The sequence below is a fragment of the Sphingopyxis sp. BE235 genome (assembly GCF_031457175.1).
Taxonomy (GTDB): domain Bacteria; phylum Pseudomonadota; class Alphaproteobacteria; order Sphingomonadales; family Sphingomonadaceae; genus Sphingopyxis.
The window spans coordinates 585,016-641,699 of sequence record NZ_JAVDWC010000001.1; the positions used below are offsets into that span (position 1 = coordinate 585,016).

50 protein-coding genes and 1 tRNA gene (2 of these 51 only partly in view) are annotated in these 56,684 nt (G+C 65.7%); 26 read left to right on the top strand and 25 right to left on the bottom strand.

From position 1 onward, the window contains the following. The 6 genes from J2X38_RS02795 to J2X38_RS02820 form a co-directional block, all read left to right on the top strand. Positions 1-954, top strand: partial view of a TonB-dependent siderophore receptor gene (locus J2X38_RS02795; RefSeq protein WP_310251085.1) — the end only. The gene continues 1,068 nt to the left of window position 1, outside the view; only the last 954 of its 2,022 coding nucleotides appear in the window; its start codon lies off the left edge, out of view; it ends in the stop codon at positions 952-954. 3 nt (positions 955-957) lie between these two features. Continuing rightward, the gene (locus J2X38_RS02800) at positions 958-1,266 is read left to right on the top strand and encodes a hypothetical protein (RefSeq protein ID WP_310251088.1); all 309 of its coding nucleotides are present in this window, start codon (positions 958-960) and stop codon (positions 1,264-1,266) included. Beyond that, a complete protein-coding gene (locus J2X38_RS02805) occupies positions 1,263-2,828 on the top strand; it encodes a PepSY-associated TM helix domain-containing protein (protein WP_310251091.1) in 1,566 nt (521 codons plus the stop codon). The genes J2X38_RS02800 and J2X38_RS02805 overlap by 4 nt, the downstream gene beginning before the upstream one ends. Beyond that, positions 2,825-3,127, top strand: coding sequence for a DUF3325 domain-containing protein (locus J2X38_RS02810; RefSeq protein ID WP_058538899.1), 303 nt, complete (start codon positions 2,825-2,827; stop codon positions 3,125-3,127). The genes J2X38_RS02805 and J2X38_RS02810 overlap by 4 nt, the downstream gene beginning before the upstream one ends. A gap of 329 nt (positions 3,128-3,456) precedes the next feature. After that, positions 3,457-7,470, top strand: coding sequence for a WD40 repeat domain-containing protein (locus tag J2X38_RS02815; RefSeq protein ID WP_310251094.1), 4,014 nt, complete (start codon positions 3,457-3,459; stop codon positions 7,468-7,470). Further along, complete coding sequence (locus J2X38_RS02820) at positions 7,467-9,158, top strand: CHAT domain-containing protein (RefSeq protein WP_310251097.1); 1,692 nt, start codon at positions 7,467-7,469, stop codon at positions 9,156-9,158. The genes J2X38_RS02815 and J2X38_RS02820 overlap by 4 nt, the downstream gene beginning before the upstream one ends. A gap of 261 nt (positions 9,159-9,419) precedes the next feature. Here J2X38_RS02820 and J2X38_RS02825 read toward each other — a convergent pair whose 3' ends face one another. Both J2X38_RS02825 and J2X38_RS02830 read right to left on the bottom strand, forming a co-directional pair. Then, the gene (locus J2X38_RS02825) at positions 9,420-10,493 is read right to left on the bottom strand and encodes a serine hydrolase domain-containing protein (RefSeq protein WP_310251100.1); all 1,074 of its coding nucleotides are present in this window, start codon (positions 10,491-10,493) and stop codon (positions 9,420-9,422) included. Positions 10,494-10,770: 277 nt separating this feature from the next. Beyond that, positions 10,771-13,509, bottom strand: a complete 2,739-nt coding sequence (locus J2X38_RS02830; protein WP_231732679.1) for a TonB-dependent siderophore receptor — start codon at positions 13,507-13,509, stop codon at positions 10,771-10,773. Between the two features lie 239 nt (positions 13,510-13,748). Here J2X38_RS02830 and J2X38_RS02835 point away from each other — a divergent pair, with 239 nt between their 5' ends. Together J2X38_RS02835 and J2X38_RS02840 are read left to right on the top strand one after the other, a co-directional pair. Then, positions 13,749-15,686: an isoaspartyl peptidase/L-asparaginase gene (locus J2X38_RS02835; protein WP_310251103.1), complete on the top strand. Its 1,938-nt coding sequence runs from the start codon at positions 13,749-13,751 to the stop codon at positions 15,684-15,686. Next, complete coding sequence (locus J2X38_RS02840; RefSeq protein WP_058538904.1) at positions 15,686-16,132, top strand: Lrp/AsnC family transcriptional regulator; 447 nt, start codon at positions 15,686-15,688, stop codon at positions 16,130-16,132. Before J2X38_RS02835 ends, J2X38_RS02840 begins: the two co-directional genes overlap by 1 nt. Positions 16,133-16,274: 142 nt before the next feature. On the opposite strand, the gene J2X38_RS02845 is transcribed toward J2X38_RS02840, so the two are convergent. From J2X38_RS02845 to J2X38_RS02865, 5 genes are all read right to left on the bottom strand, one after another. Continuing rightward, complete coding sequence (locus J2X38_RS02845) at positions 16,275-17,003, bottom strand: tRNA (guanine(46)-N(7))-methyltransferase TrmB (protein ID WP_310251108.1); 729 nt, start codon at positions 17,001-17,003, stop codon at positions 16,275-16,277. Positions 17,004-17,074: 71 nt separating this feature from the next. Then, positions 17,075-18,295: a methionine adenosyltransferase gene (gene metK, locus J2X38_RS02850; RefSeq protein WP_058539120.1), complete on the bottom strand. Its 1,221-nt coding sequence runs from the start codon at positions 18,293-18,295 to the stop codon at positions 17,075-17,077. Positions 18,296-18,345: 50 nt separating this feature from the next. Then, the gene (lnt, locus tag J2X38_RS02855) at positions 18,346-19,935 is read right to left on the bottom strand and encodes an apolipoprotein N-acyltransferase (protein ID WP_310251111.1); all 1,590 of its coding nucleotides are present in this window, start codon (positions 19,933-19,935) and stop codon (positions 18,346-18,348) included. 253 nt (positions 19,936-20,188) lie between these two features. Continuing rightward, the gene (locus J2X38_RS02860; protein ID WP_310251114.1) at positions 20,189-20,608 is read right to left on the bottom strand and encodes a DUF2141 domain-containing protein; all 420 of its coding nucleotides are present in this window, start codon (positions 20,606-20,608) and stop codon (positions 20,189-20,191) included. After that, positions 20,544-21,311, bottom strand: coding sequence for a sterol desaturase family protein (locus tag J2X38_RS02865; protein ID WP_310251118.1), 768 nt, complete (start codon positions 21,309-21,311; stop codon positions 20,544-20,546). The genes J2X38_RS02860 and J2X38_RS02865 overlap by 65 nt, the downstream gene beginning before the upstream one ends. A 74-nt stretch (positions 21,312-21,385) precedes the next feature. Between J2X38_RS02865 and crtY the strand changes: the two genes are divergently transcribed. From crtY to J2X38_RS02895, 7 genes are read left to right on the top strand one after another with little or no spacing between them, the layout of a single operon-like run. Further along, positions 21,386-22,543 (top strand): lycopene beta-cyclase CrtY, encoded by a 1,158-nt coding sequence (gene crtY / locus J2X38_RS02870; RefSeq protein WP_310251121.1) that lies wholly within the window; start codon positions 21,386-21,388, stop codon positions 22,541-22,543. Beyond that, a complete protein-coding gene (locus J2X38_RS02875) occupies positions 22,540-24,024 on the top strand; it encodes a phytoene desaturase (RefSeq protein WP_310251124.1) in 1,485 nt (494 codons plus the stop codon). Before crtY ends, J2X38_RS02875 begins: the two co-directional genes overlap by 4 nt. Next, positions 24,021-24,272 (top strand): CPCC family cysteine-rich protein, encoded by a 252-nt coding sequence (locus J2X38_RS22940; RefSeq protein ID WP_082639839.1) that lies wholly within the window; start codon positions 24,021-24,023, stop codon positions 24,270-24,272. Before J2X38_RS02875 ends, J2X38_RS22940 begins: the two co-directional genes overlap by 4 nt. Then, the gene (locus J2X38_RS02880) at positions 24,269-24,850 is read left to right on the top strand and encodes a TIGR00730 family Rossman fold protein (protein WP_310251127.1); all 582 of its coding nucleotides are present in this window, start codon (positions 24,269-24,271) and stop codon (positions 24,848-24,850) included. The genes J2X38_RS22940 and J2X38_RS02880 overlap by 4 nt, the downstream gene beginning before the upstream one ends. Continuing rightward, positions 24,850-25,821 carry a phytoene/squalene synthase family protein gene (locus J2X38_RS02885; protein WP_310251130.1) on the top strand — a complete coding sequence of 324 codons (972 nt, stop codon included), beginning with the start codon at positions 24,850-24,852 and terminating at the stop codon, positions 25,819-25,821. Before J2X38_RS02880 ends, J2X38_RS02885 begins: the two co-directional genes overlap by 1 nt. Further along, positions 25,818-26,387: a nicotinamide riboside transporter PnuC gene (pnuC, locus tag J2X38_RS02890; protein ID WP_058539126.1), complete on the top strand. Its 570-nt coding sequence runs from the start codon at positions 25,818-25,820 to the stop codon at positions 26,385-26,387. The genes J2X38_RS02885 and pnuC overlap by 4 nt, the downstream gene beginning before the upstream one ends. Beyond that, positions 26,384-26,902, top strand: coding sequence for an AAA family ATPase (locus J2X38_RS02895; RefSeq protein ID WP_310251134.1), 519 nt, complete (start codon positions 26,384-26,386; stop codon positions 26,900-26,902). The genes pnuC and J2X38_RS02895 overlap by 4 nt, the downstream gene beginning before the upstream one ends. A gap of 205 nt (positions 26,903-27,107) precedes the next feature. On the opposite strand, the gene J2X38_RS02900 is transcribed toward J2X38_RS02895, so the two are convergent. Further along, positions 27,108-28,640: a class I adenylate-forming enzyme family protein gene (locus J2X38_RS02900; protein WP_310251139.1), complete on the bottom strand. Its 1,533-nt coding sequence runs from the start codon at positions 28,638-28,640 to the stop codon at positions 27,108-27,110. Between the two features lie 353 nt (positions 28,641-28,993). Here J2X38_RS02900 and J2X38_RS02905 point away from each other — a divergent pair, with 353 nt between their 5' ends. From J2X38_RS02905 to J2X38_RS02920, 4 genes are all read left to right on the top strand, one after another. After that, positions 28,994-29,707 (top strand): response regulator transcription factor, encoded by a 714-nt coding sequence (locus J2X38_RS02905; protein ID WP_310251141.1) that lies wholly within the window; start codon positions 28,994-28,996, stop codon positions 29,705-29,707. A 278-nt stretch (positions 29,708-29,985) separates the two neighbouring features. Further along, positions 29,986-31,518 carry an acyl-CoA synthetase gene (locus J2X38_RS02910; protein ID WP_310251145.1) on the top strand — a complete coding sequence of 511 codons (1,533 nt, stop codon included), beginning with the start codon at positions 29,986-29,988 and terminating at the stop codon, positions 31,516-31,518. 4 nt (positions 31,519-31,522) lie between these two features. After that, complete coding sequence (locus J2X38_RS02915; protein ID WP_310251148.1) at positions 31,523-32,131, top strand: 2-hydroxychromene-2-carboxylate isomerase; 609 nt, start codon at positions 31,523-31,525, stop codon at positions 32,129-32,131. A gap of 13 nt (positions 32,132-32,144) precedes the next feature. Next, the gene (locus J2X38_RS02920) at positions 32,145-32,948 is read left to right on the top strand and encodes a crotonase/enoyl-CoA hydratase family protein (protein WP_310251150.1); all 804 of its coding nucleotides are present in this window, start codon (positions 32,145-32,147) and stop codon (positions 32,946-32,948) included. Between the two features lie 107 nt (positions 32,949-33,055). Here J2X38_RS02920 and J2X38_RS02925 read toward each other — a convergent pair whose 3' ends face one another. From J2X38_RS02925 to J2X38_RS02950, 6 genes are read right to left on the bottom strand one after another with little or no spacing between them, the layout of a single operon-like run. Continuing rightward, the gene (locus J2X38_RS02925) at positions 33,056-33,745 is read right to left on the bottom strand and encodes an ATP12 family protein (RefSeq protein WP_310251152.1); all 690 of its coding nucleotides are present in this window, start codon (positions 33,743-33,745) and stop codon (positions 33,056-33,058) included. Next, on the bottom strand, positions 33,742-33,978 hold the full coding sequence (locus tag J2X38_RS02930; protein ID WP_310251155.1) for a hypothetical protein: 237 nt from the start codon (positions 33,976-33,978) through the stop codon (positions 33,742-33,744). Before J2X38_RS02930 ends, J2X38_RS02925 begins: the two co-directional genes overlap by 4 nt. Further along, positions 33,975-34,595, bottom strand: a complete 621-nt coding sequence (locus tag J2X38_RS02935; protein WP_310251158.1) for an FMN-binding negative transcriptional regulator — start codon at positions 34,593-34,595, stop codon at positions 33,975-33,977. Before J2X38_RS02935 ends, J2X38_RS02930 begins: the two co-directional genes overlap by 4 nt. Continuing rightward, positions 34,595-35,827, bottom strand: a complete 1,233-nt coding sequence (locus tag J2X38_RS02940) for an RluA family pseudouridine synthase (protein ID WP_310251160.1) — start codon at positions 35,825-35,827, stop codon at positions 34,595-34,597. Before J2X38_RS02940 ends, J2X38_RS02935 begins: the two co-directional genes overlap by 1 nt. Further along, positions 35,824-36,201, bottom strand: coding sequence for a fluoride efflux transporter CrcB (gene crcB / locus J2X38_RS02945; protein WP_310251163.1), 378 nt, complete (start codon positions 36,199-36,201; stop codon positions 35,824-35,826). The genes J2X38_RS02940 and crcB overlap by 4 nt, the downstream gene beginning before the upstream one ends. A gap of 46 nt (positions 36,202-36,247) precedes the next feature. Continuing rightward, complete coding sequence (locus tag J2X38_RS02950; protein ID WP_310251166.1) at positions 36,248-36,826, bottom strand: thermonuclease family protein; 579 nt, start codon at positions 36,824-36,826, stop codon at positions 36,248-36,250. Between the two features lie 263 nt (positions 36,827-37,089). On the opposite strand from J2X38_RS02950, the gene J2X38_RS02955 reads away from it, so the two are divergent. From J2X38_RS02955 to J2X38_RS02980, 6 genes are all read left to right on the top strand, one after another. Beyond that, the gene (locus J2X38_RS02955; RefSeq protein ID WP_310251169.1) at positions 37,090-38,100 is read left to right on the top strand and encodes a MarR family transcriptional regulator; all 1,011 of its coding nucleotides are present in this window, start codon (positions 37,090-37,092) and stop codon (positions 38,098-38,100) included. Positions 38,101-38,149: 49 nt separating this feature from the next. Further along, positions 38,150-38,662: a hypothetical protein gene (locus tag J2X38_RS02960; protein ID WP_310251171.1), complete on the top strand. Its 513-nt coding sequence runs from the start codon at positions 38,150-38,152 to the stop codon at positions 38,660-38,662. 74 nt (positions 38,663-38,736) lie between these two features. Then, positions 38,737-39,708: a magnesium and cobalt transport protein CorA gene (locus tag J2X38_RS02965; protein WP_058539139.1), complete on the top strand. Its 972-nt coding sequence runs from the start codon at positions 38,737-38,739 to the stop codon at positions 39,706-39,708. Positions 39,709-39,777: 69 nt separating this feature from the next. Beyond that, positions 39,778-39,853 (top strand) — tRNA-Val (locus J2X38_RS02970). A 63-nt stretch (positions 39,854-39,916) separates the two neighbouring features. Further along, positions 39,917-40,408: a GFA family protein gene (locus J2X38_RS02975; RefSeq protein ID WP_310251174.1), complete on the top strand. Its 492-nt coding sequence runs from the start codon at positions 39,917-39,919 to the stop codon at positions 40,406-40,408. A gap of 50 nt (positions 40,409-40,458) precedes the next feature. Continuing rightward, the gene (locus J2X38_RS02980) at positions 40,459-41,916 is read left to right on the top strand and encodes an amidohydrolase family protein (protein WP_310251177.1); all 1,458 of its coding nucleotides are present in this window, start codon (positions 40,459-40,461) and stop codon (positions 41,914-41,916) included. Here J2X38_RS02980 and J2X38_RS02985 read toward each other — a convergent pair. The 4 genes from J2X38_RS02985 to J2X38_RS03000 all read right to left on the bottom strand — a co-directional run bounded on the left by J2X38_RS02985 (position 41,913) and on the right by J2X38_RS03000 (position 46,237). Then, positions 41,913-42,188, bottom strand: a complete 276-nt coding sequence (locus J2X38_RS02985; RefSeq protein WP_310251180.1) for a hypothetical protein — start codon at positions 42,186-42,188, stop codon at positions 41,913-41,915. The genes J2X38_RS02980 and J2X38_RS02985 overlap by 4 nt on opposite strands. 73 nt (positions 42,189-42,261) lie before the next feature. Further along, positions 42,262-44,934, bottom strand: coding sequence for an aconitate hydratase AcnA (acnA, locus tag J2X38_RS02990; RefSeq protein ID WP_310251183.1), 2,673 nt, complete (start codon positions 44,932-44,934; stop codon positions 42,262-42,264). 146 nt (positions 44,935-45,080) lie between these two features. Further along, on the bottom strand, positions 45,081-45,701 hold the full coding sequence (locus J2X38_RS02995) for an OmpA family protein (protein WP_310251185.1): 621 nt from the start codon (positions 45,699-45,701) through the stop codon (positions 45,081-45,083). Next, positions 45,698-46,237: a hypothetical protein gene (locus J2X38_RS03000; RefSeq protein ID WP_310251188.1), complete on the bottom strand. Its 540-nt coding sequence runs from the start codon at positions 46,235-46,237 to the stop codon at positions 45,698-45,700. The genes J2X38_RS02995 and J2X38_RS03000 overlap by 4 nt, the downstream gene beginning before the upstream one ends. A gap of 153 nt (positions 46,238-46,390) precedes the next feature. Here J2X38_RS03000 and J2X38_RS03005 point away from each other — a divergent pair, with 153 nt between their 5' ends. Continuing rightward, complete coding sequence (locus tag J2X38_RS03005; protein ID WP_310251191.1) at positions 46,391-46,867, top strand: RidA family protein; 477 nt, start codon at positions 46,391-46,393, stop codon at positions 46,865-46,867. Between the two features lie 9 nt (positions 46,868-46,876). Here the strand turns inward: J2X38_RS03005 and J2X38_RS03010 are convergent, their stop codons facing one another. The 7 genes from J2X38_RS03010 to J2X38_RS03040 all read right to left on the bottom strand — a co-directional run. Next, on the bottom strand, positions 46,877-48,058 hold the full coding sequence (locus tag J2X38_RS03010; protein ID WP_310251194.1) for a GGDEF domain-containing protein: 1,182 nt from the start codon (positions 48,056-48,058) through the stop codon (positions 46,877-46,879). A 100-nt stretch (positions 48,059-48,158) separates the two neighbouring features. Continuing rightward, on the bottom strand, positions 48,159-49,163 hold the full coding sequence (locus J2X38_RS03015; protein WP_310251196.1) for a LacI family DNA-binding transcriptional regulator: 1,005 nt from the start codon (positions 49,161-49,163) through the stop codon (positions 48,159-48,161). 103 nt (positions 49,164-49,266) lie between these two features. Further along, positions 49,267-50,259 (bottom strand): DUF2891 domain-containing protein, encoded by a 993-nt coding sequence (locus tag J2X38_RS03020; protein WP_310251199.1) that lies wholly within the window; start codon positions 50,257-50,259, stop codon positions 49,267-49,269. Between the two features lie 111 nt (positions 50,260-50,370). Beyond that, positions 50,371-51,309 (bottom strand): DUF979 domain-containing protein, encoded by a 939-nt coding sequence (locus tag J2X38_RS03025; protein WP_310251201.1) that lies wholly within the window; start codon positions 51,307-51,309, stop codon positions 50,371-50,373. Further along, the gene (locus tag J2X38_RS03030) at positions 51,306-51,974 is read right to left on the bottom strand and encodes a DUF969 domain-containing protein (protein WP_310251204.1); all 669 of its coding nucleotides are present in this window, start codon (positions 51,972-51,974) and stop codon (positions 51,306-51,308) included. The genes J2X38_RS03025 and J2X38_RS03030 overlap by 4 nt, the downstream gene beginning before the upstream one ends. Before the next feature lie 57 nt (positions 51,975-52,031). Beyond that, complete coding sequence (locus J2X38_RS03035) at positions 52,032-55,649, bottom strand: hydantoinase B/oxoprolinase family protein (RefSeq protein ID WP_310251206.1); 3,618 nt, start codon at positions 55,647-55,649, stop codon at positions 52,032-52,034. Next, positions 55,633-56,684, bottom strand: partial view of a CHASE domain-containing protein gene (locus J2X38_RS03040; RefSeq protein WP_310251209.1) — the 3' portion only. 562 nt of this gene lie beyond the right edge of the window; 1,052 of the gene's 1,614 nt are visible here — the last part of the coding sequence; its start codon lies off the right edge, out of view — the gene reads right to left on this strand; its stop codon occupies positions 55,633-55,635. Before J2X38_RS03040 ends, J2X38_RS03035 begins: the two co-directional genes overlap by 17 nt.

Sequence of the window (56,684 nt, forward strand, 5' to 3'; positions counted from 1 at the left end):
TATTGGCTCGACCTTTATAATCCGGTTTACGGCACGGTCAGCGCGCCCAATCCCGCGGTGCCCGGCACGACCTATGCCAGCGTCACCAAGCAGCGCGGATTCTATCTTCAGGATCATATCAAGGTCGGCGAGCGGCTGACGGTCACGCTCGGCGGGCGCTGGGACCGGGCGTCGAGCGCGATCACCAACAATGGTGCCGCGAACCCCAAGGTGGTCGACACCGCCTTCAGCCCGCGCGCCGGCGCGACGCTGATGCTGGGCGACGCGGTGTCGCTCTATGCGAACTATGCCAAATCGTTCAATCCGCAGGGCAGCTACCGCGCGTCCGACGGATCGACGTTGCCGCCCGAACGCGGCGTCAATTACGAGACCGGGATCAAGGTGGCGCGCCCCGACGGATCGCTGCGCGCGATGGCGACGCTGTTCGAACTGACCCGCACCAACGTCGCGACCGCCGACCTCTCGCCCACCGCGCCGCCGAACACCTATGTGCTGACCGGCGAACAGCGGACGCGCGGGATCGAGCTGGAGGGCGGCTGGCGCCCGCTGCCCGGGGTCGAGCTGACCGCCGCGTATAGCTATCTCGATGCGAAGGTCACCGCCGACTCCCGGCTGCTCGTCGGCGCGCGCCTGTCGAGCGTGCCGCGCCACATCGTCAACCTGTGGGGCCGCTACACGATCCAGCAGGGGCCGCTCGCCAATCTCGGCGCGGGGCTGGGGCTGCACCATGAAAGCAACCGGCCGGCGAGCACCGCTTCGGCAACCTCGACGCCCTTCTATCTCGATGGTTACATGCTGGTCGATGCGGCGCTCTTCTATCGCTTCGACGACTGGTCGGTGCAGGCGAATATCCGCAACATCTTCAACGAGCGCTATTTCCCGACCGCTTCGCTGACCCGTACGACCCCCGGCGAGCCGCGCACTTTCATGATCAGCCTCGCGCGACGGTTCTGAGCGATGGCGACCAAGGCATCTCGGGCCAAGGGCGCCAGCCGCTGGAATGTGGCAGGGCGCGCGCTCGCGGCGATCCCCGCCAATTATGTGCTGACCTCGCTCGCCATTGCGTGCCTCGCGCGACTGCTTCCGATGCGGCCCGAGGAAGCAAGTGTCGCGGCGACGCTCTTTTCCTTCGCGCTGTTCGCTGTGCTCGCGCTGACCGCCTTCGCGGTGCGCTCGGTCGCGCGGCTCTGGCTGGGGATGATCGGGGCAGGGCTTCTCCTCGGCGGCGGGCTCTGGCTCTCGATCGCGACGGGGGGACGGCTATGAAGGAGGGGCTCCGCCAATCGATGGCCTGGCTCCACACCTGGACGGGGCTGCTGCTGGGCTGGCTGCTCTTCGCCATGTTCGCGACCGGCACCGCGGCCTATTTTCAGGACGAGATCACCCGCTGGATGCAGCCCGAGGTTATGGGGCGCCCCGATCCGGTTGTCGCGGCCGAGGGGGCGGTGCGTTTCCTCCAGACGACGGCGCCCGACGCCAAACGCTGGTTCATCACGCCGCCGAACAGCCGGAGCGCGACGACGCAGGTGTTCTGGCAGCCCGATGGCGACCGCCCGCGCGGCAGCCGCCGCGACACGAGCGCGACGCTCGACGGGCAGGGCCAGAAAATCGAGGCGCGCGAGACGCGCGGCGGGACCTTCCTCTACCGCTTCCACTTCGACCTCCATTATCTGCCGGTGATCTGGGCGCGCTATCTGGTCGGCATCGCGGCGATGTTCATGCTCGTCGCGATCCTGTCGGGGGTGATAACGCACAAGAAGATCTTCGCCGATTTCTTCATGCTCCGCTTTGGCAAGGGTCAGCGCAGCTGGCTCGACGCGCATAATGTGACCGCGGTGCTGGCTTTGCCCTTTCACCTGATGATCACCTTCACCGGGCTGGTCACACTCGCAACGCTCTATATGCCGTGGGGAATCGCCGCCAATTATGCGAGCCCCGACAGCTTTTTCGACACCGTCTTCGCGCAGTCCGAAGAGGTCGGACGCAGCGGGAAGCCCGTGCCGCTTGCGCCCGTCGGGGCGATGATGCGCACGGCGTCGGCCGAATGGCATGGCGCGGGGGTCGGCTTTCTGAGCGTGTCGAACCCCGGCGATGCGACGGCGACGGTCTCGCTGACCCGCGCGCCCGAGGATGCGATCGGTTCGCGCGGGCCGCAGCTGACGCTCGACGGCACCACCGGCCGGCGGCTCGACGCGAGCGTGTCCAAAGGCGCGGCGCTCGAAACCGAAAGCGTGATGATCGGACTCCACGCCGGACGGTTCGCCGAATGGGGTCTGCGCTGGCTTTATTTCCTGTCGGGGGTCGGCGGCACGATCATGGTCGGCAGCGGCCTGGTGCTGTGGACCGTCAAGCGCCGCGCGCGGCTTCCCGATCCTGAACGGCCGCATTTCGGCTTTCGCCTGGTCGAGCGGCTGAACGTCGCGGCGATCGCGGGGCTGGGGTCGGGGCTCGCGACCTATTTCCTCGCCAATCGCCTTCTGCCGCTGCGCATGGAGGCGCGCGCCGACTGGGAAGTCCACGGCCTGTTCCTCATCTGGGGGGCGGTGCTGATCTGGGCGCTGGTTCGCCCGGCGCGACGTGCTTGGATCGAAGCGCTTGCCCTCGCGGCGCTGTTGTTCGCGGCGGTTCCGTTCGTCAACGCGCTGACGACGCCGCGCAACCTGTTCGCGAGCCTTGCGGCGGGCGACTGGCTGTTCGTCGCCTTCGACGCCGTCATGCTGCTGCTCGCAGCGGGTTTTGGCTGGGCCGCGCGCAAGGCGGCGCGTCCGCGATCCGTGCGTGCCCCGCGCCGGGCAGCGCAAGCGTCTGACACGGTAGCGGCAGCATGATCCATTTCCTTGCCATCATCCTCGCGCTTTGCGGCTTTGCGCTTCTCGCCATCTCCATGCCGCGGCATCAGGCGAATATGGCGGGGCGCAAGCTGGCGCCCGCCGCAACCCGCCGCGCGCGTGTCAGCGGTTATGCGCTGTTGCTGCTGGTCTTCGTGCTTGACGGGTTTGCGTTCGGCGCTGGCTACGGCGCCGTCGCCTGGTTCGGGCATCTTAGCATCGGTGCATGGAGCGTGGTCGCCTGGCTCTGCATCTGTGTGTGGCGTGCGGATGCCGCTTCGACAAAAAGCGAGAGGTAGTCGCCATTTGATGATCACAGCGCCTTGCGGCTCATCCCTGTTGCAACTGGCCTGACGGAATCGGCTACCTCTGAAGTGCGAGCCGATACGCAATGGAAATGCCAAGGGCGCTACGATTCATCGCTATTATCCCAACCGGCGCTTCGCGTCGCCTGCGTTCAAATTCCCCGTCGAAACGCTCCGCTTCCGGCCTGCCTGAGCGAGAGCGAGGTCCGCTTTTCTCGGGGCAGCGATCCAGACGAGACTGACTGCAGGCGGCCAGCCGCGGTTATCCGCATCGAGATCCAGCACGGTCCCAGCCAGCGATACTTGGCGCGGGTCGGATACGGATGCTGCTGTTCACCCCATCCCTCCGGCGACCGGATGGATTCTCGTCGGCAGGGATGATAGCCAATCTCCGGGAGGGGGCATCATTGGCAAGATGGCGGTATCTTTTCGCGTTGGCACTGCTTGCTGGCCCGAACGCCGCGCATGCCGACCACATCGCCGGATTGTCCGCTGACGGGCAATTGCTTCTGACGGGCGACAGCGCCGGACGTCTGTCGATCCGATCGATCGAAACGGGTGGAGAGGTCGACCATGTCGATGCGGCGCCTCTTCGATGGAGGGGGCTTTCGGCGTCGCCCGACGCGGGGCAGGTTGTGGCGCTGGGTGCCGATGGGCAGGATCGTTTGCGGGTCCTTGTGTGGCGCCGTTCTACAAATTCCGTTCGCGTCTTCGACGCGCCCTTCGCCGATGGCGATCCGTCTCTTGTCGTCGCACCCGTGATATCGCCGGGCGGCGAGACGATGCTGCTTCGGCGCTCGTCGCGAGAACCGGGCTATTTGCTCGATACGGCCGATGGCCGTATTCTGGCAACGATCGGCAAGGTCGGTCCCTCTCCCTTCTCGCCCGACGGCAATTATCTGCTTTCCGAAGCCGAAGACGGCAAGGAGGTGCGGATCCACAATGCCAGGACCGGGATCGAGGAACGGCTCCTGCAAGCGCCCGTGACCATCGGCGCCAGCCAGTTCCTCGATGATGGGGCCATCGTCGTGGCAAGCGACAATTGCGGAATATTGCGTCGCCGCATCGACGGCGAAGCAGAATGGACGCGGATTCGCGAGGCTGATGAGGATTGCGAGTTCAGCGGTTTCGCCGAGGACGGAACCCATGTCGTGACCGCGATCGGCACCGGGTTGGGCACACGGCAGCTATCCGTTCTTTCGCTGGAATCCGGACAGCAGGCCTATGTCGCCGTGGCGAGGCCCTTCGCCCCTGTCGATGTCAATGTGTCTGCCGGCGCGTTGCTTTCCGACGTCGACAACCGCCCTCTGGTCCGGTCGCTTGACGGTCAGCGTACCCTCGAACTGCCGGTTGCGTTCGCCAATTTCGACAATGTCTATCGTTCGCGGCTCGTCGCGCGAGGCCGGCTGCTCGCGATTGGTCGGGAAGGGCCGACCCAGATATTCGATCTGCGTAGCGGAGCGGAGCTTCTCTGCATTGATGCTGAGATCGCCTGCGATGTTGGCCGGCTGCGCGCCGCTTATGAGGTAGCGGTCCGAAGCGGACGCCCCGCCGGTATTGTCGAAATCCTGACGAGTGCGGATGCCACCGAAGAGAGGCTTGGACCCCATTGGGCCGCATCGCGAACCAAACTGGCGGAAGCCTATCTGGCGCTTGGCCGACGCGCCGATGCCCGTTCGATCCTCGAAGCGGCGATTGCCATGCCTAATGCCCAGGGCAGCGCCCGCGCGCGGCTGACGCTGGCGTCAATGTTGAAGGACGACCGGGAACCGGTACGAGCAATGCAGCTGGTAGAGGCACTGCTGGCCGACCTGGAGCGGGCGGGCGCGTCAGCCGCCAGAACCGAACGGGTCTTGCGCTATGATAGGCTTCGCATCGAGCTGGGCCCCGCCGATATCGAGGAGCTCGGGCCCTTCCTCGATCGCATCGTCGCCTCGAAGCATCCGGCGGGCGAGGTCGTCGAGCTTGATGAGGCGCAATATCTCGAACTGAACAGGTTGTCCGATGTGACGAGCCTCACCGAGCTGGAAACGGTCGGTTTCGTGCCCGGGCTGGAAATCACCCGAAGCCGCTTGTCGCTGTTTCGGTTGACGGCCGAAACCGAAGCTCTGCGCGCATCGCTGCTCTTGCAGCGCAGCCGCGGCGAAGAGGCGCTCGACGGCCCGATCGCCGCGCTCGCGGCGCTCGACCGTTTTTCCACGCTCGTCGATAGTATCCTGCCGCTCACGGTGCGGGTCGACCGATTGAACCTGCGCGCGGATATCTTGCGCCGCTTGGGCGATCTGCAGAGCGCTGTTGGCACGCGCCAGCTTGCGCTCAAAGCGCTCGAAAAGTCGGAAACCCCCGATCCGGTCCGCGTCGCCGAAGTCAGCCGGGCTATCGCGGAGGATCGTCTCGCGCTCGGTGCGACGGGCGATGCCGTCGACGATCTTGCCCGCGCGAAGGCCGCATTGCTGGGGAAATTGCCCGACGACTCGCTCGATCTGTTGACGACGATCGGTCTGGCGGCATCGGTTGATCTGGCGCGGCAAAGCCATACACCGATGCTGGAGACCGAAGTGGAGGGCGCAATAGCCGCCGGTCGCAAGCGCCTTGCGTCGCGGCGTTCGCCAGGCGCCGAGGTCGACTATCTGAGCCTCGCGCGGCTGTTCGAGGCCGGGATCGACATCCACTGGGCCAGATCGCGTCTCGCGCCGCTCACGGCGGCGACGAGCAAGCGGGCGGCGAACGCTCCGGTGCTGATAAGCCCCCGGCCCGAGGGATCGATAAGGAGCCTCGAATTTTCCGATGACGGAAGGATGCTCAAAAGCCGGGAATATGCTCGCGAAATTTCGTGGGATGTCGAAGGTGCAACGTTCGCTTCGGCGCGCGAACCAGAATATGGCGACGTCCCTCCCGCGTTCGATCGCAATCTTCCCATCGAGTTCGGCGACGGGCACAGGCGCGCGCGGGTGGGGTTGCAGGCCATATCGATTGAAGATGATCGGACCGGTGCCTCCCGGACCATTCAGATGGGCGGCCTGGTAGAGGCGGCCGCCTTGTCTCCCGACGACGCGAAGATCGCGGTCAGCGGCCTCGACGGAAAGCTCCGCCTCTATTCGACCGAGAGCGGCGCGCTTCTTCATCAGCTTTCGGGGCATAATGGGGCGGTTGTCAGCCTGGCCTGGAGTCCGGATTCCGATCTCCTGGCGAGCGGTTCCGCAGCGGGAGCCATCATCGTCTTTTCCGCTGAAACGGGTGGCGTGGCCGCCAAGCTGAGTGGGGATGCCTCCGCACAAGGTCATAAGGCGAAGATCCGGGCGTTCGGCTTCAGCCCGGACGCACGGAGCCTCTTCACGCTGTCGAGCGCGATTGGCGAGCGCGACGGCAAGGCGTTGCGGCAATGGGACAGCACCACCCGGCGTCTGATCGCACAATATCCCGCGGATCAGGACTCGGCCGTGATGGTTTCGGGTGACGGGCGGCGCGTGGCGGCGCTCGGATCGGACGGTATCGACATATTCCTGACCTCGAATCCCGACATATTGGAGCGCTCGGCGAAAATCCCTGGCGGTACCCGGCTCCGCGACGCGACGATTTCAACGTCCCGCGACGTAGGCATCGTTTCCGGCCTTTTTGACGGCGGCGGCACGGCGGCGTTCGAGATCGGTAGCGGAAAGCTGCTTTGGCGGCAGGACAAGGTCGACGGCGTCCTGCTCGCTGCCGATGCGAACGGTTCGCGCATCGCGGTTGCCGACATCCGCGGCGATGGCACGTTCAGGCTGCTGTCGGCCGACAGCGGGGACGAACTATGTTCAGCGCCGGTGAAGAAAATGACAGTAGCTTCGGGCGAGCCGGTCAGCCCATTTGGTGCGCTGGCCTTTTCCGCCGACGGGTCGGAAGTCGTCGGTTTGGGAATGACCTTTGCACCGGGTAGCCGCGGCGAACCGGCGGTCGCGAATCTTGCCCGATCGACGCGTTGGAGCGCGCAAGATTGCTCGGTCGTCGCAGATTTGGGAGGGAGTGCCGCCGCGCAGGACGAGCTTGCACAGGCTGAAGCCTTTGGCGGCCATGCATCAGCGGTCGCGGGCGTCATCGGAACCACCGAAGACCCCGTCTATGCGGTGCGCTTCTCCCCTGGCGGCAAGCAGGCCTATGCCTTGACCCGGCAGAACCGGCTCTGGCTCTATTTCGCGGGCGGGGTTCGAGCACCTCGGCACCTGGCGACTTTCGTCGCGGGCGTCTCGGGGCTCGCCTTTTCGCCTGACGGCGCGCGCCTGGCTGTATCGAGCGAGAACGGGCTTTGGCTGTGGAACGCCGAAACCGGCGAATTGGAGGGCGAGGTGGGGCGCGAATGACGGGACGGCAGCGTATCTTTTGTCGCCAGACCCCCTGGCAAGGACGGCGCGCGGGCGCGCTGCTGGCGTTAGCCGCGGCAAGCTTCGTGGCGGAAGCGCAGGAACCCGATCCTCACGCGATCGGCAAGGCGTTCGAATATGTCCAGCTGGCGACCCTTTCGGAATCGACGATCAATCTCAACGCAGCGACGGTGCTGGCGTCGCGCGGCGATGGCGAAATTGCCGTGTGGGAAGGCGAACGGCAGGCCGCGCTTGCCGATTTGACGCGCGCCGAACGCGATTTCGAAGACGCGCTTGTCGCGAGGACCGACCCCGCTGTCGGTAAGCAGGCTGCCGAGCGCCGCGCCGCGCTGCTGGTGGACATCGAGGCGATCGAGGCCCGGATTCGCGACCGCGATCCGGCCTATTGGGATCTCCTGCACCCCGAAGCCGTGTCGCTTACCGGATTGCAGCGCCTGCTCAATGCCGACGAGGCTCTGCTTCTGATCGTGACGTTTGAAAAGAAGAGCTACAGCTTTGCGGTCACCTCCAAAAGCGCCGGCTGGTCGCGCGTCGACGGCTATGGATCGCGCGAACTGAAATCGGACGTCGATGCCATTCGGTCGGGGATTCTGGAAGAGATCGACGGTTATGCGGATCGCGGCACCGGCATCGATCTCGAACGCGCGCATCGCATCTATGCCAATCTGGTGGCGCCGGTCGAAAAGGATCTGGGGAGCAGGCGGCGAATCTTCACGGTGACCAGCGGACCGCTTTCAGCCTTGCCCCTCGGCCTCCTCCCCCGAACGCTGGCCCGGGAAGCCCCAGGCGCCGCATGGATGGCGGACGAGCGCGTCATCATGTCGCTTGCAACGGTTTCAATGCTGCGTGCGCAGCGCTGCCTGCTTGTCGACCAAAAGCATCGCCACACGGGCTGCGAGGCAGCTGGCGCGGGACGATCGGCAAGCAAATCACCGGGTTTGCAGGGGGAGGGCTTTCTGGGGGTCGGCAATCCGGCGATCGGGAAGCAAGACGTGCTTTCGGCCCAGCCGGCGAGCGTTCCCGGCGACTGGGCGACCCGCGGGGTCGCCAATCGCGATATGCTGATGGGGATGGCGCCGCTTCCGGGTGCCGCGGCTGAGCTGAAGATGGCCGCGCAATCCTTCGGCCCGGCTCGAAGCCGTCTGTTGATGGGAAGCGAAGCCGATGAGCGGAATGTCCGGGGCGCCTTGCGCGAAAGCCGGCCGCGTTTCATCGCCTTTGCGACCCATGGGCTGCTGGCGTCTCAGGCCGGCGGTCTGGCCGAACCGGGGCTGGTGCTGACCCCGCCGGCCAGCAATGTCCGATCGGACAATGACGGCTTTCTGTCGGCGTCGGAAATCGCGCAATTCCATCTGGCGCGCGCCGCCATCATTCTATCCGCCTGCAACACGGGAACCGAGGAAAGGGGCATCGCCTCGCGTAACCTCAACAGCGTCGCACGGTCGTTCCAGTTCGCCGGCGCGCGCGAGGTTATCGCATCGCATTGGAGCGTCGACGATGAAGCTACAGCGCGGCTGATGGAGATTTTCTTCAGGAAGATCGCCGCCAATCCCTCCCTGTCCGTCCCGGCCGCATTCCAGGAAGCGCAGGGCGAATTGCGGCGCGATCGGCGCTGGGCGTCGCCGGCCTTCTGGGCCTCCTTCTCGACTATCGGCGCCGATAATTGATCGAAGCATCTTGTCCCGTGGCTCGCCGGAAGGCCGCTATGTTCCCATATGCTGACGGGCTGGAACCGGCCAGTGCAGCCCGATGACCGCGGGCCGGGTCTTTCGCGAGCCGCTCGCGGCCAAGAGTTGTCGCAATACAGATTGGGCCCGTATGCCAGATCCTTGACCAGCTTCTTATCGAGCAGATTGTTGCCGCGAATGTTCGGCGATCTTGCACCGGGAGAAAGGTTGAAGAGACAATCCTCCGGTTCGACAAGCTGATCAGACCAGGGATTTCAACCGGTCGATACCTGTTGCCTGCCGAACGATCCGGGACGCGAGCGCATTTCCGTTCGCGGCATTGGTGAAGACGACGATCGCCCGCCCACTCCGCGCATCACCGACGCCCAGGGTCTTGAATATCCCGTAATTGCTGCCGCTGTGCTGGAACAGCTGGCCTGATGAGGATTGCTCGAGTTCCCAACCCAGCCCTCGCGAAATGTCGCGCCCGCGCACTTCGAGCTGCGGCGTGAGCATCGCTCGCCGGGCCGCGTCGCTAATCTCCCAATCCGCCCGCCCCGGCCGATCCATCATGAGAACCATGAACTTCGCATAGTCAGACGCGGTCATCAGGAGCCCTCCCGCCGAATTGACCAGAAGGTCGTGTGTCGATGGCGGCGTCTTTGGATCTGTCTCTCGCATCGCTGCGACCGAATCCTCATAGGTCCAGGACGCGATCGGCTTGCGCCACTTCGAAGCGACCCGGAGCAGCCGGTCGCCCAGCTCGCGCGTGGGCTGGGAAGGAAGCTTCTGCTCGCCTTCCGGAGGTTCGGAATGGCCGAAGACCACCGACCTTGCGATCGCCTCGTCCCAGCCGAAGCTGCTGTGAGACATTCCCGCAGGGCCGAACAGCTTCGCCTGCATCACGCTGCCGAGGCCCATTCCCATGATCGTCTCGACGACCAGCTGGAGCCAGATGAAAGCTTCGCCGGAATAGGTGTAGCGCGATCCGGGCGCGCTGCTCGTGACGAGCGGCTCGAAAGCCCAGTTGGGCAGGCCCGTCGAATGCGCCAGCACCTGCCGGGCCGTGATAAGCTCGATATTCGGGTCGATACCCAAATTCGCCGGCCGGCGATACCGGGCGAGCGGCTTGTCGAGGTCGAGGCGCTTTTCGTCGGCCAGCCGCATCACGACATAGGCGAAGACCGGCTTGGTCATCGACGCGGCTTCGAACAGCGTATCCTCCCGCACGGGGTCGCGGGTGAGAATATTTTTTACTCCGAAGCTTCTGCTCCAGGCCAGCCTCCCGCGGTCCACGACCGCGACGGCGACGCCGGGCACGCCGGCGATGCGCATGAGGCGCGGAAGTTCCTGCACCAGTGTCTCGGACGGAATCCATGCGGCATTGTCGTCTGCGTGATGGGTTCCCGCACGGGCGCGAACGGACACCGGGCCGCTTGCGATCAGCGCCGCAGATCCAACGAGTAGGGCTCGCCGGCCGAGCATCGTTTCGGAAGTCCTCATACGGCGGTCGATCCATCATGCGGCAGGTTACTGATGGCTTTTGGCTGGCTGGATTTGCGACCAAAACCGATAGGCCCCAACACGGCCTATCGGTTGGTCCGGAGGCAATTCAGAGCGGCGACCCTCCGAGCTTGTAGGTCAGCTGCAGGAAGACGCTGCGGCCGACGCTGTCGAACCAGCTGGTGTTGTAATAGGGGTAGCTTGTCCAGGTCGGATCCTTCACCGGGTTCTTGTCGAACACGTTCCGCACCGTCAGCGACCCGCGCATATGATCGGTGAAATCATATTGCAGCGTCGCGTTGAACAGATAGCTCGCCTTGATATAGGCATCCTCATCATAGTTCGGCAGTTTTCCGAGACGCGTGCCCGAGAAGGTGAACTGCGCGCCGTCCGACGCCCAGGTGATGCTGCCGTTCGACTTGTCACGCGGCAGGTAATAGCCGCTGTCCGCCGCCAGCTTGTCGATCACAGGATCGCCCGGATATTGCTGGAAGCTGTGCTTGAACACATGGCTGTGCGCGAGCGACAGCGTGAAATCGCCAAAGCTGGTAGGCAGCGTGCCGCGGAAGGCGACGTCGATCCCGCTCGTCTTTTCGCGCGCGATGTTGATCGGGTTGACGCGGATCGACGAGATTTCGCCGATCGACGGCCCGGTGGTGAAGCGGCTGACGCGCGATATCGCATCCTGACAGGTCGGCGAGTTGATATCGACCGCGGTTCCCGCCTGCGTCCGCCCCAGCCGGCAATCGGCCTCGTCGCGCGCGATCTGGTTGACGCTGAGGTCGTCGACCTGATTGTCGAGCGTGACGCGGAAATAGTCGACCGAGATATGAAGGCGGCGCGACGGCGAGAAAACGGCGCCAGCGGTGAGCGTCCGCCCGGTTTCGGACTTGAGATCTCGGTTGCCGTTGCGGTTCACGACGATGCCGGTCCCCGAATAGCTGCAATCGCTGATGTCCTCATAATCCTCGCTGGGATCGGAACGGCAGAGATAATAATCGTCAACGCTGCTTTCGACGTTACCCGGGCCGGTGAAGACATAGTGGAGATCGGGCGCGCGGAAGGCGGTGCCATAGGCGGCGCGGAACAACAGGCTTTCGGTCGGGCGCACTTCGAGCCCGCCATTGTAAGTGAACTTGCCGGTGTTGCCCCCGCCGAAGCGGAAATGATCATAGCGTCCGGCGCCGGTTACGGTCACGAAATCGAGCACCGGCACGCGAAGCTCGCCGCCGATCGCGGCGTGGCTGCGCTTGCCTTTGCCGTCGCTGTCTTTCCAGCTGTAATAATAGTCGGTGAGCGCGAGCGGGTCGGGATTGAGGTCGTAACCCTGCTTGCCATATTCGGCGACCGCGGCGAAGCCGACCGGACCCGCGGGCAGCTGGAACAGCTCGCCGTTGGTGATCGTCGCCTGCAGATTGCTCGTCCAGCTGACGGGCTTGTAGACCGTGTCGGCCGAGATGCTTTCATACTCGGCGCGCGTCAGCGGCGTGTAGAAGCGCGTCGGATCGGCGTCGAAGATCGGGTTGCCGTCGCCGTCGACGCCGAGCTGCGGACCGAGATAGAGGTCGTTCGCCTTGCTGGCGATGATCTGCGGCCAGCGCACGATCGACTTGTAGCGGCTGTAGTTGAACGACAGCTCGTAATTCCAGGCATTGCCGAAATTGCCGCGGATGCCGGGCGTGATGCTGTAGGTCGTCTGCTTGCTGCGCTGCATTTCCAGCCCGCCGGTTTCTTCGGGCGTGAACTGGCGCGTCCATTCGTCGAGCGAATCGACGGCCGGATTGATGTTGTAGAAGCTGTTGTTCGAGCTGCTCGACGAACCTTCGAAGCTCCAGCTTGTCACGTCGTACATCAGGCGGACCTTGCTGATCCCGAACTGGAAATCGGTGAACAGCTTGGCATTGTCCGACAGCTCGTACGACATGGTGCCGAAACTGTTGAAACCCTTGCGGCCCGAAATGATCGTGCCGTAACCGATCGAGGTCTTGCTGCCGCAATAGAAGCCCGGGCCATAGTCATCGAGCGCGTCGTCGAAATAGCCCCAGTTGGGGCGCGAGGCATAGATGATCGATCCGCCGTTGAGGTTCGACAGCGCGGCGCAGGTGTCGGCGCCCGGATCGATATAGACTTCGTCTTCCATGTTGCGGCGGAGGAAGGTGCGCCGCGGCAGGCCGCCGCCCGGCTCGTCGTCGGTGCTGTCCTGGATCTTGCGCTGATACGCCCAGAGCGGGCGCTGATCGAGATATTCGATCCCGCCAGCGATATTGAAACGGTCGGTCGACCAGCCGCCGGTCGCGGTGAAACGGTGCGACAGCCCGCCGCCGTGCTGGGTACGGCCGTGGCGATAGTCGAGCGTGATGCCGTCGAGCTTTTCCTTCATCTTGAAGTTGACGACGCCCGCGATCGCGTCGGACCCGTAAATCGCCGAGCCCGCGCCGCTCAATATTTCGACCTTGTCGATCAGGCTGACGGGGATGTTCGAGATGTCGGTGAAGTTGCTGCGGCCGATATAGGGCAGCGGGAAGTCGGCGATCCGGCGGCCGTTGATCAGCACGAGGGTGTGGTTGGGGCCGAGGCCGCGAAGGTCGACCTGCTGCGCGCCGGGGGTGAAATCGGCGCTGCTGCCCGACTGCGGGCTTTGCGTTTCGCCGCTGTTCTGCGTCATCGCGGCGAGCAGTTCGGGGACGCTGGTATAGCCGTTGGCGCGGATCGTGTCGGAATCGATCGTGGTGACCGGCGATGGGCCCTGATCCTTGATCGTCGGGATGCGCGATCCGGTGACGATGATTTCCTGCGCGTCGCCTTCGGGGGCGTCCTGTGCGAGCGCCGGCACGGCCAGTGCGGGCATGCAAACGCCCAGCCCGAGGACAATCCGAAACGCCCGCTTCCCGAAATTGGTCATCTATCAAACCCCCTGTTTTGTCCCGGCCCGAATCAAACCCATTCGCCCACCACCGGATATTTCACTCACTCGACCAGAAAGCGTCGATAATTTCAATCACTATGACAAATTTGGAAATCATATTGTCTTTTGAGGTCATCATTATGTACGCTGCCTTTTCACCGGGGTCGCGAAAAGGAAGACGGATGCTGCGTTCGATCATGCGGGGATTTGGGCTGCTGCTTGCCGCGCTGGGGCTTTCGCTCGCGCCCGTTGCGGCGAAAGAAGCGAAAGATAAGCCCCACGAGCATTACGTCTTCGGCAAATTGAATACGCCGACACCGGGACCGGTATCGGGCGGGCTGCTGTTGATGGGCGGCGGCGACCGCAACATCGACGCGATGAAATGGTTTTTCGGCAAGGCCGGGAACGGCCATATCGTCGTGATCAGCGCATCCTATGGCAAGGAAATCGGCGAGGAATTCTTCCGCGATATCGGCGGTATCCAGTCGACCGAAATCTTCGTTTTCCATGGCCGGTCGCAGGCGACGAACAGAAAGATCCTCGACCGGCTGAAAAAGGCCGACGGCATCTTCATCGCGGGCGGCGATCAGGCGCGCTATGTGCGATACTGGCGCGGCACCCCGGTGGGCGACATCCTCAACGCGCATGTCGCGGCGGGCAAGCCGCTCGCGGGCACCAGCGCCGGCCTCGCGATTCAGGGCGAGAAGCTCTACGGCGCGATGGACGACGGCAGCATCAAGAGCCCCGAGGCACTCGCCGACCCGTTCGGTCCGGCGAACACGATCGAGGGCGACTTTCTGCATTTCGCGCTGCTCAAGGGCATCGTCACCGACACGCATTTCAAGGAACGCGAGCGGCTCGGACGGCTGTTCGCTTTTGTCGCCAAGGCGCAGACCGGGCGCTCCGCCGACCAGCCTGCGATGCTCGGCCTCGGCGTCGATGAAAGCGCGGCGCTCGCGGTCGAACCCGACGGCCGCGCGCGCATCTATGCGACCGAACCCGACGGCTATGCGTGGGTCGTCGACGGAGCGGGGCTCCGCGGCCTCGCGCAGCGCGGCCCGCTCGACGCGCCGCGCGTCAAGGTGACGGGCGTCGGCCCCGGTTCGGTGCTCCACCTGCCGTCGGGGCAAGTCGACGCGCCTGTTTTCGTGCGTAACTATGCCGCCCGCGCGGGCGAGATCGTCGAGGTGCCGCGCTGGTCGCTCGCGATCCATGGCGGCGCGGGGGTGATCGAGCGCAAGACGCTCTCGCCGGAAAAGGAAAAAGCATATCGCGCCGGGCTCGACGAAGCGCTGCGCACGGGCAGCGCGGTGCTCGACAAGGGCGGCGCGGCGCTCGATGCCGTCGCCGCGGCGGTGCGTGTGCTCGAGGATAATCCGCTGTTCAACGCCGGGCGCGGCGCGGTGTTCACCGCCGAGGGAAAGAACGAACTCGACGCCGCGATCATGGACGGCAAGACGCTCAAGGCCGGCGCGGTCGCGGGGGTGACGCGCACGCGCCACCCGATCGATCTTGCGCGCGCGGTGATGGACAAGAGCCCGCACGTCATGCTCGCGCGCGACGGCGCCGACCGCTTTTCGGTCGAGCGCGGGCTCGAACAGGTCGACCCGAGCTGGTTCCGCACCGAGGAACGCTGGCAGGGGCTGCTGCGCTGGCGCGAAAAGCAGGTGTCGGCGGTCGACCCGACGCATCTGTTCGGCACCGTGGGCGCGGTCGCCCTCGACGCCGACGGCAATCTGGCGGCCGCGACCTCGACCGGCGGGATGACGGGTAAGCGCTGGGGCCGCATCGGCGATTCGCCGATCATCGGCGCGGGCACCTATGCCAAGAACGGGCAATGCGCGGTGTCGGCGACCGGATCGGGCGAGTATTTCATCCGCGAAAGCGCCGCGCGGCAAGTCTGCGACCGCGTCGCGTGGAAGGGCGAGAGCCTGAAGGACGCCGCGCAAGGCGCGATCATGGCGGTCGGCGCGATCGGCGGCGACGGCGGGCTGATCGCGATGGGGCCCGACGGCCGCCCCGCCTTTGCCATCAACGACCTCGGCATGTATCGTGGGCGGATGAGCGCCGGGGGGACTCCACAAATTGCGATCTTCGCCGACGAGAAGTTGGCCGATTGATGCCGCACTCGGGCGTCAATCTCGACGAGATCGACGAACGCCTGCTCACCTTGCTGCGCGACGATGCGCGGCAGACGATCGCGCAGCTTGCCAAGGGGCTCGGCATTTCGCGCGGTGCGATCTATTCGCGGCTTGCGCGGCTGGAGGAAGAAAAGGTCGTTGCCGGCTATACGGTGCGGCTGGGCAACGCCTTCGCCGCGAGCCGCGTGCGCGCGCATATGATGATCAAGACGCTGCCGCGCTTTCACCGCGAGGTCGAGCAGGCGCTCGCCGGCTTTTCGCTGGTACAGGCGATCCATGCGATCAGCGGCGAATATGACATCATCGCGATGCTCGAAGCCGAGGATGGCGCGCAGCTCAACGAATTGATCGACGACATCGGCCTCCTCGACGGTGTCGAACGCACGACGACGTCGGTGATTTTGGCCACTAAAATCGAACGATAAGCGGTCTCTTTATGCCAAGCCGCTAGTAAGGAAAGGCGTTGCCCGTTCACGCTCGGTCGTTTGCCGCCAGATTGTGATCAGCGACTGAAGCGGGTTGGAAGGCTGAATTCGCGTCAAAATATAGTATGAAGTGCCTGGGGCGTCAGCTGCATTTTGTGGCCGTCCGCCGGTAGCGGAAATACCAGACCTCATGGCCCTGAGTGCGCGCCTTGGCTTCGTAGCGTGTCTCGGGCCAGCCGCCAGGGCGGACCTGGAAATCCTGCGAATCCTGCGCCAGCCATTCGAACTGATGGCGGTGGCGGCGCATCACCATCAACGCGTGCTGCAGATAGATCGGGTGGTCGGTGCCGAAGCGGAACTCGCCGCCGGGTTTGAGCTTTGCCGCGATCAGGTCGAGCGGGCCGTCGTTCATCATCCGCCGCTTGGCGTGGCGCGCCTTCGGCCAGGGATCGGGGTGGAGCAGATAGGCGAAGCTGAGCGCGCCATCGGGGATGCGCCGCAGCACTTCCAGCGCGTCGCCATGATGAATGCGAACATTGCCGATGGGGAGCCGTGCGCCATGATCGCCCGCGACGTGGACCAGTGCCTGGGCGACGCCGTTGATAAAGGGTTCGGCGCCGATGAAGCCATGATCGGGCAGCATGTCGGCACGCCCCGCCATATGCTCGCCGCCGCCAAAGCCGATCTCGAAATGGAGCGGGCGGTCGTAACCGAACAGCGCTTCGGCGGTGACCTCGCCCTCGGTGGGAACCGCGATCTGCGGCAGCAACGTGTCGATCAGGTCCTGCTGGCCCGCGCGCAGGGGCTTGCCCTTTGAACGGCCGTAGAGGCGGTTGATCGTCGTCGGATCGCCGGGCTTATGTGCAGTCATGGGGCGCGCCCTAGCCGCGCGACCGGGCGGCGGCAACCCGCCACCCGGCATAATGCGACATCAAATGAGCGTCAGGCGGCGAGCGCCGCCTTGAGCTTGTCGACCAGGTCGGTGCGTTCCCACGGGAAGCTGTCGCCCTCCGACGTGCGGCCGAAATGGCCGTACGCTGCGGTCTGCTTGTAGATCGGCTTGTTGAGGCCGAGGTGCGTGCGGATGCCCTTCGGCGTCAGGCGCACGAGCTGCGGGATGACCGCCTCGATCTTGCCTTCGTCAACGGTACCGGTGCCGTGCAGGTCGACATAGATCGACAGCGGCTCGGCGACGCCGATCGCGTAGCTGAGCTGGATCGTGCAGCGGCGCGCGAGGCCCGCGGCGACGATGTTCTTCGCCAGATAGCGGGTGATGTACGCCGCCGAGCGGTCGACCTTGGTCGGGTCCTTGCCGCTGAACGCGCCGCCGCCGTGCGGGCTCGCGCCGCCATAGGTGTCGACGATGATCTTGCGGCCTGTCACGCCGGCGTCGCCGTCGGGGCCACCGATCTCGAAACGCCCGGTCGGGTTAATGTGATAGACGGTGTTCGCGGTGAGCAGTTCGGCGGGAAGCACATCGGCGATCACGCCGAGCACATATTTGCGCAGCTCGGTGTATTTTGCTTCGTCGCCTTCGCCATTGTGGAAATAATAGCCCGGCGCGTGCTGGGTCGACACGACGATCGCGGTCGCCTCAACCGGACGCTCGTTGGCATAGCGCAGCGTGACCTGGCTCTTGGTATCGGGTTCGAGGAAGGGTGCGGTGCCCGCCTTGCGGTCGGCCGCCATACGCTCGAGGATCTTGTGGCTGTAATCGAGCGTCGCGGGCATCAGGTCGGGGGTCTCGTCCGACGCATAGCCGAACATGATACCCTGGTCGCCGGCGCCTTCGTCCTTGTCGCCGCTTTCGTCGACGCCCTGCGCGATATGCGCCGACTGGGCGTGGAGATTATTCTCGAAGCGGAAGCTTTCCCAGTGAAAGCCAGCCTGCTCGTACCCGATGTCCTTCACCGTCTTGCGCACAGTGGCTTCGATCTCGTCGAGCGCGCCCGGTGCCCACTCGTCATTCTCGAACACGCCTTTGCAGCGGATTTCGCCCGCCAGCACGACGAGCTGGGTGGTGGTCAGCGTCTCGCACGCGATTCGGGCTTCGGGATCCTTCGACAGGAACAGGTCGACGATCGAATCGCTGATCTGGTCGGCCACCTTGTCGGGATGTCCTTCGGACACGCTTTCGGAGGTGAAGAGGAAGCTGTTGCGCATGGAGAGCCTTCTATGAACGGATATAAAGGAAGCTTTATGTGGGGGTGCTGTTAGCGTCCGCGCCGACGAAAGGCAATGGCCAGCGCGAGCAACAGCAACGCAAACCCGACCGGCAGCATGTTGCCATAGCGCGCGAAGAGCGTGGGGGCATGCGCCTTCGGAACGAAGGTGTCGATGCGTCCCGCCGCATGCATCGGCAGCGATTCGACGATGCGGCCGTCGGCATCGATGACGGCGCTGATTCCCGTCGGGGTCGCGCGCACGACAGGCAACCCTTCCTCGATTGCGCGGAGCCGCGCTTGCGCCAGATGTTGCGGCGGGCCCCAGCCGCCGAACCAGGCGTCGTTCGAGGGATTGAAGATGAAATCGGGGCGGTGCGCCCGGTCGACGACCTGGCCTGAAAAGATGATCTCGTAGCAGATTTGCAGCCCGGCCCGACCAAAGGCGCCGAGGTCGAGGGTGCGGGCGCCGGGGCCCGGCCAGAAATCGATGTCGCCGGGGGCGAGCCGCGACAGGCCGATCGCCGACAGGATCGGGCGCATCGGCAGATATTCGCCGTAAGGGACAAGATGCGCCTTGTCGTAGCGCGGGCCGAGCGTGCCGTCGGCATGGACCGTCATCACCGCGTTGCGCGCGCCGACGACATCGCCCGTCTTGTCGAGTTCGAGCTTGAGCGCACCCAGAAGCATCAGGTCGTCGGGGTTCATCAGTTTGATGAGCCGCATACGCGCCTCGACGGGCGAGCGATCGTAATAAGGGGCGGGATAGCCCGCTTCGAGATAATCGGGCACCGCCGCCTCGGGCCACAGGATCAGGCGCGGCGTGTCATCCTTCGGCGTCGTCAGACGCGCGAGCTTTTCGAAATTGAGGTCGGCCTTGCTGCCCTCCCATTTGTCTTCCTGTCCGACATTGGGCTGGACGACGGTGATGGGGATGCGCTGCGTACCCTTAACGCGAACGGCGGCATCGACGTTGCTGCCCGTTTGCGACAGAAATGCCGCACCCCATAGGGCGAGCAGACTACCGAAAAGCGTGGCTGCGGCGACACGGCGATGAAACCACGCTAGGATCATCACCGCCGCGAACAGGCAGACGATCGCGCTCATGCCATATGTGCCAATCCAGCGGGCGGGCGCGGCAACGTGCGGGACGGCAATCACCCCCAAAGGGTTCCATGCGAAGCCGGTGAAAATCCAGCTGCGAAGCCATTCGGTGAGCGCCCAGAGGCCGGCGAAGGCCAGCAGGTAGGACGGCGCCGCAAAATGCGCGTCTGCCTTGGGCTTCATCATCCACGCGCCCCAGGCCGCAAGCGCCGGATAGACTGCAAGATACAGCGACAACAGGCCGACCGCAATCCACCCGAGCCATGCGGGCATTGCCGCCTGATAGGTGAAGGCGGTTGCGATCCAGTTGAGGCCGACGACGAAATGGCCGACGCCGAACGCCCAGCCGATACCCAGCGCGCGCGAACCCTTGGGGCTGCGCGCGACAAGCACCATCCAGCCGCCGAGCGCGAGCAGGGTCAGCGGCCACAGGTGGAGCGGGGCGAAGCCGGTTGCCGAAATGGCACCGAGCAGGAGGGCAACAAGCTTTGGCCAACGGTCGGCAAAAGCGGCGATGCGGGAGGATGTCGCGGTCACGCGCGCTGCTTTAGCGCTGCACCCTCGGCCCTACAATGGCGCTTGCGATTCTCCGGCGGGGCTTATGGCGAATAACGAGCGGTAGCCGACGCTCGCTTTCATCGTCGCCCCGGACTTGATCGGGGGTCCCGCTTGAGGTCGAAGCCAGCCGATGCCTCAAAAAGCGGGATCCCGGATCAAGTCCGGGATGACGAAAGAAAATGAAGCAACGTCCGCTCCCTACCCCAAACGGTTGCGAACGACGCTACACCCGTCAGAGCATATATTTCATCTTGATCGACTGGCGCATATCGCCCGCGACCGCGAAACTTGCCGATTTGAAGCTCGGCGGGCCGACGGTGATCGCCGGATTGCGCGAAAAGCCGAAGCCTTCCTTGGGCACGAAGATCGCGACATCCATCTTGTTGTTGCTGTTCTCGTCATGGACGACCGCGATCGCATAGGTGCCGGTCGCGGGCGCGTGGACCGCGAAATCGCCGGCGTCGGCGGCTTTCACCGCCATGCGCACCGACCCCTTGTCCTTGCTGCAGTCGGGAAATGCTTTGGGGTTGGTGGTCAGGCAGACGAGGATCTGTCCCTTCGCGCTGCGCAGCCCGGTAACGCTGACCTCAACTGTTGGAGCGGGCGTCGGCGGCGCTGCCGCGGCGGCCAGCAGCGCGGCCGAAATGACCAAGGCCAAGGTCCGTGCCGCACGCCTTGTCCCAGAAGCGGAAATAAAGTCCATAATTTCCCCGGTAAGCGGCGTGATGCGCCTCGTGATGTGTCGCGGTTATCAGCCAGCGGCCGGCGGGTCCATGAACAAGCGCGCGCGGGAACATCTCCCACCCCATATGATTGCCGACCCCCATGATCGTCATGATCGCGAGTACGAGCCCCAGCACCGCGACATGGATCGGGATCAGAAAGACGAGCGCGGGGATGACGATTGCGCCGGTGATTGCCTCGAGGGGATGAAAGCTCATCGCGGCCCACGCGGTCGGCGGGCGGCTTTCGTGATGGACGCTGTGCGCGACGCGGAACAAGGCTGGCCGGTGCATCCAGCGGTGCGTCCAGTAAAACCATGTGTCGTGGATCAGCAGATAGGCGAAGAGGCTAAGCGGCAGATACCAGAGCGGAAAGGCGCCCCAATCACTGTAGATGCGCGTCCAGCCATGCGCCTGCCACCCCCACGCGACGACGCCCGCCGGAACCCCGTAAATCGCGGCGCTCGCAAGGCTCCACCCGACCTCGCGGCGCATCTGCGGCTCGAGCCCGCGATAGAGGCCGGGGTGCTTCCACCGCGTCGCAAGCGCGAAGCCGCCGCTGGTGATCAGATAGCGCACGCCGACGATCGCGGTCATCGCGAGTGCGGACAAAAGGATCGGCCAGCCGGTCATCGCACAAGGCTAGCCGCTCGCCGCCGCGTTGCAATGGCTTTGCGCCCGCGCGTTCGCGTGGCTAAGGCAGGGGAATGGTGGGGCCGAGCAACGATAAATGCGACATCGCGATCGTCGGCGGCGGGCTCGCCGGCGGGCTCGCGGCGCTTGCGCTCGCGGCGAAGCGCCCAGACCTCGACATACGGCTGGTCGAGCCGGGGCCGATCGGCGGCAATCATATCTGGTCCTTTTTCGACAGCGACATCGCGAAGAAGGACCGCTGGCTCGTCGCGCCGCTCGTCCGCCATCACTGGCCGCACTACGATGTGCGCTTCCCATCGCACGAGCGCCGGCTGCGCATGGGGTACAAAAGCATCACCGGCGAAGCGCTCGCCGATGCCGTCATGGCGGCGCTGCCGACGGGGCATGTCATCGTCGACAAGGCCAAGCATGTCGCGCCCGATCACCTGCTGCTGTCACGCGGAGGGCGGCTTTCGGCAAAGCATGTGATCGACGCGCGCGGCGGGGGGAAATTCGCGGGCCTCGACTGCGGCTGGCAAAAGTTCGTCGGGCAGGCGTTGACGGTGAAGGGCGGGCACGGCGTCGAGCAGCCCGTCGTGATGGACGCGACGGTCGAGCAACTTGACGGCTATCGCTTCGTCTACCTGCTGCCCTTCGATGCCGAGACATTGTTCGTCGAGGACACTTATTACAGCGACGACGCCGATCTCGACGTCGGCTTCGTACGCGAGCGGATCGCGGCCTATGCAGCGGCGCAGGGCTGGGACGTCGCGGCGACGACGCGCGAGGAAAGCGGCGTGCTTCCGGTGGTGATCGCGGGCGATTTCGACCGGCTGTGGCCCGCATCCGACCGCACCGCACGAATCGGGGTGCGCGCGGGCACCTTCCATGCGACCACCGGCTACTCGCTTCCCGATGCCGTGCGCACTGCATCATCGCTGCCCGGCCTCGTCGATCGCGCCGACCTTCCCGCCATCCTCCGCGATCGCGCCGCGGCGGCGTGGCGGCGCCAGCGCTTCTACCGCATGCTCGGCGCAATGGCCTTCCGCGCCGCCGATCCGGGCGAGCGCTACCGCATCTTCGAGCGTTTCTATCGCCTGTCGCCGGGCCTGATCGCGCGCTTCTATGCCGGGCGGTCGACGACGGCGGACAAGCTGCGCATCCTGTCGGGCAGGCCGCCGGTGCCGATCGGCCGTGCGATTTCCGCGTTGTGGAAACGCGACTGGCGATGACGCGCCGCGCGATCGTCGTCGGCGCGGGTTTCGGCGGGCTCGCGCTCGCGATCCGGCTCCAGTCGGCGGGCGTCGAAACGACGATCGTCGAAGCGCGCGACAAGCCCGGCGGGCGCGCGTACCACTGGATGAAGGACGGCTTTACCTTCGACGCGGGCCCAACCGTGATCACCGATCCGCCCTGTTTGCAGGAACTATGGGCGCTGAGCGGACAGGACATGGCGCAGGACGTCGACCTCGTCCCGGTGATGCCCTTTTACCGTCTCAATTGGCCCGACGGCACGAACTTCGATTATTCGAACGACGAGGCCGCGCTCCGTGCCGAAATCGCCAAGCTCCATCCCGCCGACGTCGCCGGCTACGACCGCTTCCTCGAATATTCGAAGGGTGTGTACGAGCAGGGTTATGTGAAGCTCGGTGCGGTCGCCTTTCTCGACTTCGCCTCGATGATCAAAGCGGCGCCCGCGCTGATGAAATATCAGGCGTGGCGCAGCGTCTATTCGATCGTGTCATCTTATGTGCAGGACGAGCGGCTGCGGCAGGCTTTGTCGTTCCATACCCTGCTCGTCGGCGGCAACCCGATGACGACGAGCGCGATTTATGCGCTGATCCACACGATCGAGAAAGAGGGCGGGGTCTGGTTCGCGCGGGGCGGCACCAATGCGCTGGTGCGCGGCATGGTGCGGCTGTTCGAGCGGCTCGGTGGGGCGCTGCGGCTTGGTGATCCGGTGACGCAGATCGAAACCGCGGGTGACCGCGTCACGGGCGTCACGACGCAAAGCGGCTGGCACGCCGAAGCCGGCATGATCGCAACCAACGGCGACCTGATGCACAGCTACCAGACGTTGCTCGCCGACCATCCGCGCGGGAGCAAAGTTGCGAAAAGCCTCGCGCGCAAACGCTGGTCGCCCTCGCTCTTCGTCGTCCATTTCGGCGTGAAGGGCTCCTATCCCGATGTGGCGCACCACAGCATCCTGTTCGGCCCGCGCTACAAGGGGCTGCTGGGCGATATTTACGGCGGCGTGATCCCCGACGACTTCTCGCTCTACCTTCACCATCCCAGCATCACCGATCCAGGCATGGCGCCGCCGGGTCATTCCGCCTTCTACGCGCTCGCCCCTGTCGCGCATCTGGGCAAGGCCAAAGCCGACTGGGACGGCGCGTTCGGGCAGCACTTCGCCGACGCGATCATCGAAGAGGTCGAACGCCGCGTCGCCCCGGGCCTTCGCGCCAACCTCGTCACCCGCTTCCACTACACCCCTGCCGATTTCCACCGCGACCTGTCGGCGCATCTTGGCAGCGCGTTCAGCCTCGAGCCCGTGCTGTGGCAAAGCGCCTGGTTCCGCGCGCACAACCGCGACGATGTGATTTCCAACCTTTACTTCGTCGGCGCGGGCACGCATCCGGGCGCGGGTATCCCGGGGGTCGTCGGCAGCGCCAAGGCGACCGCCAATCTGATGTTGGAAGGTTCCAAGCAGTGAGTTCCAAAGTCGAATGCCCTTGTTGTCGGTTTTTCACGATCGAGGCGCACGCAGACTATGAAATATGCCCTGTCTGCTATTGGGAAGATGATGGGCAAGATGATTTGGATGCAGATGAGGTGCGCGGTGGACCGAACGGAAATTTGAGTCTGAACCAAGCTCGGAAGAACTTTTTGCAGTTTGGGGCCTGTGAGGAAAAAATGCTTGGTCATGTAAGGCCGCCAACTGAAGTTGAGAGACAGAAATGAAACGCCTTGCCGTCTATTGCGGGTCCGCGACCCCCGAAGATCCGATCTATATCGAAACCGCGCGCCACGTCGGGCGCACCTTGGCCGAGCGCGGCATCGGCGTCGTCTATGGCGGCGGCCGATTGGGGCTGATGGGCGCGGTCGCCGATAGCGCCCTGGAAGCCGGCGGTCAGGTGATCGGGATCATCCCCGAGGCGCTCGTCGGCGCCGAGGTCGCGCACCGCGGCTGCACCGAGCTCCACGTCGTTTCGGGCATGCACGAACGCAAGAAGATGTTCACCGACCTCTCCGACGGCTTCCTCACCATTCCCGGCGGCGTCGGGACGATGGACGAACTGTGGGAAGCGATCAGCTGGGCGCAGCTCGGCTATCATACCAAGCCCGTCGGGTTGCTCAACGCCGCGGGCTTCTACAACGACCTTATCGCGTTCAATCGCAACATGATCGAGGTCGGCTTCATCCGCCCCGCGCACGCCGGGATCATGATCGTCGACGCCGGGCTCGACGATTTGCTCGAAAAAATGGCGGCTTATGTCCCGCACAAGACGATTTTCGCGATGAAGGCCGAAAATCTGTAATGAGTGAGGCGGGGGCCTATGATGCACATGCCCTCCACGGTTTCGCGCACGACAGCATCGCGCGCGGATCGAAAAGCTTCGCGCTGGCCAGCCAGCTCTTCGACCGCGAAACGCGCGAGCGGGTGTGGTTGCTCTATGCCTGGTGCCGCGCCGCCGACGATCTGACCGACGGGCAGGATCATGGCGGCGCGATGAAGCCGGACCATGATCCGGTCGCCGCGGTCGCCTATATCCGCGCGCAGACCGACAAGGCGTTTGCCGGGCAGCCGACGGGCGACATGGCGTTCGACGCGCTCGGCTTCCTGCTGACCGAAGTCGCGATTCCGCGCTGGGTGATCGACGATATCGTCGCGGGCTTCGAACTCGACGCGAAGGACTGGCGCCCGCGCAGCGAGCAGGATCTGCTTCGCTACTCCTACCATGTCGCGGGCGCGGTCGGGGTCGCGATGGCGCTCGTCATGGGCATCGATCCCGCCGACGAGACGACGCTCGACCGCGCCTCGGACCTCGGCATCGCGTTCCAGCTCGCCAATATCGCGCGCGATGTGGCCGAGGATGCCGCCGCCGACCGATGTTACCTGCCGGTCGAATGGCTGGTCGAACTCGACATCCCGCCCGGCCAGCACATGCACCCCGCCTTTCGCGGGCGCCTGTCGGTGATGGCGCGATGGCTGTCCGAAATGGCCGAGGAATATGAGGCGTCGGCGCGTTGGGGCGCGCGCAAGCTCGGCCCGCGCAGCCGCTGGGCGGTGCTTGCCGCCGCGGGCATCTATGGCGATATCGTGCGCGAAGTGCGTGCGCGCGGCGACCATGCGTGGGATCACCGCGCCGCATCGAGCCTCTTCGCCAAGCTCGGCTGGGTCGCGCGCGCGGGCTGGTCGGTGCTGCGCCGCCCGCCGCAGCGGCGGATCAGCCGCGAGGGGCTGTGGACGCGCCCCAGACACGTCGAGCGCCACGGGGCCAGCGAATGAGCTATCTCGAATGGATCGCCGCGGCGTTCGTGCTGACCAATGTCGCACTCGTCGCACTGCGCAGCGTGTGGAACTATCCCTTCGCGCTCGTCGCGGTCACTCTCTACGCCTTCGTCTTTTTCGAGGCGAAACTTTACAGCGACATGCTGCTCCAGGGCTTTTTCTTCGCGCTCAATCTCTATGGCTGGGCCGCCTGGATGCGCGCGCGCGATGACAGCGGGGTGCCGGTGCGCTGGATGACCGAGCGTGCGCGGCGAGGCTGGGCGCTTACGACGATCGCCGCGTGGGCGGGGTGGAGCTTTGCGATGGACCGCTATACCGACGCGGCCGCGCCGTGGATCGACGGGGCGATCGCGATGCTCAGCATCACCGCGCAATGGCTGCTCGCGCGGCGCCGCGTCGAAAGCTGGTTCCTCTGGATCCTCGTCGACCTGATCGCGGTGCCGCTGTTCGCGTCGCGCGGGCTTTACGCGACGAGCGCGGTTTATGTCGTGCTGCTCGGCCTGTCGATCGACGGCCTGCTCCAGTGGCGGCGCGCGGCGGCCGCGGGCAGGGCAGCGATATGACGCGCCATATCTGCCTCCATGGCGCCGAAAGCACGGGCAAATCGACGCTCGCGCCGCGGCTCGCGCTTCAGCTCGGCGGGCTCGTCGTCCCCGAATATGGCCGCACCTATGCCGAGGCGAACGGCACCAACCTCGACGAAGTCGACCTGCTCGCGATCTTCGACGGCCACTTGGCGGCGACGCGCGAAGCGCTCGCGCAGCGGCCCGAATGGCTGATTTCGGACACCGATCCGCTGATGACGCAGGCGTGGGCAATCATGCTGCTCGGCCGCCGTCTGCCCGAGATCGACTTGTGGGACGAGGTCGCTGACCTCTATCTCGTCCCCGCGATGGACCTTTCGTGGGAAGAGGACGGCACCCGCCTGTTCGGCAGCGAACTCGCGCGGGATCAGTTCATGGAGGTCGCGATCGGCGAGCTCGACCGGCGCAAACTCAAATGGGCATGGGTCGAGGGCGAGGGCGATGCGCGGCTGCAAAGCGCGCTGGCGGCGATTGAGGCAGCAGGGTTGGCCTGAGCGAATCTGCGGATGTGGTGAGTGTCGGCTTTGGAGTGGGAGCTGGCGTCGTCTCCTTTCTCTTCGTCACCCCGGACTTGATCCGGGGTCCCGCTTGATGTCGAAGCCAGTCGGTGCCTCAAAAAAAAAGCGGGATCCCGGATCAAGTCCGGGATGACGATAAATAGGAACGGCAACTAGCGGTCGAAAGCCGACGGCCCAGAAGCTACCGCGCGTACGCGTCCCTTAACTCGCGTTTCAACACCTTGCCGATCGGGCTGCGCGGCAGTTCGTCGACGACCGTGATCGCGCTCAACCGCTGCGTCTTGCCGACCTTGGCGTTGCAATCGGCGCGCACGGCCTCGGCCTCGGCGCCGTCCTTCAGCACGACGAACGCGACGGGCGTCTCGCCCCATTCCTCGCTCGGCATGCCGACCACCGCCGCTTCGACGACGCGCTCATCGGCAATCAATATCGCCTCCAGGTCGCTCGGGAAAATGTTGAACCCGCCCGAAATGATCATGTCCTTTGCGCGGTCCATCAAGGTCAGGAAGCCGTCCTCGTCGATCCGGCCGATGTCGCCGTGGCGATAGAAGAGATTTCCCTCGGCGTCGTACCAATGCATCGCCTTGGTCGCGTCGGGACGGTTGTTATATCCCGTCATCATCGCGGGGCTGCGGCCGACGACTTCGCCGACCGATCCTTGCGGCAGCTCGTTGCCGTCCTCGTCGATCACCTTCGCGATATGTCCCGGCGCGGGCTTGCCGACCGTGTGCAATTTGTCGGGGAATTGATGCGCCTCGAGGATGAACGCCGCGCCGCCTTCGGTCATGCCGTAAATCTCGACGAGCCCGCCCGGCCAGCGCCGGAGCACATCGGCCTTGAGCGCCGCGGGGAAGGGCGCCGAGGTGCAATATTTCACGACGAAGCTGGAGAGGTCGAAGTCGCCGAAATCGTCGAGCGCCATGATCCGGCGATACTGCACCGGGACCAGCATCGTGTTCGTCGCGCGCTCGCGCGCCGCGAGCTCAAGGAAGCCGCGCGCGTCGAATTTCTTCATCAAGACGACCTGCCCGCCCGACCCGACGGTCGGCATGAAGCTCGCCATCGTCGTGTTCGAATAGAGCGGGGTCGACAGGATTGTCACGGCATTGGGGCCATAAGCGGGGGCGCCACGGATGATGTGCTGCCAGCGCATCGCATGGCTGTGGATGATGCCCTTGGGCGTGCCGGTGGTGCCCGACGAATAAATGATGTTGAAGCCGTCATCGGGCAGAATCTCGACCGGTGCGGGCTTCGCCCCCGCGAGCGACAGCCAGGCGTCGAGCGGTGTTCCGGCGTCGCTGCCATCCATCGCGATCAGGTCGCCCGCGGTGATGACATGGCCTTCGAGGCTCGTCTTTGCCGCACTGTCGAGGAACAGGTGGCGCGCGCCGGTATCGGCGATCATCGCCGCCATCTGCTCGCCCGTCGCGCTGTTGGTGACCAGCCCCGCGACCCCGCCGGCGCGCAGCGTGCCGAGGATCACCGCCATCTGCTCGACGCTGTTGAGGCCGGCGATCGCGGTGCGGTCGCCTTTCGCGAATCCGTCCTGCTGCAACCGCGCGGCGATTCGGTCGGTCAATTGATCCAGTTCGGACCAGCTCAGCCGCCGCAGCGCGTCGGCAGCCGCTACGGCATCGGGACGCTCCGCGGCATGGGCACGGACAAGGTCGGGCAGGGTGGCGAAGTCGCCGTCAAGCATTTCGATACTGGTCATGACCCATGGGTTAGCACAGCCGAAAGGCGGTGCAATGCCGGTGGGGCGGCGGGACGCTAGGGTCAGGATCTACCAAATGCGCGTTCGAGGTTTGAAGCGATTTTGCTCAGGGCGAGAAGGCAAGGCGCAGGCATATGAGAATATTCCAAGACTTGCCGACGAAGCCATGGGCAAAATCGGTCAAATCCCGAAGGGACGCCGAAATGGCTTCGATCTCAGGCCCGCGCGGCCTTGCGGGTAGCGATGCTACCCGCTGCATCCGCTCGAGCCCGATATCTTCGCCATTTCGACGCCTCGAACGCGCATTTGGTAGGTCCTGACCCTGGATGTTGCGTCGACGACGGGGGATGCGGATGGCATCATCGGATATTGCCGGGCAAGGCGACCGGAAGTTGCTGGTCGCCGTCCATCATCCCGTGCCTGCACGGGCCGATGTCCTCGGGGCGGCGATCGAGGCCGCGGGTTTGGCGGTGCAATTCCTGCCACCGCATGTGAGCGACCTGCGCCCTTGGGTCGACAGTTGCTTCAATCTGTTGCTTATCAATCCCTTCCTCGACTGGCAGGAGCCGTCCGAGTTCGTCCGGTTGGCGGCGTCGATTGCCGGGCGCCGGCCGCTGATCGCCTTGTCCGACCGCGACTCGCTCGACGACCGGATGGTCGCGCTCGGCGCGGGCGCCGACGATGCGGTGGGCTGGACCGACAATCTCCCCGAAGTGCTCGCGCGGGTTGCCAGCCTGCTGCGCCGCAGCCGCATCGCCGCCGGGCAGCTCGGCGAGGGAGAACTCAGCATCGATCTGATCGACCGGCGCGTCGAACGCGCGGGCCAGATCATCCGTCTGCCGCTCCGCGAATTCGATCTGCTTGCGAACCTTGCGCGCGTGCCCGACCGGCCGCTGTCGCGCGGCGCGCTGCTCCGCGCGGTGTGGCGGCTCGATTTCGATCCCGGCACCAATCGGGTCGAGGTGCACATGTCGCGGCTGCGCGCCAAGGTCGATCGGGGGTTCGACTGGCCGATGCTGCGCACGGTGAAGGGCATGGGTTACGCGCTGCGGTCGCGTCCGGATTAATCCTCCCTGTCGCGCAGCGATGGGGAGGGGGACCGCCGCGAAGCGGTGGTGGAGGGGCCGTGAGGTTGGCGCCATAGCCCCTCAGTCAGCGCTTCGCGCTGCCACCTCCCCACCGCTTCGCGGCAGGGAGGATCGGTTGAACTGGACAAATTCTGCCTCGCAATTTGCCGCTTCTTGATCGCGAACCTGTCACCGGTTCCAGCTTGCTTGACCGAAAGTTTCAGGTTGCTACTGATCTTCGACATAAAGAAAGCAACGATTCCCGGAGATGATGCCCGATGCACCCCTCAGTCCACGCCCGCGCCAATCCCGATAAAGCCGCGATCATCGTCGCCGAGACGGGGGAGGCGATCAGCTATGGCGAACTCGATGCGGCGTCGAACCGCGCGGCGCAGCTCTTTCGCTCGCACGGGCTGGGGCATGAGGATGTCGTCGCCTTCATGCTCGACAACACCCCGCATTATTATGGGCTGACCTGGGGTGCGCAGCGCGCGGGGCTCCGCTATGTCTGCATCTCGTCGCGGCTGACGCAGGACGAGACCGACTATATCCTCGAAAATTCGGGCGCGCAGATCCTCGTCGTATCGGCGAGCCTTGCTGGCGCCGCGCAGCAGCTCACGACCGGTATCAAGCGCTTCGCGATGGGCGGCGACATACCGGGTTATGAAAGCTGGGAGGATGCGGTCGCCGCGATGCCCGCGACGCCGGTCGCCGACGAGCGCGCGGGGGTCGACATGCTCTATTCGTCGGGCACCACCGGCCGGCCCAAGGGGGTGCGCGTGCCGCTGCCCGAGGATCCCGCGATCGACGCGACGAACAGCCTCGTCATGCTCGCCTCGGCGATATTCCAGATCAACGCCGACAGCATCTATCTGTCCCCGGCGCCGCTCTATCACGCCGCGCCGCTGCGCTGGTCGATGACCGTCCACCGCCTCGGCGGCACCGTCGTGCTGATGAAGAAATTCGATCCCGAGACCGCGCTGGCGCACATCGAAAAATATCGCGTGAACGCCAGCCAATGGGTCCCGACGCATTTCGTGCGCATGCTCAAGCTGCCGGGCGACGTCCGCACGCGCTACGACACCTCTTCATTGAAGGTTGCGATCCACGCCGCCGCCCCGTGCCCGGTGCCGGTCAAGCAGGCGATGATCGACTGGTGGGGGCCGGTATTGTTCGAATATTATGCCGGCTCCGAGGGCAATGGCATGACCTTCATCTCCAGCGCCGACTGGCTGACGCATAAGGGCAGCGTCGGCCGCCCGATCCTCGGCGCGATCCACATCATGGGCGAGGATAACGAGACCGAGCTCGGCGCGAACGAAGAAGGCGCGGTGTTCTTCGAAAGCGAAAATGTCTTCGAATATCATGGGGATAATGAGAAAACGGCGTCGAGCCGCAATTCGAAGGGCTGGTCGACCCTCGGCGATGTGGGCAAAGTTGATGAAGATGGCTTCCTCTATTTGACCGACCGCAAGAGCTTCATGATCATCTCGGGCGGGGTGAACATCTATCCGCAGGAAATCGAGAACCACCTCGTCACCCATCCGAAGGTCGCCGACGTCGCCGTCGTGGGCGGCCCGCACGACGAAATGGGCGAGGAAGTGATCGCGGTGATCCAGCCCGCCGACATGGCCGACGCGACCGATGCCTTCCGCGACGAGTTGCTGACTTATGCGCGCGAGAAATTGTCGGGGGTGAAGATTCCGCGCCGCATTGATTTCATGGAAGCGCTGCCGCGCCACGACACGGGCAAGCTCTACAAGCGCCTGCTGCGCGACCAATATTGGGAAAAGGCAAAGGCGGAGGCCTGATCCGATGAGCGCGCGCGTCGAATTTTTCTTCGACCTTTCTTCGCCGTGGACCTGCCTCGCGTTCCATAACCTGCCGGGTGTACTCGAACGGACGGGCGCGGCGGCGGTCTATCGGCCGATCCTTGTCGGCGGGGTGTTCAATGCGGTGAACCCCGCCGTCTATGCGGCGCGCGAACAGGTCGACAACCGGCGGCTGACGCACAGCTGGAAAATCCTGAAGGACTGGGCGCGGCTCGCGGCTGTGCCGATGAATTTCCCTTCGGAGTGGCACCCGGCGAAAAGCATCGCGGCGATGCGCTTCTGCTGCGCGCTCGAAGCGGATCAGGCGGCGCTCGTTCGCTTCGCGCGCGGTGCCTTCGCGAGCTATTTCGACCGGCAGGAAAATCTCGACGACCCCGCCGTACTCGCAGCGGTCGCCGATGCCGAGGGGCTGGGCGGCGCGGCGCTCGCCGCCGCGGCGGGCAGCGATGCGGTCAAGGCGCGGCTGCGCGCGAATACCGATGAAGTCATCGCGCGCGGCGGCTATGGTTCGCCGACGATCTTCGTCGATAGGGACGATATGTATTTTGGCAACGACCAGCTTCCGCTCGTCGAGGCCGCGCTCACACGCTGAAAAGGACTCTCCCGTGAAAGACCGTATTTCGATCACCATACTCGAAGGCGGGATCGCCGATGTCCGGCTGATCCGCGCCGACAAGATGAATGCGCTCGACCCCGCAATGTGGGAGGCGCTCGCCGAGGCGGTCGATCAACTCAAGGCGACCGCGGGGCTCCGCGTCGTCGTCCTCTCGGGCGAAGGCCGCGCCTTCTGCGCCGGGCTCGACCTCTCGAGCCTCAGCAACGATCGTGATCCGGGCGCGAGCAGCGCGGGCGGCAGCCTGTCCGACCGGACACGTGGGATCGCGAACAATGCCCAATACGCCGCGTGGGGCTGGCGCGAAATCCCGGTGCCAGTGATCGCGGCGGTTCATGGCGTCGCGTTCGGCGCGGGGAGCCAGATCATGGCCGCGGCCGACATCCGTATCGTCCACCCCGACACGCGCATCGCGATCATGGAGATGCGTTGGGGCCTTGTCCCCGATGTCGCCGGCATGGCGCTGTGGCGCACGCAGGTCGCCGACGATGTGCTTCGCGAGATGATCTATACCAACCGCGAATTCAACGGCTCGGAAGCGAAGCTGCTGGGCTTCGCGACGCATGTGTCGGACGATCCGCTCGCGAAAGCGATGGAACTCGCCCAAGTGATCGCCGACAAGAACCCGCACGCGATCCGCGGTGCGAAGCGGCTCTGCAATATGCTTGCTGATGCGAGCGATGCCGAAATCCTGCAGGCCGAAAGCGACGAGCAGGTGAAGGTCATCCGCACCCCGAACCAGATGGAAGCGGTGATGGCGGGGATGCAGAAGCGGAAGCCGAACTTCGTGGATTGAGTCGACGCCCGATCTCCGTTCGTGTCGAGCGAAGTCGAGACACCCATCGAGATGACGCCAAGCCGCGAGGCATCTCGACTTCGCTCGATGCGAACGGATTTTGGGGGTTAAACCAGATTTAGAAACCGCGCCGCATTGTCCCAGTCGCGTTTGTGGATGGCGCGTGCTTTTTGCGCTTCGCTGTCCGCGCCCCAGCGGCGTTCCTGATAGAGCTCGTCGAGGCTCACGGTCTCCCATAAGGCGTCGGCGTCGAACACGTTTTCGAGCAAGGCGAGGCCCGCGACGAGCGATCCGCCGATCGTCACCAGCGGCGTCAAAGCGGTGATCCGCCACGCGTCCTGCGCCAGCACGGCGCCCTGCAACACCGCAACCGTCGCCTCGGGCTGGTCGACCGGCAGCACGCCCTGCGTCAGCGCGAATTCGATGCCGTAGCGTGCCTCGGCCCAGGCGAGCAGCGGGTTCCATGCCGCCGCCTGCTCGGCCTGCAGCGCGGCATCGCGCGCGTCGCGATAGCAGAAGAGGTCGCTCTCGGCATAAGCGGCGACCGGCGCGGCGAAGGCGGCGAGGTCGGGTGTCGCCAGGTCGATCGCGGCGTTGGCGATGCCGGTCATCGGCATATGCGCAGGATCGATCGTCTCGCCCACGTTGCGCCATTCGGCGGCGATCGCTTCGGCGAGTGCGGCGCTTGCGACGGCGAGCGGCGCGCGCTGCGGCGTGCGCACCGGCCGGCCGTCGAGCGCGATGCCCCAGCCGCCGTCCTCGGGGGCGACGGCGACCTCTTTCCAGAAGCGCTTCACGGGTTTTTGGGCGAACGCCAGCGGCGCGCGAGCAGCAGCGGCATGACCGCGAAATCGAACGCGCCGACCAGCACGATCGCGGCGCCGATCCAGCGGTCGGTCGGCTGGCCCGCGAGCGTGAAACCGCCGCTGATCAGGATGAAACCGATCATCGCGAAGGCGGCGCCCATCAGGCGCATCGCGGAGATCGCAAAGAAACGTTTTTTGGCGAGTGCGTCGTCGGCTTGGGTCATGCACCCTCCCTATCGCCGCCAAGGTGGCGCATCAACTGCGCGAGCGCGCCATGGCCGGTCGCCTCGACGCCCTCGATCACGCGCCCGCGTTCCGCGGCGGACTTGTTCTGCGACAGTTTGATCGTCGGGCGCCACGCCGCGATCCGCATTTCGAAGCCGGTAATGGCGCCGGTCATCTTGCTGAACAGCGCCGGGTTCATCTTGTCGCGCGTCCAGGGCGGGTTCGCGCCGGCGCGCGCTTCATGTGCCGCGGACAGCGCGTCGAGCTGCGCGACCAGTTCGGCGTCGTCGAGTTTGCGCGCCACGCCTTCCATCTCGATCGCGACATAATTCCACGTCGGCACCTGATCGGCGTCGGCGTACCAGCTCGCGCTGACATAGGCATCGGGGCCCTGCACGACCGCCAGCGCGTTCGCGCCGCCCAAATGGCGGGTGAGCGCGTTGCCGCGCGCGAGGTGGAATTGCAGCGTCGCCCGGTCGTCGCTCAGCACCACTGGCGCATGCGCGACGCGCGGCCCGTCGGGGGTGCTCGCAAAGATCGCGGCAAAACCGATCTCGCGCACGAGCAATTCGGCGAGATCCTCCTGCCGCGGGCGGAAGGCGGCGTTCGGGTGCATCAGCTCGCTTTGGGCGGGCGCGCCGGATGCTTCTTGGCGCTTGGCTTCTTGCCCGCGGGTTTCCCGGGCGCCGGCTTGCCGGGCTTGCCCGGTTTCGCCTTCGCCTTGGGCTTCGGCTTGCCGACGAAATCGGTCGGTTTGCTCTCGGCGGTCCGGCCGCGCCGCTCGCCGCGCCGCGCCTTGCGGATCTGCTTGCTGTGCGCCTTCGCCTGCGCCTTCAGCGCCGATTTGGGCGGCGGGCCTTTTTCGGCCGGGTCGATCCCGACCTCGCCGAGCAGCAGGTCGAAACCGAGCGCGTCGAGGCTCGCTGCGAAATGCTCGGGCACCTCGGCGCTGATATCGATCGCGCCGCCGTCGGGGTGGTCGATGCGCAGGCGGCGACTGTGGAGGTGCATCTTGCGGCTGATCGTGCCGGTCAGGAACGCACCCTTGCCGCCATATTTGCCGTCGCCGACGATCGGATGGCCGATCGCCGCCATATGGACGCGCAGCTGGTGCGTGCGCCCGGTCAGCGGCTGCAGTTCGACCCACGCCGCGCTGTTGCCCGCGCGCTCGATGACGCGATAGCGCGTCTTCGATGCGAGGCCGCTGTCATGGACGTGCATTTTCTCGCCGCCCGACCCCGGCTGCTTGGCGAGCGGCAGGTCGATCTCGCCCTGCGGGATGTCGGGAACGCCGACGATCAGCGCCCAATAGGTCTTCTTCGCGCTGCGGTTCGAAAAGCTCTTGGCGAAATAGGCCGCGGCCTTCGGCGTCCGCGCAACGAGGAGCGCGCCCGACGTGTCCTTGTCGAGCCGGTGGACGAGCTTGGGGCGCGTCGGGCCATCGAATTTCAGCGCGTCGAGCAGGCCGTCGACATGCTGCTCGGTCTTGGTGCCGCCCTGCGTTGCGAGCCCGGGAAGCTTGTTGAGCACGATCGCACTGGCATCGCGGTGGATGAGCATCCCGGTCGCCAGCTCGATATCGGCATCGGTCAGCGGACGACCCTTGCGCGCCGGACGCGCCGCAGTCTCGACCGGCGGTGTCGGCATGACGAGTTTCTGCCCGGTCGCGATCCGGTCCGACACATCGGCCTTTTTGCCGTCGAGCGTCAGCTGTCCCGAGCGTGCCCAGCGCGCGAGCAGTGCGTGCGGCGTTCCTTCGCGGTGGCGCTTGAACCAGCGGTCGAGCCGGATGCCGTCGTCTTCCTCGGCGATGGTGGCGCCGTCGAGATTGGCTTTGGCGTCGCTCATGCGGGCACCTGCCGCACGATGAAGAGGCCGAGCCCGCAGGCGGCGATCGCGCCGATCACCGATGCAAGGACATAGGCGGCCGCCTGGGCGTTTTGACCGCGTTCGAAAAGCATCCAATATTCCATGCTGAAAGAGGAGAAGGTAGTGAAGCCGCCGAGAATCCCGACGCCGACGAACAGCCGTGTCGTGTCGCCGCCACCGCTGCGCGCCAGCCAGCCGACGAGCAGGCCCATCAGCAGGCTGCCGACGATATTGATCGACAGCGTCCCCCACGGGAAGGCCGGGCCGAACCGCGCGAGTATCGCCTGGCCGACCAGATGGCGGACCCCGGCGCCGATCGCGCCGCCGATCATGACGGGAAACAGGCTGTTCATGCGCCCGCCCTAGCCCGAAACGGGCGCGAGGCATAGCGGGCCATTTCTAGGCGTCGGGCGGGGTCAGTGCGGTGGTGGAGCGCTCGTGCGTCGCGCGCCAGTTTTCGGGACGGACAAAGTCGCCCTGCCAGATGCCCCGCCGTTTCGCCTGCGCCTCGGCTTCTTCGACCATATAGGCGTCGCTGGTTGCCACCGCCCATCCGAGCCGCGTCATTTCGGCGCCGAGATCGATGCCGTCGGGGAAGGCGGCGGTGCGGCACGCGGCGAGCGTGCGATCGTAACGATCCTTTGCCGCGACCTCGCAATGGAGCGGCCCGCGGCCCGCGAGTTTTTCGAGCGCGGTGCGTGCGTCGCGCCCGCAGGGCCAGCGCGTTGCGCCGCGCGCGCAATCCTGCCGATATTCGACCGCGTCGATGCCGGTCAGGCGGATCGTCAGCGGCGCGTCGTCCTGCCGCACCGTCAGGCTGTCGCCGTCGATCACCTGGACGAGCGGCACGGTCAGCGCGGGTGTCGGCAACCACACCCATGCGACGAACGCGAGCCCGGCGAGCAGCAGCAGCGCGAGCAGCGACCGGAAGCGCCGCCGCCAGCGCAGCCGCGCGAGCGAGGAGGGGGCTGAAACCATCGGATCCCGCCTGACTCGATGGGGACGGCTTGGCAAGGGTGAATTAAGGATTGACGATAGGAACAAACCATATCCAAAATGGACCTATTCTCCAACGGCCCACGCGCACCGACTCATACCAATATCAAGCTTGGGTCCGGATTGGCGGCAAACGGGAGCGAACAAAAGGTGAATGTCGCCGAAATGACGGCATGCTTACGCCAGGATGGAGCGATGGGGGGACAGGTAGCATGATGGGCCAAGAGATGCAGAGGCTGGATTCATTGGCAATCGCGCCAGGCGGTTTTGGTGCAGGACAGGCCGGGCCGCCCGAGACGATCGGCGGATCAATCCCCGACAGTATTGCGTCGCCGCTTTTGTTCGTGGGGTCAGCGGCCGATTGGCCCGACGCGGCTTCGCTCGCCGAAGTGCGCCTCGTCAGAACGCTCCCTCCATTGCGGGCGGCGGACTATATCCGGAAAACGGCGACACTGGACATTATCTGGCTCGCCGCCGCGGAGACGATCGAAGGCGAAACGCTGGGCGACATATGCGCGGCGGCGGCCGAGCGGGGCTGCAACCTCATATGCGAAACCACGCTGGTCGCGCTTGATCGGGCCGCGGCGGCTATTCCGGCGGCGCTCGACGTTCAGTTCCTGGTTGACGCCGATCCGACCGACCGGCTCGTTGCCCTGGCGGCAGCAAGGCGGACGCGGCACGGCGTACTCCATGACATAGCACGCAATGATCAGATGGAGCGGATCGACCGGCTGCAGGAAGAAGTCGCGCGCATCTCGCGCCTGCTCGGCGACCTTGCCGGCCAGAGGGGCGGTCTTCCCGGTACGCCCATGGGCTTTGCATCGCGGGCTGAGGATCTGGCCGACTATGCAGGACAGGTCCGCGCACCGGCGCGCGACTTTACCGCGATGCCGCGCAGCTTCGTTCCCGAAGAGCGCACGCTCGACCGGCAGCGCGCCAAGGCGGTGCGGCGGATGCTGCGCCAGCGGCGGATGCGCGAGCAATATTTCCCCGCCGACCTGTTCGCCGATCCGGCATGGGACATGTTGCTCGATCTCTATGCCGCGTGGCTCGAGCGCCAGCCGGTGTCGGTGTCGAGCCTGTGCATCGCCGCCGCGGTCCCCGCGACGACGGCGCTGCGCTGGATCAAGACGATGACCGATGCGGGCCTGTTCCTGCGCGAAGACGACCCGCACGATGGCCGCCGCATCTTCATCGCGCTCGCCGAAGGTGCCTCAGACGCGCTCGGCCGTTATTTCGAGGCGCTCGAGGAATAGGCGAAGAATGGGCATGGCCCGCGCCGATCGGCCCGGCTAACTTCCGGCCATGAAAGACGCCGTCGAAGTGGTCGTGAACGACCGGATGCAGCAGGGGTATCGCTACAGGCGCACGGCCCCGATGGGCAAAGCGTTCGATCCCGGTTTCGAACCCGAACTCACGCCCGCCGAGATGCTGGAACTCGGGGTGTTCTGCGGCAAATATATGACCGACTGCACCGCCGAATTCCCGGCCAGTTGGTTCAGGAAGGCGAAGCTTTCACCCGAACGGGCGGACTGTTCGCTCAACTATTTCGGCATCCGCGCGAGTGTTCCGCTGCATATCTGGGTCCAGAAAGGGTGGATCCACCCCGACGACCCGCGCGGCTGGTTCCAATGGTATTGCCGCTATTATTCGGGGCGGCGGATGCCGGGCGAGGACCATCGCCAGATCGCGCGGTGGCGCGCGTTCCGGCGCCACGCCGCGCAAGTGCGCAAGCATTGCGAACCGGGCGATCCGTTTTGCCGGCCGAAACAGCGGCAGGCGCTGCTGCAATGGGCGTACGACAGCCGGTATATCTAGCTCCGAAACCGGGCCATTTCCCTTCATCGCGGGGCGCACTATGTAAGCGCCCACTTCAATGGAGTTTTCTGCCGATGCCGATTATGGCCGCCCGCGTTTATCATGACGGCAAGCTTGTCCGCGACATCGGCCCCGACGAAGCGATTCCCGAAGATTGCGACAATGGCGATTTCTTCTGGCTTGGCCTTTACGAGCCGACGCCGGGCGAACTCGAAGGCATCGCGAAACGCTTTGGCCTCCATCCGCTCGCGGTCGAGGATGCGCTGAAGGCGAACCAGCTGCCGAAAGTCGAGGCCTATGGCGACCAGCTGTTCGTGGTGACCCGCACCGCCAACCTCGACGCCGATATGATCCATCCGGGCGAAACCGCCTTTTTCCTCGGCCCTCATTTCTTCGTCAGCGTCCGTCACGGGTCGGCGCGCACGCACACCGACATCCGCGCACGGCTCGAAACCTTGCCCGGCAAGCTGGCCCACGGTCCCGACTATGTCCTCTATGCGGTGCTCGATTTCATCGTCGATGGCTATTTCCCCGTTATCGACGCAATCGAGGACCGGATGCTGACGGTCGAGGAAAGCGTGATGGACACGCCGCTCGACGCCGCCGAAATCCGGCATCTCTATTCGCAGCGGCACGAGATCATCCGCTTTCAGCGCCTCGTCGGGATGATGAAGGAAGTCGCCGGCCGGCTCGCGACCGACGATGATCTTCCCAATGTCGATCCCGCGGTGCGTCCTTTCTTTCGCGACATCTGGGACCATGTGCAGCGCGCCGAGTTCCGCCTGACCGGACTGCGCGATATTGCTGCGTCGGTGATCGAAACCAATGGCATGCTCGAACAGCAGCGCCAGGGCGTCATCACGCGCCAGCTCGCCGCCTGGGCGGCGATCCTGGCCGTGCCGACCGCGATTGCCGGCATCTATGGCATGAATTTCGAACATATGCCCGAACTCGGCTGGACCTTTGGTTATCCGATGGTCGTCGGCACGATCGCGGTGATCTGCGCGCTCCTCTTCTGGCGGTTCAAACGCATCGGCTGGCTCTGACTCGCGCGTCTTGCTTGCCAGCGGTGGCGGCTTGTGGCAGGGCGCACGTCCCGCTGATGGCGACATCAGGGGCGCTTAGCTCAGTTGGTAGAGCATCTCGTTTACACCGAGAGGGTCGGCGGTTCGAGCCCGTCAGCGCCCACCACGAACCTTCCTTGTCATCGCGCGTTGCGCCTTTACCGCCGATGATGGCGTGAAAGGAAATCCGATGCCGTGCGAACTCAAAGGCTCGTGCCGGTGCGGCGCGATACGCTTTTCGATGCAGAGCCACACGCCCGTGCCGTACGAGCTTTGCTATTGCTCGATTTGCCGGAAACAGCAGGGTGGCGGGGGCTATGCGATCAACCTCGGTGCGGACGCGCGGTCGCTGAAGGTCGAGGGCGAGGAGAATCTGGGCCTCTATCGCGCGCGGATCGAAGATGACGAGCATGGCCGGTGCGAGGTTTCGAGCGGCGAACGACGGTTCTGCCGCTTATGCGGGTCGGCGCTGTGGCTCTATGACCCGACTTGGCCCGACCTCATCCATCCCTTTGCGAGCGCGATCGATTCGCCGGTGCCGCCGTCGCGCGTCCATCTGATGCTCAAATATAAGGCGGATTGGGTCGAACCCGGCATCGGGCCCGACGATGCGGCGTTCGATCTCTATCCCGAAAAATCGATCGAGGAATGGCATAGGGACGCGGGCGTCTGGGTCGCTTGATCTCGCCGCCGATGGGGTTAAGGGACGCCTATTCGAAAAAGGTCGCTGCCATGAAATATCTGCTTTCCGCTCTTGTCCCCGCTCTGCTCGCTTTTGCTCCGCCGGCGTTCGCCGCGCCGAAACAGGGCGATGTCGTCATCCGCCATGTGACGATCGTCGATGTCGAGGCGGCGAAGACGATCGCTGGGCAGGCGGTGGTGCTGAAGGGCGGCGATATCGTCGCGGTCGGCGCCGATGCGGTCATCGCAAAGGACTGGCACGCGGCGCGGACGATCGAGGGCAAGGGAGGCTATCTGATCCCCGGCCTGTGGGACATGCACGTCCATTTCGGTGGCGGGCCCGAGCTGATCGAAGAGAATAAGGCTTTGCTGCCGCTCTATGTCGCGAACGGCATCACGACGATCCGCGACTGTTCGGGAGATCTGCCCGAGCAGGTGCTCGCCTGGCGCGGCGAGATTGCGGCGGGCAGCCTGTTCGGGCCGCGGCTGCTGACGTCGGGGGCAAAGATCGAGGGGATCGCGCCGGTCTGGAAAGGGACGATCGAGGTCGGCAGCACCGCCGATGTCGATGCCGCGCTCGATCGGCTGAAAAACCGCGACAAGGTCGATTTCGTCAAGATTACCGACAGCACGCTGAAACCCGAGCTGTTTCTCTATGCGTTGACCAAGGCCAAGGCGCTTGGGCTGCGCACGTCGGGGCATATCCCGATGGCGCTGACGGTCGATCAGGCGGTCGACGCCGGGATCAGCTCGATCGAGCATCTCGACTATGCCTATAACGCCGGGGCGAAGGATGAGGCCGCGATCGCCGCCGATTTCGCCGCGAAGCGCATCGACCGCGCCGAAGCGAACCGCCGGCTCGATGCCGGTTTCGACCGCGACACCGCGATGGCCGCCTACCGCCGCTTCGCCGCGAAGGGCGTGTTCGTCACCCCGACCCTGAACGGCAGCCGCATCATCGCCTATCTCGACCGCGACGATCATTCGAAGGATGCGGGCCTCGCCTATATCGGGCCCAAGCTGCGCAAGACCTATGACTGGCGGATCGAGCGCGCGGCGAAGGCCGACGCCGCGGCCATCGCCGCGCGCCACAAGCAGATCGAGGATGTCGCGACGATCCTGCCGATGCTCGCCGAAGCCGGGGTGCCGATCATCGCGGGGACCGACGCGGGTTTCCTCAATAGCTATAATTATCCGGGCTTTGGGCTGCACGACGAGATCGAGCTGTTCCAGCAGAAGGGGCTGACCCCGGCGCAGGCGCTCGCCTCGGCGACGCGCGCTGGCCCGGCATGGTTCGGGCAGCTCGATCGTTACGGCGCGATCAAGCCCGGCATGGCCGCCGATCTGGTGTTGCTGACGAAGAATCCGCTCGAGGATATCGCCGCGACGCGCGCCATCGACACGGTGGTGATGCGCGGGACGGTTCAGGATCGTGCGGCGCTCGACAAGATGCTTGTCGACGCGCGCGCGAAAGTTGCGGCGTGGAATGCCGGGGCGGCCAAGCCCTAAGGGACGATGGCGCGTGCCGCTTGCCGGGCGCGCCAGACGCTCAAAAGGGTGAATAATCCCATCGCGGCCCAAACGACGTTGAGGACCGCCGACGGGATCGCGCCATTATAACCCGAATTGACGATGAAGCCGCCGGCGCCGACGACATTCATCCACTGATAGAGATAGCTGCGTCCGTCGAGCCTGCCGAGCGACAGCAGGATATAGGCGGCGAGGATGATTGCGGCGGCCGCCCAGCCGATAATCTCGATGACGATGACTTCGGCGTTCATGCGCTTCCTCTCCAAATGAAAACGCCCGCCCCGGTGAGGAGGCGGGCGTTTTTAGCATCAGCTGTCTGCGGCGTCAGGCGGCAAGCTTGCGCAGCACATAATGCAGAATGCCGCCGTTCATATAATATTCGACCTCGTTCGCGGTATCGATGCGGCAGAGCGTGTCGAAGCTGAACGTCGAACCGTCGGCGCGGGTGACATTCACCGTGACCGTCTGGCGCGGCTTGAGGTCGGCGACGCCGGTGATGGTGAAGGTGTCGTCGCCGGTCAGGCCGAGCGTCTCGCGCGTGTCGCCGTCCTGGAACTGCAGCGGCAGCACGCCCATGCCGACGAGGTTCGAGCGGTGGATGCGCTCGAAGCTCTCGACGATAACGGTGCGGACGCCGAGCAGGTTCGTGCCCTTTGCCGCCCAGTCGCGCGACGAGCCGGTGCCATATTCCTTGCCGGCGATGACCACCAGCGGCGTGCCGTCGGCCTTGTGGCGCATCGCGGCGTCGTAGATCGGCATGACCTCAGCGCCATAGCGCGACATGCCGCCCTCGATGCCGGGGACCATTTCATTCTTGATGCGGATGTTGGCGAAGGTGCCGCGCATCATGACGTCGTGGTGGCCGCGGCGGGCGCCGTAGCTGTTGAAGTCGGCCTTGCTGACCTGATGTTCCATCAGCCACTTGCCGGCCGGCGAGTCGGCCTTGATCGAGCCCGCGGGCGAGATGTGGTCGGTGGTGATCGAGTCGCCGAGGATCGCGAGCGGCTTGGCGTCGATGATGTCTTTCACCGGTGCCGGGGTCATCGTCATGCCCTCGAAATAGGGCGGGTTGGCGACATAGGTCGAGCCGGCGCGCCACTGATAGGTGTCGCTGCCTTCGACCTCGATCTTCTGCCAATGCTCGTCGCCCTTGTAGACATGCGCGTAGCGCGCGACGAACATGTCGCGGTCGACCGCGCCCGCCACCGCATCGGCGACTTCGAGATTGGTCGGCCAGATGTCGGCGAGGAAGACGTCCTTGCCCTGCTGGTCCTGCCCGATCGGGGTGGTGGTGAAGTCCTCGATCACCGTGCCCTTCAGCGCGTACGCCACCACGAGCGGCGGCGAGGCGAGGAAGTTCGCGCGCACGTCGGGCGACACGCGGCCTTCGAAGTTGCGGTTGCCCGAGATCACCGCCGCGGCGACGAGGCCATTCTCGTTGATCGCCTTCGAAATCGGTTCGGCGAGCGGGCCCGAGTTGCCGATGCACGTCGTGCAGCCGTAACCGACGAGGTTGAAGCCGATATTGTCGAGATGCTTCTGCAGCCCGGCCTTTTCGAGATAGTCGGTGACAACCTGCGATCCCGGGGCGAGCGATGTCTTGACCCACGGCTTGGGCTTCAGCCCGAGTGCGTCGGCCTTTTTCGCGACCAGACCCGCGGCGACGAGGACGCCGGGGTTCGAGGTGTTGGTGCAGCTGGTGATCGCAGCGATGGTCACGTCGCCGTCGCCGATGTCGAAATCCTCGCCCTCTACGGCCACGCGCGTCTGCGCCTTTTTATAGGTGTTGACCATGTCGGCGTTGAACACATCGTCGACGTCGGGGAGCGAGACGCGGTCCTGCGGGCGCTTCGGTCCGGCGAGCGACGGCACGACGGTACCGAGGTCGAGTTCGAGCGTGTCGGTGAAAATCGGGTCGGCGGCGCCCTCGACGATCCACAGCCCCTGCGCCTTGGCATAGGCTTCGACCAGCGCGATATTTTCGTCGCTGCGGCCGGTCAGGCGCATATAATCGAGCGTCTTGTCGTCGACGCCGAAGAAGCCGCACGTCGCGCCATATTCGGGCGCCATATTCGCGAGCGTCGCACGATCCGCGAGGCTCAGCGAGGCGAGTCCGGGGCCGAAATATTCGACGAAGCGGCCGACGACGCCCTTGGCGCGCAGCATCTGCGTCGCGGTGAGCACGAGGTCGGTCGCGGTGACGCCTTCCTTCAGCTTGCCGGTGAATTTGAAGCCGACGACTTCGGGGATGAGCATCGACACGGGCTGGCCGAGCATCGCGGCCTCGGCCTCGATCCCGCCGACGCCCCAGCCGAGCACGCCGAGGCCGTTGATCATCGTCGTGTGGCTGTCGGTGCCGACGCAGGTGTCGGGATAGGCGACGGTTTCACCCGATGCATCCTCGCTCGACCACACCGCCTGCGCGATATGCTCGAGGTTGACCTGGTGGCAGATGCCGGTGCCCGGGGGCACCGCCTTGAAGTTCGACAGCGACTTCGATCCCCATTTCAGGAAGTCGTAGCGTTCGCCGTTGCGATAATATTCGATTTCGACATTCTGCTCGAACGCCTTCGGATGGCCGAATTCGTCGACCATCACCGAGTGGTCAATGACGAGATGGACGGGGACGAGCGGGTTGATCTTCGTCGTGTCGCCGCCGAGCGTCGCGATCGCATCGCGCATCGCGGCGAGGTCGACGACGCACGGAACGCCGGTGAAATCCTGCAGCAGCACGCGCGCCGGGCGATACTGGATCTCGCGGTTCGAATGCGGGTCCTTCTGCCAGTCGACCAGCGCCTGCACATCATCCTTCGACACGGTGAAGCCGCCATCCTCGAAACGCAGCAGATTTTCGAGCAGCACCTTCATGCTGAACGGCAGCCGCGACACGTCGCCGAGCTTTGCCGCGGCCTTGTCGAGCGAATAATAAGCGTAATTCTTGCCGCCGACGCTCAGCGTCGAGCGGGTTCCAAGCGTGTCGTTGCCCGTGGTCGTCATAGGATTGCAGTCCCCATGTTGGCGCGGCGGGGAATGACTGTCCGATGGCGAAGCGGGAGAGCGGGGCCAACGGGAGTCGCACGCGCGGGTTTATGTTGGCGCCGCCTTACGCCGAGGGTGGGGAAATGCAAGGGGGTGGGCGGCGGCTATTGCGGCAGGACCACCTCGACGCGGCGATTCCGTGCGCGGCCGGCGGCGTCATCCTTTCCGTCGGCGGTTTGATTTGCCGCGATCGGGTCGGTTTCGCCCTTGCCCGACACGCGGAACGCGCGTTGGCGCACGCCGACCTGGCCCGCGAACCAGTCTGCAACAGTGCGGGCCCGCTTTTCGGACAGGCGCAGGTTATAGGCGTCGTCGCCCTTGGCGTCGCTATGGCCGATCACTTCGATGGCGCCCGGCGGCGCCTTGCGGATCAGTTCGGCCGCCTTTTGTAACTCGGCTTCCGCACCGGGGGTCAGATCGGCCTTGTCGAATTCGAACAGCGCATCGGCGGGCAGGTCGACGATCGTGGCGGTGTCGGTGACGCGAATGTTCAGCCCGCTCACGTCGCCTTTCAGGTCGCTGACCGTTCCTGTCATCGCGCTTCCCGCCGTCGCGTTTCCTGGCCTGCCAGCGGCGGCGGGCGGTGTGTCGGCGGCGGCTGCGCCGGGGCCGGAGGTCACCCCGGCCCCCGTGGCGGCATCGCCGGCAGGGGCATCTTCACCCCCGCCCGGTGAACAGGCGGCGAGCAGCGCGGCGCCGATCGACAGCGAGGCAAGACGCATCATCGCGTGACCGGTATCCCGTCGAACGGGCCGACTTTCGGGAGGTTGATCGACACGGTCTTGCTGGTCACGGGCGGCGCGGGGAATTTGGCCCAGATCACGCCGGGCTTGATCTCGCATTCGGTGTTCAGGCTGTTTCCGCCGACGTTCGACGCCATCCACTCGCCGGCATTGTCCTTGAGCACGCCCAGCCGTTGCGACGTGGCATCGTCGATCACGCTGATCTTTTGCACGTCGAAGGATTCGCTGTTGATCTTCTCGTCGCTCGAGCAGCGCAGCGTCACGGTCAATATGTCGCCGGTGACTGCAACTTTCATCAGGTCGACCTGCGATCCGTCAGGTCCCGGCTGGCTCTGGATTGCAACCTGCGCGGGCATGCGTGCGACGGGGGCTTCGTCCTGCGGCGCGGTGACCGCTTCGCGCGTGACGCCCGACTCGGGCGCGGCCGCCGTGTCCGGGGTCGACGGCGCCTCGCTGACGTCGCAGCCCGCGAGCGCGATTCCGGTCACAGCAAGGAAAGTAACATGCAGAATATTCACCGATAAATCTCCGTCCCTATTTGGATAGGGGACCTACGTTTTACCAAGGCGAGGGTTCCCGGCGAGTGATACGTGCCCGGCGTTAGGGGCTAGCCATCGCGGCTGCCCGCTGTCAGGCTCGGGTGCCACGGGCTGGAAATGGGGGTGCGGTGCATGCGAAGGATGATGATGGCGGCGATGGCGGCGATGGCGGCGATGGCGGCGGGGCTGGTCGCCGCGCCAGCAGCGGCGCGCGAGACGGACAAGGTGCTCATGTCCGAGCACCCCCAGGGACGCGCATTTCAGGAAGCGGTGGGCTATGCCGATGCGGTGATCGCGGGCGATACCATTTATCTGTCGGGCGTGGTCGCGGGAATGGCAAAGGGCGAGACCGACCTCGCGGCCGGATATGATCGCGCCTTCAAGGGGATCGCCGCGACGCTGGCGCGCGCGGGGGCGAGCTGGGACGATGTCGTCGATATCACGACCTTTCACATCGACCTCGCCGCGCACATCGACGGCTTTGCGGCGGTGAAGAACAAATATGTGAAGGCTCCCTTTCCGGCGTGGACCGCGATCGGCGTGTCGCGGCTGTACGAGCCGACCGCGGTGGTCGAGATCAAGGTGGTGGCGGTGAAGCCCCGGAAATAGCCCGGCGGCTCAGCTTCCGCCCGCGGCGAGGCGCACCGGCTTGGGGGTGAAGGTGCGGACGCGGTTGCGGCCCGTGCGTTTGGCTTCGTAGAGCGCCTGGTCGGCCTCCTGCATCAAGGCCGAGAGCGTCGTGCCGGGGGCGCCGATCGCGAGGCCGATGCTGGTCGTCGGGCAGAGCTGTTCCGGGATGCGGTCGGCGCACGCGGCCTGCAGCCCGACGCGGACCGCCTCGGCGAGCTGGCGCGCCGTCTCGATGCTCGCGCCGGGGACGAGCAGCGCGAATTCCTCGCCGCCGATCCGCCCCGCGATCATGCCGGCGGGGCCGATGGCGCGGACATGCGCCCCGAACGCGGCGATGATCGCGTCGCCGACCGCGTGGCCGTGGTTGTCGTTGACCCGCTTGAAATGGTCGAGGTCGGCGATCATCAGCGCGACGGAGGTGTGCTCGTCGATGCCGCGGCGGAGCGCCGCGCCCGCCTGCGCCTCGAACCCGCGGCGGTTGAGCAGGCCCGAGAGATTATCGTCGTCGGCCTCGCGGCGGAGCTCGGCGATCTGGTCGATTGCGACCGCGACCATCAGGCTGATCGCCGCGACGATCGACACCATCGCCTGGCTGAACTGGACGGTGGTCCAGTAAACCGACTGCTGGAAGCCGACATAATTGTCGAAGCCGCCGACGAGCGAGAGCAGCACGATCGGGCGGACGATGAGATTGAGCGCCGAGATCGCCGCGACCCAGAACAGCACGCGGTCGATGAGATAGGGCTTTTCGATCGGCCAGAGCGACTTGACGATCATCGCGGCGATGAGGCCCGCGCCGGTGCTGATCGACAGGATGCGCGCGGCGATGCTTGGCTGGACGAGCAGGAACCAGGTGAAGACGGAGATCGAGATCGCGGTCGTTACCGCCATTGCGCGCCAGGGGATCGGCAGGCCGTAGCGCTTGATGATCGCCGCGGCGAAAAGCACACCGGTGGCGAGAAAGCCGAGATTGGCGGGCAGACGCTGCAATTCCATCGGCAGCACCGGGCCGACGTCCTGGATCAGGAAGGCGCTCGCCGACGCGGTATAGGCGCCCGCCGCATAGGCGACATAGCGTTCGCGGCGGTTCAGCCAGAGCAGGAAAAAGGCAGTGGCGAACAGCAGGCCGATGCCCGGATTGAGCAGCGAGATGAAAAATTGTCCGTTCACACTACCGCTTTCTGCCCCCGCCCCTTGGGTAGCAGTTGATGGATAACGAGTTGTTACTTTTCGGGGAGTTAAGTCACGGTAACGCCCCAGAGCGGGACACTCAGGCGGTCCCGCGCACCACGAGATGGACGGGGATGCGGGTGCCGCTGCGCGTGCGTTCGTCATCCTCGAGCGCCATCGCGACGAGCGCTTCGCCCGCGGCATCGAGGTCGGGTTCGAGCGTGGTGAGCGCCGGGTCGGCGAGGGTGCCGGCGCGGATGCCGTCGAAGCCGATCAGCGCGACATCCTCGGGTACGCGGCGCCCCGCATCCTTCAGGCCCTGCAAGACGCCGAGCGCGAGCATGTCCGAGGCCGCGAAGATCGCGTCGGTGTCGGGGTGTGCCTCGAGTAGCGCCTGCACCGCGGCGACGCCCTGCGCGTGGCGGTCGGCGGCGGCGGGCGGCTCGGCGACGATCGCGGTCAGGCCGTACGCCGCGAGCGCGGCCGAAAAGCCGTCGCGGCGCTCGTCGAACTGGCGCTGCGGCGACTGCTGCGGCCCGACGAAGGCAATACGGCGGCGGCCGGTCTTGATGAAATGTTCGGCCGCGAGCTGTCCGCCGATGTCGTTTTCGCTGCGCATCCAGTGGAACGGGCTGCCGGGGCTGCCCCAGCAGACGAAGTCGAGCCCCGACGCCTGCGCCTGCGCGAAATAGTCCCACGCCGGGCGGTTGCTGGTCGTGCCAATGACGATCATCGCGTCGGCGAGGCCGGAGGCGACGAAATCGGCGCGGAAATTGTCGGGATTTTCCTGGAACGAGACGAGCAGGTTGAACCCGCGTGCCGAGGTCGCAGCGGCGATGCTTCCGAGCAGCGCGAAATAAAAGGGGTTGATCGCGCTGCGGTCCTCGCCGGGGCGGCAGATGGTGACGAGCGCGATCGTCTCGCTGCTCTTGAGGCGCAGTGACGAGGCGTGGCGGTCGACGACATAGCCGAGTTCGCGCGCCGCGGCGGAGACGCGCGCGCGCGTTTCGGCGTTGACGCCGGGGCTGTTGCGGAGCGCACGCGAAACGGTCGATTGCGACACGCCGGCGCGCTCGGCAACGTCGAACGATGTGGGACGCAGCATCTTTCCGTTCACCTTGGCCTTCTCTCCCCCTTGCGCCGTCTCTCGCCGCGAGGGCGGGGCTTGTCAATCGGCGAGGCCGCCCGTCTCTTTCCGGAACGACGGTCTAAAGGCCGTCGAGCGCGAGGAGCGCGAAGCTGGCGAGCCAATGTTCGCCCATATAGTCGCCGGTGACGTGCGGGAGTGCGGCGGCGAGATGACGCTGCGCTGCGGCTTCGGCAACGGGCGCGACGGGGTGGGCCGGGCCGAGCGCGGCGGCGATGGCGCGCCAGCTCCACGCACGGCTGAGATTGAGCCCGTCGAGATGCGCGATCTTACCGTCGCTGCGGTCGGAGACGGTGGCGGGGGTGAAGAGCGTTGCGGGCTGCTGCTGTGCGGCGCGGGGGAGGAAGGCGTCGAACCAGCCGGAGAAATCGTCATCGAGGACGACGGTCATCAAATGCGCTTCGGTGAGCGCCGAGGAGAGGAATTCGTCGCCGCCGGGTTCCCACGCCTGACAGTCGCGGTCGCCGGCGAACCAGTCGCGGGCGCGGGTATCGATTAGGCTGACAAGCGCGGGATCGCGGGTTTCGGCCCAGTGGCGCGTGAGGAGGAGTGCGAAGGCGATGTTGAAATGGGTGCCGACGCGCAGCGGATAGGTGAGCTTGGGCAGGAAGGCGTGGAAGCGTGCGGCGAAGGCGGTGGCGAGCGGTTCGAGCGCCGCCGCCCACGGCGCGTCGTGGCGTGTCGCCTCGGCGTGGAGCGCGAGGAGCCAAGCCCAGCCATAGGGGCGCTCGAAGCCCGCCGACATCGGGCGGCCCAGGAAGGCAAGCTCGCCCGCGACCTTTTCAGGGACGAGCATCGCATCGGCGCGGGCGCGGATGTTGGCGGCGACGGGCAGGTCGGGGAAGCGGCGCGCTAGGCGGAGGATCTGCCACCAGCCGTGGACGCAGCTGTGCCAGTCGAAACTGCCGTGGAAGATCGGATGATGCTCGCGCGGGGGCTTTGCGTCCTCGGGGCCGTTCAGGACGAGGTCCATCTTGTACGGATATTCGCGGCCGAGGTGCGAGAGGGTCGCGGCGGCGAAGCGGGTGGCGTGTTCGGGGGTGAGGTGGGTCATTCCCCTCGTTATCCGTTCGTGTCGAGCGAAGTCGAGACACCCGTCGTCAATGCGTGACCGAGGGGCATCTCGACTTCGCTCGATGCGAGCGGGATTGGGAGGCCCACTTGGTCAGAATGCAAACAGCCAGATGAAGACGATGTTCACCGCGAGCAGGGGCAGCGCGGTGCCGATCTGCGCCTTGATCACCCCATAGGGATTTTTGAGTTCGAGCAAGGCCGCAGGCACCAGATTGAAGTTCGCCGCCATCGGGGTCATCAGCGTGCCGCAGAAGCCCGCGAGCATACCGATCGCCGCGACGACCGCGGGGTCGCCTTCATATTGCATGATGAGCAAGGGCATACCGATCGCGGCGAGCATCACGGGAAAGGCCGCGAAGGCATTGCCCATCACCATGGTAAAAAAGGCCATGCCGAGGCCGTAGGCGAGCACCGCGCCGAACAGGCTGCCATGCGGGATCGCGGCGCCGATGAGGTCGCCGACGACCTCGCCGACGCCCGCGAGCGCGAAGACCGCGCCGAGGCTGGCGAGCATCTGCGGCAGGATCGCCGCCCAGCCGACCGCGTCGAGCAGGCGGCGGCCTTGCTGGAGCGGGAGGAGTGGCGACGGCTTCAAACGCGCCATGCCGACGGCAAGCGCGATCAGGACGCCGAGCGCTAGCGAGATGAGCGTCGCCTGCTTGGGGTCGGCGAGGCCGGGGAGCCATTTGAACAGAAAGGTGCCCGCGAGCGCGACCGCCGGGATGATCAGCGCGACGAGGAGCAGGAAGGGGCCATGGCGTGCGGCGCGTTCGGCCTGAATTTCGGCGGGGACGTCGCCGCCGGGCGCACGGCCGATCTGGCCGGCGCCGGCGATCGCGACGAGCGCGAGAACAAGCAGGCCGTTGCCGAAGTCGCCGAGCCGGTCGCCCGCCAGCATCGAGACCGCAAGCAGGCCCCAGAAGGCCGCGTTGCCGAAGCGTTTCGGATTGCTGCGATCCCGAAGCCCGAGGAAGGGGAAGGCGGCGAAGGTCAGCCCTGCGAGCACATAAACGAAGCCGAGCGTGATCATGCGCCCGCCTCCTTCATCATTCGCTTTTCGAGGCGACGGAGGCGCAGGCCGTGGATCAGGAAGGCGGCGATTGCGGTCGGGATCGCCCAGAGCGAAAAGTGCAACGGCTCGATGATATAGCCATAGCCTTCGAGCACGCCCTTCATCAGCAGGATCGAGCCGATCGCGAGGAAGATGTCCTCGCCGAAGAAGAGGCCGACATTGTCGGTCGCGGCGGAGAAGGCTTTCACTTCCTCGCGCTGGTCGTCGGTGAGCGCGTCGTTCTTCGCTTCGGCGGCGGCCTCGGCCATCGGGGCGACGAGCGGGCGGACGGTCTGCGGATGCCCCGCGACCGAGGTGAGGCCGACCGCGGCCATCGCCTGGCGGAGCAGCAGATAGGAGGTGAGGAGGCGGCCGAGCGTCGCACCCTTCATCCGGCCGATCAGCGTGCGGGCGTGTTGTTGCAGCCCATAGGCTTCGAGCAGGCCGATGACGGGGAGCACGATCCAGACGATCGAGACATAACGCGTGTCGTTGAACGCCTTCCCGAAGGCGGCGATGATCGCGGCGATGTCGAGCCCCGCGGCGAGGCCGGTCGCGAGCGCCGAGGCCATGATCACGAGCAGCGGATTGAAGCGGAGCAGGAAGCCCGCGATGATGATCAGGATGCCGATCAGCACGAGCATGATTGGTGTCCCTTCATCCCGTCATCCCCGCGTGGGGTAGACCGCGCTGTCGTCAAATTATCTCTCCCCTGATTTCCCGTAACCGCCGCCGCCGGGCGTTTCGATCACGAAGGCGTCGCCTGCGGCGAGGTCTGCGCTACCCGTCGCGGCCAGCATCTCGATCCGGCCGTCGGCGCGTTCGACCCAGTTGCGTCCCGGCGCGGCGTCTTCGCCGCCCGCGAGACCCTTTGGCGCGATGTGGCGGCGGTTCGCGAGGATGTTCGCGGCCATCGGCTCGCGGAAGCGGATGCGGCGGGTGGCGCCGTCGCCGCCGCGCCATTGGCCCGCACCGCCCGAACCTTTGCGGATCGAGAATTCCTCGACGATCACGGGGAAGCGCGTTTCCATGACTTCGGGGTCGGTCATGCGGCTGTTGGTCATATGCGTCTGGATGACGCTGGTGCCGTCGAAGCCGGGACCCGCGCCCGAGCCGCCGGCGATCGTTTCGTAATATTGGTGCGTCTCGTTCCCCAAGGTGAAATTGTTCATCGTCCCCTGCGCGGGGGCCATCGCGCCGAAGGCGGCGAACAGCGCGTCGGTGATGACCTGGCTCGTCTCGACATTGCCCGCGACGACCGCGGCGGGATAGGCCGGAGACAGCATCGAATTTTCGGGAACGATCAGCGTGACGGGAGCGAGGCAGCCCTCGTTCATCGGGATCGGATCGTCGAGCATCGTGCGGAGGACATAGAGGACCGCAGCGCGGACGACGGGCATCGGCGCGTTGAAATTGTCGGGGAGCGTCGCGGAGGACCCGGTAAAGTCGATCGTGACGTGGCGCGCCGCGCGGTCGACTTTGACGGCGACGGCAACCTCGGCGCCATTGTCCATCGCGTAGCGGAATGCGCCGTCGTCGAGGCGCGCGATAAGCTGGCGTACGGCTGCTTCTGCTTGGGCTTGGCCGTGCGTCATGTAGGCGGCGACGGTCGCAGTGCCGTGCGCGGCCGAGAGGTCGGCGAGCGCGCTGGCACCGCGCTGGCAGGCGGCGACCTGCGCCTTCAAATCGGCGATGTTGAGCGCGGGATTGCGCGCCGGCCAGTCGCTGTCGACGAGATGCGCGGCGACCGCGGCGTCGCGGAAATGGCCGTCGTCGACGATCAGCATATTGTCGAAGAGAATGCCTTCGTCCTCGATGCTGCGGCTGTTGGGGGGCATGGAACCGGGGGCGATGCCGCCGAGGTCGGCGTGGTGGCCGCGCGCGGCGACGAAGAAGCTGGGGGTGTCGCTGTCGACGAATACCGGCATGATGACGGTGATGTCGGGAAGGTGGGTGCCGCCATCGTAAGGCGCGTTGAGCGCGTAGGCGTCGCCGCGCCGGATGCCGCGGCCGTCGCGGGTACGCTGGCGCAGGATCGTGCGGACGCTTTCGCCCATTGAGCCCAAGTGTACGGGCATGTGCGGGGCGTTGGCGACCAGCCGGCCCTCGCCGTCGAAGATCGCGCACGAGAAGTCGAGCCGCTCGCGGATGTTGATCGACGAGGCGCTGTGCTGAAGCGCGCCGCCCATTTCCTCGGCGATCGCCATGAACAGGCTGTTGAAGATTTCGAGGCGGATCGGGTCGGGAGTGGTCAGGTCGTCGCTCGCGACGATTTGTGTTCCGGCCGCGCGCGTGTGGGCGAGGAGCAATGTGCCCTCGCTTTGGACCTCGGCGCGCCAGCCGGGCTCGACGATCGTCGTCGAAAGCGCGTCGATAATGATCGCGGGGCCGGCGATGGCGCGGCCGGGGGCGAGGGCGCTGCGCTGGTGAAGCGGGACCCGATGCTCGGCGCCCGCGAGCCATGCAGTGACGATTTCGGGTTCGGGTTCGGTGGTCGGCGCGGGCAAGGACAGTGCTGCGGGAGCATCGCCCGCCTCGGTCAGTTCGACGCGGATGCGGTCGACGACGAGATTGTCGTGCGGGGCGTAGCCGAAGCGCTGGCGGAAGGCGGCGGCGAAGGATCTGGCGACCTCAGCGGGTGCGGCGAGCGGGAGTTCGATCGCGTTGTCGCTGTCGGCGAGGCGAACGAAAATCAAGGTTTCGCGCGTCGTCGCTGCATCGGGGGCGAGATCGGTGCGGGCTTGATCTGACAGCTCGGTTTCGGTCGCGGCGAGGGCAGCGCTGCAATGCGCGTCGAGTTTGAGCGCCAGCGTGCGCTCGCGGATCGCCGATGGCTTGGCGAGGCCCATGCCAAAGGCCGAGAGTACGCCCGCGAGCGGATGGAGCAGGATTTCGTCGACGCCGAGCGCATCGGCGACGAGGCAGACATGCTGGCCCGCCGCGCCGCCAAAACCGACGAGGCTGTAGCCTTGCGTGACGTCGTGGCCGCGCGCGATGGTAATGCGCTTGATCGCGTTCGCCATTTGCTGGACCGCGATGGCGAGCAGACCTTCGGCGAGGGCTTCGGGGGTGATATTCCCGACTTCGGCGGCCATGGCGGCAAATTTTTCCACCACCACCGCACGGTCGAGCGGCTGGTCGCCGTTCGGGCCGAAGAGCTTGGGGAAATGGCCGGGCTGGATCTTGCCGAGCAGGACGTTGCAGTCGGTCACCGTCAGCGGACCGCCACGGCCATAGGCGGCGGGGCCGGGGTTCGCGCCCGCGCTTTCGGGGCCGACGAGTAGGCGCGCGCCGTCCCAGCGGCAAATCGACCCGCCGCCCGCCGCGACGGTATGGATGCGCAGCATCGGGGCGCGGATGCGCGTGCCCGCGACGATGGTTTCATTGTCGCGCTCGAGCCGGCCGGCATAATGGCTGACGTCGGTCGAGGTGCCGCCCATGTCGAAACCGATCAGGCGCGTCTTGCCCAAGGGCGCGGCGCTGCCGACCATGCCGACGATGCCGCCCGCGGGGCCCGAGAGGATCGCGTCGCGGCCGTGGAAGGCCGATGCGGATGCGAGGCCGCCCGAGCTTTTCATGAACTGCGGGTCGATGCCCCCATCGACGCCTTCGCCCAACTGCGCGACGAATTGCCGGACATAATGATGGAGCACGGGCGAGAGATAGGCGTCGGCGAGCGTCGTGTCGCCGCGGCCGATCAGCTTGATCAGCGCGCTGACGTCGTGGCTGGTCGAGATCTGGGTGAAGCCCGTTTCGCGCGCGATGGCGGCCAGGCGGGCTTCGTGCGCGGGGTGGCGGTAACCGTGCATCAGCACGATCGCGATGCTGGCGAGGCCCCGCTCGCGCGCGGCTTGCAGCGCGGCGCGGGCGGCGGCTTCGTCGAGCGGGGTCAGGATGTCGCCCTCGGGGCCGACGCGTTCGATGATTTCGGCGATCGCGGCATGGGGCGGCGGGATGCGGTCGAGCCGCCGCACGAAAAGCTCGGGGCGGTCCTGATAGCCGATGGTGAGGGCGTCGCCGAAGCCGCGCGTGATCGCGAGCAAGGTCGGTTCGCCCTTGCGTTCGAGGAGCGCGTTGGTCGCGACCGTACTTCCCATGCGGATCGCGAGCGGCGGGAGCGCGCCTGCGCCCGCGCCCGTCAGGTCGCGGATCGCATTGACCGCGGCGTCGCCGGGGCGCGCGGGGTCTTCGCTGAGATATTTGGTGGTGAAGACGGCGCCGTCGGCGCTGCGCGCGACGACATCGGTGAAGGTGCCGCCGCGGTCGATCCAGATTTGCCAGTAAGGGTCAGAACTTATGACGTCAGTTTGTCGGGACATTGTCCGGCCAGCGAATGACGATGGCGAGGCGGTTGTCAACCGCTGTGCGCTGCCAGCTGCCCTTGAGCTGGCGTTCGATCAGGGTGCGGATGAAGTGGGTGCCGAAGCTTTCGCAGTCGATGTGCGGGGTTTCGGGGAGGTTGCTTTCGACCCAGTCGAGCTGGATGTCGCCCCCGTCGCGGTGCCAGCTGACCGCGAGGCCGCCCGCGCCCGCGAGCGCGCCATATTTGATGCTGTTCGTGACGAATTCGTGGACCGCGAGCGACAGCGCCTGTGCGCCCTCGTCGTCAAGGCGGACGTCGGGGCCGGTGATCGCGGCGAGCTGTTCGGGCGAGCGGCCGGCGAGCTCGAGCTCGCGGTGGACGATCCGCCCCAGATCGACGCTGTCGACCGCGCCGGTGACGAGCATCTGCTTGGCGTCGGACAATGCGCGCATGCGGCCGTCGAACTTGACCTCGAAATCCTCGAGGCTGGTGGATTCGCGGAGCGTGATGCGCGCGAGCGCGCCGATGCGCGCGAAGGCGTTTTTCATGCGGTGCGCCATCTCGCCGATCATCAATTCGCGGTCTTCGGCGTGGCGCGCCGTTTGCACCGCGAGCGCCTGAAACGCGTCGCTGCGGCGGCGCTGGACGCGGTGAAGCTGGGTCGCAAGCAGCGCCAGCGCGACGCCGAACAGGAAGATACCGAGCGGGCGACCCAGCCGTTCGAGGAAGCGGCCGTAGGAGATGTGCATCGTCCATTGCCGGTCGGCGACGCGCAGCACCTGCTCCTGCGCGTCCCAGCCCATCTTGCCCTGGCGGAAAATGACCGGCGCCGAGGGACCGGCTCCGGCGCGGATTTCGAGGCCGTCGATTTTGCCCAGCTGCGGCCCGAGCACCGCCTTCATCATGTCGTTGATGCGGAAGGGGGCGTAGACGAACGCCTCGACCGGCCGGGTGCCGGGGGCTTTTGCCGCATTGTCCGTCACCCCCGACCCGCGGGTGTAGACTGGGAGATAAATGAGAAAGCCCTGCTGCTTGACCTTTGCCGCGCGCT

Excerpts from the sequence above, each read along its gene's own strand:
- J2X38_RS02800 (WP_310251088.1), top strand. The coding sequence starts at position 958 with ATGGCGACCAAGGCATCTCGGGCCAAGGGCGCCAGCCGCTGGAATGTG.
- J2X38_RS02805 (WP_310251091.1), top strand. The coding sequence starts at position 1,263 with ATGAAGGAGGGGCTCCGCCAATCGATGGCCTGGCTCCACACCTGGACG.
- J2X38_RS02810 (WP_058538899.1), top strand. The coding sequence starts at position 2,825 with ATGATCCATTTCCTTGCCATCATCCTCGCGCTTTGCGGCTTTGCGCTT.
- J2X38_RS02815 (WP_310251094.1), top strand. The coding sequence starts at position 3,457 with ATGCTGCTGTTCACCCCATCCCTCCGGCGACCGGATGGATTCTCGTCG.
- J2X38_RS02820 (WP_310251097.1), top strand. The coding sequence starts at position 7,467 with ATGACGGGACGGCAGCGTATCTTTTGTCGCCAGACCCCCTGGCAAGGA.
- J2X38_RS02825 (WP_310251100.1), bottom strand. The coding sequence starts at position 10,493 with ATGCGCATCGCCGGCGTGCCCGGCGTCGCCGTCGCGGTCGTGGACCGC.
- J2X38_RS02830 (WP_231732679.1), bottom strand. The coding sequence starts at position 13,509 with ATGCCCGCACTGGCCGTGCCGGCGCTCGCACAGGACGCCCCCGAAGGC.
- J2X38_RS02835 (WP_310251103.1), top strand. The coding sequence starts at position 13,749 with ATGCTGCGTTCGATCATGCGGGGATTTGGGCTGCTGCTTGCCGCGCTG.
- J2X38_RS02840 (WP_058538904.1), top strand. The coding sequence starts at position 15,686 with ATGCCGCACTCGGGCGTCAATCTCGACGAGATCGACGAACGCCTGCTC.
- J2X38_RS02845 (WP_310251108.1), bottom strand. The coding sequence starts at position 17,003 with ATGACTGCACATAAGCCCGGCGATCCGACGACGATCAACCGCCTCTAC.
- metK (WP_058539120.1), bottom strand. The coding sequence starts at position 18,295 with ATGCGCAACAGCTTCCTCTTCACCTCCGAAAGCGTGTCCGAAGGACAT.
- J2X38_RS02865 (WP_310251118.1), bottom strand. The coding sequence starts at position 21,311 with ATGACCGGCTGGCCGATCCTTTTGTCCGCACTCGCGATGACCGCGATC.
- crtY (WP_310251121.1), top strand. The coding sequence starts at position 21,386 with ATGGTGGGGCCGAGCAACGATAAATGCGACATCGCGATCGTCGGCGGC.
- J2X38_RS02875 (WP_310251124.1), top strand. The coding sequence starts at position 22,540 with ATGACGCGCCGCGCGATCGTCGTCGGCGCGGGTTTCGGCGGGCTCGCG.
- J2X38_RS02880 (WP_310251127.1), top strand. The coding sequence starts at position 24,269 with ATGAAACGCCTTGCCGTCTATTGCGGGTCCGCGACCCCCGAAGATCCG.
- J2X38_RS02885 (WP_310251130.1), top strand. The coding sequence starts at position 24,850 with ATGAGTGAGGCGGGGGCCTATGATGCACATGCCCTCCACGGTTTCGCG.
- pnuC (WP_058539126.1), top strand. The coding sequence starts at position 25,818 with ATGAGCTATCTCGAATGGATCGCCGCGGCGTTCGTGCTGACCAATGTC.
- J2X38_RS02895 (WP_310251134.1), top strand. The coding sequence starts at position 26,384 with ATGACGCGCCATATCTGCCTCCATGGCGCCGAAAGCACGGGCAAATCG.
- J2X38_RS02900 (WP_310251139.1), bottom strand. The coding sequence starts at position 28,640 with ATGACCAGTATCGAAATGCTTGACGGCGACTTCGCCACCCTGCCCGAC.
- J2X38_RS02905 (WP_310251141.1), top strand. The coding sequence starts at position 28,994 with ATGGCATCATCGGATATTGCCGGGCAAGGCGACCGGAAGTTGCTGGTC.
- J2X38_RS02910 (WP_310251145.1), top strand. The coding sequence starts at position 29,986 with ATGCACCCCTCAGTCCACGCCCGCGCCAATCCCGATAAAGCCGCGATC.
- J2X38_RS02915 (WP_310251148.1), top strand. The coding sequence starts at position 31,523 with ATGAGCGCGCGCGTCGAATTTTTCTTCGACCTTTCTTCGCCGTGGACC.
- J2X38_RS02930 (WP_310251155.1), bottom strand. The coding sequence starts at position 33,978 with ATGACCCAAGCCGACGACGCACTCGCCAAAAAACGTTTCTTTGCGATC.
- J2X38_RS02935 (WP_310251158.1), bottom strand. The coding sequence starts at position 34,595 with ATGCACCCGAACGCCGCCTTCCGCCCGCGGCAGGAGGATCTCGCCGAA.
- J2X38_RS02940 (WP_310251160.1), bottom strand. The coding sequence starts at position 35,827 with ATGAGCGACGCCAAAGCCAATCTCGACGGCGCCACCATCGCCGAGGAA.
- crcB (WP_310251163.1), bottom strand. The coding sequence starts at position 36,201 with ATGAACAGCCTGTTTCCCGTCATGATCGGCGGCGCGATCGGCGCCGGG.
- J2X38_RS02950 (WP_310251166.1), bottom strand. The coding sequence starts at position 36,826 with ATGGTTTCAGCCCCCTCCTCGCTCGCGCGGCTGCGCTGGCGGCGGCGC.
- J2X38_RS02960 (WP_310251171.1), top strand. The coding sequence starts at position 38,150 with ATGAAAGACGCCGTCGAAGTGGTCGTGAACGACCGGATGCAGCAGGGG.
- J2X38_RS02965 (WP_058539139.1), top strand. The coding sequence starts at position 38,737 with ATGCCGATTATGGCCGCCCGCGTTTATCATGACGGCAAGCTTGTCCGC.
- J2X38_RS02975 (WP_310251174.1), top strand. The coding sequence starts at position 39,917 with ATGCCGTGCGAACTCAAAGGCTCGTGCCGGTGCGGCGCGATACGCTTT.
- J2X38_RS02980 (WP_310251177.1), top strand. The coding sequence starts at position 40,459 with ATGAAATATCTGCTTTCCGCTCTTGTCCCCGCTCTGCTCGCTTTTGCT.
- J2X38_RS02985 (WP_310251180.1), bottom strand. The coding sequence starts at position 42,188 with ATGAACGCCGAAGTCATCGTCATCGAGATTATCGGCTGGGCGGCCGCC.
- acnA (WP_310251183.1), bottom strand. The coding sequence starts at position 44,934 with ATGACGACCACGGGCAACGACACGCTTGGAACCCGCTCGACGCTGAGC.
- J2X38_RS02995 (WP_310251185.1), bottom strand. The coding sequence starts at position 45,701 with ATGATGCGTCTTGCCTCGCTGTCGATCGGCGCCGCGCTGCTCGCCGCC.
- J2X38_RS03005 (WP_310251191.1), top strand. The coding sequence starts at position 46,391 with ATGCGAAGGATGATGATGGCGGCGATGGCGGCGATGGCGGCGATGGCG.
- J2X38_RS03015 (WP_310251196.1), bottom strand. The coding sequence starts at position 49,163 with ATGCTGCGTCCCACATCGTTCGACGTTGCCGAGCGCGCCGGCGTGTCG.
- J2X38_RS03020 (WP_310251199.1), bottom strand. The coding sequence starts at position 50,259 with ATGACCCACCTCACCCCCGAACACGCCACCCGCTTCGCCGCCGCGACC.
- J2X38_RS03025 (WP_310251201.1), bottom strand. The coding sequence starts at position 51,309 with ATGATCACGCTCGGCTTCGTTTATGTGCTCGCAGGGCTGACCTTCGCC.
- J2X38_RS03030 (WP_310251204.1), bottom strand. The coding sequence starts at position 51,974 with ATGCTCGTGCTGATCGGCATCCTGATCATCATCGCGGGCTTCCTGCTC.
- J2X38_RS03035 (WP_310251206.1), bottom strand. The coding sequence starts at position 55,649 with ATGTCCCGACAAACTGACGTCATAAGTTCTGACCCTTACTGGCAAATC.